This is a genomic window from Saccharibacillus endophyticus (genome assembly GCF_013185185.1).
In the GTDB taxonomy this organism is placed as follows: Bacteria; Bacillota; Bacilli; order Paenibacillales; family Paenibacillaceae; genus Saccharibacillus; species Saccharibacillus endophyticus.
On the sequence record NZ_JAAZWE010000004.1, the window covers coordinates 568,589 to 626,259 of the forward strand.

Consider the following 57,671-nt stretch of genomic DNA (forward strand, 5'->3'; position numbering starts at 1 on the left):
CATTCCGGACGGCGAATGCCCGCAAGGGCAAGAGCGGGAACGGATCGAGCAGATTAAGCGATTGACCCGCCGGCTCGGCGGCAGCTTCGATCTCGGCGAACGCGTTCCCGCAAGACGGCTGCACGAAGAGCTGCTGATGCGCGCCGACGCCAGGCGCTGCACCCAACTGATCGTCGGCCAGTCGCGGCGTTCGAAGCTTTACCGCCTGCTGTTCGGTTCGCTGACCCAGCGCCTGCTGCGGACGGCGCGCCATATGGACCTGCTGGTGGTGGCGAGATTCGACCACGCGGCTCAGGTAAAAAAAGATGAATGACCCGGAACAAGAGGCCTCCGGTCGTCCCGCCGTAAAGCCGGTACCGATTTGCGCAAAAAACTTTTTGCGGGTAGGGCTTTTTCTATTCAAATCAAAGACCGAAATGCCGATTCATGTAGAGGGAACGCGACAGGCTGCCCGATGCCGACAATTCCGTCGGCGGAAGGAACGGCTGCTTCGCGATGCAAAATACAGGCTGAGCCAAGGAGGAGAACAGGCAGAATGAACGAAAGAAAGTTGTCCGGTATCGAAATGTTCGCGTTTGACGTGGTGGAGGAAGCACGGGAAAACGAACCGCGCAAAACGGTGCGGCGCTACGGCCTGCTGAAACTGTCCTGCGGGAACGCCGCCGGATACGGCGTCTGCCTGATCTCCGAAGGCTTTGCACCGGCCGATCTGGTGCGCTGGAGCACTTGCTTCGGCCGGCTGCGCGGCCTGACGCCGGAAGAAGCGGCGGCTTCGGTCGAAGCCGACCGCTGGGGCGCGCGCAAGCGTCATTACGCCCAGTACGCGCTGCTTCGCGGCGCGCTGGCCGACCTGCTCGCGGCGCTGGAAGCCCGCCGCGCCGGGGCGCGGCTTCTGCTCGGCCTCGGCGCGGCCGGCCTGCTGGGCGGCATGGCCGCCCAAGCGTCGGGGCGCGGCTCCGACGCGCGTATGGTCTCGGCCGCAAGCAGCCTAGACCTCTCCGGCGGCTATGCGCCGCACCCGCCGGTCCGCTACGCGCCGGACGCGGTGCTGCGCGCGGTGCGCGGCGCGGCGGCGACGATGGTCGCCGAACGCGAAGAAGCGCCGACCTCGTTCGTCGGCGCCGAGAATCCGTCCGGCGGCCATCCGCAGCCGGACGACATGCTGCGGCGGCTCTACATCGCCGCCGCGATCGAGCGCCCTTCGTCCGACGCGCTCATGGATCGCGCGGACTCGTACTGCACGTTTTTCTGACGCAGCGAATGCTTGAAGCAAAAGCAAAGCGATTCGTCGCCCCTGCTGTCGCTTCAGCCTTTTATTCATGGGAAAAACGCTCCGGCATTTGCCGGAGCGTTTTTGGTTTACCATCCGTTTTGCATCGTATGATTTTTCGGGCTTGCGACGCGGTTCATTCCCGTTTCGTTTCTGGCGAGCAACGACAGAGGGACAAATTCGGCGGGATTCCGACAGTCGCTTGCCGGGATCCGGAACGTTACTTCAACGTATACGCGGACACGACGTTACTGCCTTCGGCTTCGGCATCATGGATGTACAGCTTTCCGTCTCCGGCATACAGGAATCCGTATTTTTTCTTTCCGTCGGCCGAAGGTTCCAATTCGATATGATGGTTCGCGCTCAGAGTTTCCGCGTCCAGCGCGTAAAACTCTCCGCTCGTCGCGTTGGACATGACGATTTCTTCATTCGGTGCTTTGTAAAGGTTGAAATCTTTCGAATCGAACGTTTTGCTTGTTTTCAACTTGTTGTCCGGACCGTAAAGTTCCAACTTCAGGCCGTTTTTAACCAGCAGGTTCTCGCCTGCTTGAATCGCTACTGCGCCTTTCGGAAGCTTGCGTTCCCAGACCTTTTTGCCTTTGCTGTCGAAGAAGACGAACATGGTCGATTTTTGGTGACCGGCAGGGTCGAGGATTTCGACGCCCGGACCTTTGCTTTTCGTTTGCTCGTTCCACTCGAACCCCACCAGCTTGCCACCATTGAACGGGTATACCGCAGGTCTTGACGCGTTATCCCACGATCGGAAATCGCTCGCTACGGTAGTTTGCTTCGGCAGCGAATACGAGAATGTCGGTTTGCTCAGATTGTTGATGCTCGGGTACAGTTCCAACTTTTGGCCCATCGTATTGGCGACTTGACCGTTCGGCAGAACCGCCAAGTTCTTGCTCCCCTTCACCGTGCTCTTTTTCTTTAATTTGCCGTCTTTCGCGAAATTATAGACGGTGGTCGTTTTTCCGTCCATCGCTCCCGTGGCCAGCAGGATATCTTCGTTAGGCTGGATTTGCAGCGTGCCTATGATTTCGACATCGACGGGCTTGCTCCATTTCAGTTTGCCTTGCGAACTTATCGCATACAGTTTGTACGATTTTTCGTTGTCTTTTTTGGCTGCATAATAAACGTCTCCGCTGGTCGGGGAAATGATCGGCTGTCCGAACATGCTGATACTTTCCGAATCGCCTTTCAGATCGTAAATCCAGTTTTTCTTTCCGTCTTTGCGATCGAACGACTGAAGCTGCGTGCCGCCGCCTTCCGTCGTATAAAGCGTAACGTACAAACGGTCTTTAGTCGCCTTGCCGAAATCGAACACCCATCCCAAATCGTGACCGTAAGGAACGTCGTACGTCCAATCTGCGCTCGGCAATTTGCTTGTCGGCTCCGCCGCTGCGGCAACCGCGCCTCCCGCGTTCAGACTCGCGCCTACGCCTACCGCCATCGCCATACCGAGCATCAAAGGTTTGAATCGAAATTTCATAAGTTACTCCTCCTTTTGATTGTTTGTCGAATTATTTCAAACTGTAATGCGAGATCGACTTGTTCACGTTCCAGTCCATCGTGTGCACGTACAATTCGCCGGCGCCTTCGTAAAGGAACGAATAGTCGGCTTTTTCCCCGGCCGTTTTCTTCATGTCGATCTCGTATTTCACGCTCAGGTCTTTCGGATCCAGCGCTTTGAACGTGCCGGCTTTTTTGCTGGTCAGCACGATTTCGTCCGTCGTTTTGGCTTTGGACAGCCAGAGGTCGTCGCCTTCGAACGTTTTGCTCGTTTTGAGCTTGTTGTCTTTGCCGTACAGTTCGAGCTTATTGTCTTTTTGCAGCACGAATCCGTTTGCGGTCGGCACGGCAGCCGCGTCTTTCCACAGCTCGCGTTCCCATTTCTTTTTGCCTTTCGCGTCGAACAGCACCAGCGACCTGCTTTGTTTGACGATGTCCAAGTCGATCTCCTGGAAGCCTTCCTTGAATTCCACCGCGCTGTAATCTTCTTCGCGAAGCGCAAGGAGGATATCGCCTCCGGCGAGGGAATAGACGGAATCGCTGAAGTTGCCGCCGCGCACGTCGAAATCGAGCGAATTCCATTCCGGCAGATCGTATTCGAGAATCGGCTTTTTCAAGTCGTTCAGGCTTTTGAAAAGCTGAAGTTTAGGAGCGATCGCTAACACTTTCCCGTCGGGAAGAATTTTCACGTACGCGCCTTCGTTTTTGATGTCCGCGTCCCCGATTTTCTTCGTGTTTTTCAGCTTGCCGTCTTTTCCGAAAATATAAAAAATCTGATAACCGTCAGTCTTCTTGGTCGGAGCGATGCTGCCGCTGGCGATTACATCACCGCTATCAAGCACCTGCAGCCGTTCGATCGCTTTGCTGCCGGTATCTTTCGACCACTTCAATTTGCCGTTCGCGTCGACCGCTTCCAGCTTGTACGTTTTGTCTCCGTCTTTTTTGCGGACGAAATAGGAATTTCCGTCTTTGTCCTGAATCGCGTACCCGCTGCTCGTCAGCTGCTTGGCATTGCCCCGGAAATCGTAGGTCCAATTATCCTTGCCGCCGTTTTCTTGATCGAATGCCTGCACGATGCTCGAATTGCGCCCTTCGACCGCCCACAGATACAGATTGTCGCCCGCGAACGTGGCGAATCTCAGACCGCTGTCGAGATCCAAAGCGGCCGGAACGTCGTACGTCCAATCCGGTTTGCCGTCAACCTGCGCCGCCAAAGCGCCTCCAGAGCTTATTCCGGTAATGCCCATTGCGACGGCCATGCTCAACATGACGGGTTTGAAAACCTTTTTCATTTTGTAATCCTCCTTAATTTTATCTCAAAAAAGATATTTTACCCGATATTAAGTACTAAAAAGATTAAAATGAACAGCCGATGTCCTTCTTTTCAGGCGTTCTTATTTCAAGCTGTAGTGCAAAATCGTTTCGTTGACGTTGTCGTCGATCGCATGCACGTACAGTTCGCCGCCTCGTTCATACAGGAAAGCGTAGGTCGATTTCACGGTCGAAATTCCGCTCATGTCCAGTTCGTGCTTCACGCTTAAGTCTTTGGGATTCAGGGACAGGAACGTTCCCGATTTTGCGCTCGCGACCACGATTTCATCCGTTTCTTTCGCCTGCGTCATTCTCGGAGTGTCGCCTGCGAAGGTCTTGCTCGTTTTCAGCTTGCCGTCTTTGTCGTACGCGATATCGTCGCCGTCCGCAAGAACGCCTTCTTACGCGAACGTACTGCCTAGATCGCGCGCCCGTAAGACACATCGTATTTCCAGTCCAACTCGCTCGTCGACTGCGCCGCCAAAGCGCCTCCCGCACCTATGCCTGTAATGCCCACTACCATGGCCATGCCCAAAACGGCAGGTTTGAATCGAAATCTCATTGTCATTACCTCCTGAAATTCGGTTTGATGCGCGGCGCCGGTCCGGCTTTTTGCAATGCGTTTTCCGCGCATTCTGTAGAGGTGACGATCAAAGCTCGAAGAGGGTTCGCAAAAAAAGAAATATTTTTCTTTATTTTATTTTTGCCCCTTCACATCCATACTATTGAATTCGAATTTTGATCGTTCGCAACTTCGTTATACAGACGAATCAAAGTGCCACAATGGTTTTAAAAAATCATTTTTCACTTTACATACAAAAAAGCCGCCTTATAAAAGACGGCTTCAACGTGTTGAGAAAGCCCAGCGCAACTGGAAACGAGAAGACGGAGAGAGAAATTCAGTGTAGGAACGATAGTGATCGCCTTTGAAATCGGGAAAATTTCATATAAAATTCAATCCTTTTCCCGATTTCAACACGCGACCGGAAGCATTTCGAAGAAATGCACTTCGGAAGCCTATGCTGGCAATTTCTCTCGGAGTCTTCTCGTTTCCCGCGCTGACGTGACTTTCTAGACAGCCTGAAGCCGTCTTATAAACGACGGCTTCAACGCAGCTCCGACGGCGTGCAGCCCCGAAGCTGACGGAATACCCGATTGAACGTGCGTACGTTGCCGAAGCCGCATTCCAGCGCAATATCGATCAATTTGGCGTCGGTTTCGGCGATCATGCGCTCGGCGCGGCCGATCCGCAGTTCGTTGACGTAGGTATTGTAATTCATTCCGGTCACGTTTTTGAAAAAGCGGGAGAAGTGGAAGACGCTCATTCGCGCGCGATCCGCTCCGTCTTGAAGCGTCAGCGGAAGTTCGCAGTGATTTTCCAGATACTCCAGCAGCTCCTGCATCGTTTTGAGATGGGACGCTGAACGGGCGCTGCGCTTGGGTTCGGATGCGCCGACAGGCACGTAACGCAGCGTCAGACCGCATAGCATATGCAAAAGTCCGGTGATCACCGCATCCGATTGCTCCGACTGCCGTTCGTTTTCGTCCGCGATCCGCTGCATGACCGACGCCAGGTCCGCCAGTGCTTCCTTTTCGAACTCCGAAGCGGCCGCGCCTTTGGCATACGGGATAAACGAAGACAGTACCCCCCGCTCCTCGGGCCACCCGGCCGGGCTGCCGACCAATCTCGGATTGAAAATGATCATTAGCACTTCGGAGTCCGTCTTCCCGCTGTCGTAATAGTGGATGTCCCCGCTGCCGCTGAACGCGAATTCGCCTTTTTGCAGCAGCCTCGTCTCCGAGTTGATTCCGATCTGAATGGCGCCTTCGCGCACATAAATAAACTCCAGATCATGATGCCAATGCGCCAAAAAGTTCATGTTGCGAACGCAGGAAATTTGCACGGGCAGTCCGCTGCCATAAATTCGATTTTCATGAAAAGCCCGCATCTTCTTCACCCCGATTCTTTTTCGCTATAGCTAGAATTTAGCAAAAATCGTCTACTTCCACAATGAAAATGACGCGAAAAAGAGAACGCTTTCCTTTAGAATATGGGGGTAAGCGTCAAACGTAACCTCAACTAACTTATTCAGATAGGAGTTTGATGTCATGAGCAAGCAAGCTTTGATCGTAAGCGGCGGATGGGACGGCCACCAGCCGAAGGAAGTCGCCGATATTTTCGCTGAAGTTTTGCGCCAAGAAGGCTTCGAGGCGGAGATTTCTTATACACTGGATGCTTTTTTGGACGAAGAACGCCTGATGAAGCTTGATCTGATCGTGCCTGTATGGACGATGGGCGAGATCAGTAATGAGCAGCTTCAACCCGTACTCAAAGCCGTAGAATCGGGCGTCGGCATGGCGGGCTGCCACGGCGGGATGTGCGATTCGTTCCGCAACAGCGTCGAGTGGCAATTTTTGACCGGATCGCAGTGGGTCGCGCATCCGTTCAACGACGGCGTGGAATATGAAGTCCGCATGGCGCGTCCTTCGTCCAGTCCTCTGATCGAAGGCATTCCGGACTTCACCGTGAAGTCGGAGCAGTATTATCTGCACGTCGATCCCGTAGTGGACGTGCTCGCCACGACGACGTTCCGCATCAGCGAAGGCCCGCATTCCGCCAACGGCGAAATCGTCATGCCCGTCGTATACACCAAGCGTTGGGGCGCGGGCAAAGTGTTCTACAACTCGCTCGGTCATCAGGCGAACATTTTCGATATTCCGGAAGCCAAGGAATTGATGCGTCGCGGGATGCTTTGGGCGGCGAAGTAGGGTTTATTTCAAGCGAATAGAGAGGCGGAAGCATAGATGCGTAAAGTGAAGATCGGTATCATCGGCTGCGGCAATATCAGTGGAATCTATCTGGAGAATCTGACGCACACCTTCACCAATACGGAAGTATTCGCGGTGTCCGATATCAGCGAGGAACGGATGCAGGCGGCAGCGGAAAAGTACGGCGTGCCTAATCAATGGACAGCCGAGCAAGTGTTGAACAGCCCGGATGTCGAAATCATCGTGAATCTGACGACGCCAGGCGATCACTTCAAGTTTTGCAAGCTGGCGCTGGAACACGGCAAACACGTCTATGTGGAAAAGCCCCTATCCCTGCTGCCCGAGCAAGGTCACGAGCTGGTCGAACTGGCACGCGAAAAAGGATTGCTGCTCGGCGGCGCGCCGGACACGTTCCTCGGCGCGGGCCTGCAAACCTGCCGCAAGCTGATCGACGACGGCTATATCGGCCAGCCCGCCGCGGCGACGGCATTCATGCTGGGGCACGGCCATGAAAACTGGCATCCGAACCCGGCCTTTTATTATCAAGCAGGCGGCGGCCCGATGTTCGATATGGGACCGTATTACCTGACCGCGCTGGTCTCGCTGCTCGGTCCCGCGCAGACCGTGGCCGGCATGACCGCCAAGTCTTTCGAACAGCGCACGATCACCAGCCAACCGCATTTCGGCGAAAAAATCGACGTTGAAGTGCCGACGCATATCGCGGGTACGCTGCGCTTCCAAAACGGCGCGATCGCGACCATGATTACCAGCTTCGACGTCTGGAGCAGCACGCTGCCGCCGATTGAAATCTACGGCACCCAGGGCACGCTGCTGGTTCCGGATCCGAACAATTTCGGCGGTCCGATCTCGCTTCGCCCTGCCGGAGCGACGGAGTTCAAAGAAATTCCCGTCGTCCACCAATATGCGGAAAACAGCCGGGGCATCGGCGTATCGGATATGGCGAATTGCGTGCTGAACGGCGGCACTCCGCGCGCGAACGGCGAGTTGACCAATCACGTGTTGGAGATCATGCATGCGTTCCACGAAAGTTCGGACAGCGGCAGTTACGTGGAGTTGAAGTCGAACTGCGAGCAGCCGAGACCGTTGAAGACGGGCTTGGTGAAAGGGTATTTGGAGTAATTCAGTTAGCTCTCGATTAGGATCGATATTCATTACGTTTGCAACTTGAAAAAGGCAAAGATTCGCACGAGGGAGCGCCGAGGTCTGCATATACTGCGGACCGGCGCTCCCTTGTGGTCTTTGCCTTTATGATTCGTTAGTCAACCTGTTTTCTCATCACATAATGCGGGATTCCCATCTCTTCGAATCGTTCTCCCTCGCGCGAATACCCCAGCTTTTCATAAAAGACAACCGCGACTTCGCGAGCGTGCAGCATGATCTCCGTGCAGCCTTGTTGCGCCGCAAGCTGTTCGGCGTACTCGACCAACTTGCGCCCGACGCTCATGCCGCGCAGCGATTCGTCCACGGCGACCTGCTTCATCTGAAGCACGCCTTCGCTTTTCGGCTTCAATAACAGGGTGCCCACCAGACGTTCCGCCGCAAATGCGCCGACATGCAGCGCTTCGATATCTCCCGACAGATCGTCGTCCGCGATGCTGCGCCCAAGCGGGCGGCGCAACACTTCGTTCCGCAATCGGAGCGAACGTTGGTAATCTTCGCTTCCGTAATCGATGCGGCGTACTTCGATCTCGGTGGTCACCGATACTTTCGACTTCGTCGATTGAGGCGGCATATCGGGCCGGCACTGGATATGTTCTTGTTCGCTCATCGTTCGGCCTCTCTCCCCACTGTTGATCGGAATTACGTGTGGCTGCCGTCGCGCCCGTCGTAAAGCTTTTGCTTACGGGCACGACTCAGACACTGCTCTGCTTTGCTGTACTGACGATCTCTTTTATATAACTCCGCCAACTCCAAATTCGCTTCCCGATCCTGCGGATCGATCGCCAGCAGCTTTTCAAAAGCCGTTTTGCTCGCGCCGTACCGACGTAAATCTTTATAAATCAAACCTTTGTTGAATAACGCGTCGGTCGATTGAGGATTGAGAGCAAGCGCCCGATCCAACTGTTCCAGACACTTCGAGTACGGTTCCCGCATCTCGTAATACACGACGGCGAGATGAACATGGGCTTCTTCCAATGTCGCATCGAGTTCAAGGGCGCGCAGATAGCAGGATTTGGCTTCCTTGAGCCGCAGCGTTCGTTCGCAGACGTAAGCCAGAATCGCCCAACTTTCCGCGGATTCGGCATTGAGCATTAGAGCGCGACGCGCCAAGGCTTCCGCTTCTTCGTATTCCTCGCGATTGGCATGCAGTCTGGCTTTGCCCTCATAGGATCGTTCCCAAGTCGGCGCGATTTTCATCGTCTCGTTGAACAGCTCCAGCGCACTGCGCGAGTCGCCCAGCATTAAACGGCAGCGCGCCAGGTAGTCCAGGGTTTCCGCCTGTAATCCTTTTTCCACCAATGCTTTTTTAAAATGAAAATCGGCGTTCAGAAAATCTTTCCGTTGATAGCAGTCGATGCCTTTGTCGAAATGATTCATGCGGATTCACCCTCCTCTCCTTATGCTCGATTGTACCTTAAATGTGGGGGAGTGGGGGAGCGAGTGAGTGGCGCGGGCTGCGGGAGAAATTGCCAGCATAGGCTTCCGAAGTGCATTTCTTCGAAATGCTTCACAAGACGCTGTCTCGCGCAGAAAGCCTTCGGCTTTCCGCGCTCAAAGGCGTCTTTCACTGAATTTCTCCCTCCGCTAGGTCAGTCGCTGGGAAGTGGAATTATTCAGAAAAACAATACGTTCAGTGCATGATAACAGCCTGCAAAGGCTGTTTATGGAGTGTCTGCTAGCTTGATCAAGCTAGTATGACTTAGATTCGTTTAGGACGTGCCTGAAAACTCAACGATGTGCATCTTTTACCGCCTTTTCGCGCTCCGCAGCGTCACTTTTTCTTGCTGAACACAAAAATTCGGCAAAATCTGCTTCCTTCGGAGTTTTCAGACACGCCCTAGTTTTTGGCGCTTTTTCTTTTCGTAGTGTTGGTGCTTTTCTTCTGCGGGGTAGAACGGTTGAATGGCTCGCAGGCCGGTTGCTTGGCTGGAGAGTCCTTGGTCGGTCATTTTTTGCTGTACGCGTTCCATCGTTTCTTGCTGCTTCTGGTTTCGGTAGAACAAGAGGGAACGGTAGCGGGAATCTTCGGGTTTGTAGCCTTCGATTGCCGATGGGTTATGGGTGTTCCAAAAATGCTCCAGTAGTTCTTCCAGCGTGACTTGGCTTGGATCGAATTCGATCTCGACGACTTCGGAGTGGCCGTTCAAGCGGCGATGGGTCGGACCTGGCACATCAGTATGTCTCTCTTCAGCCTCTCCATTGTTGCCGCTATCGTTGTCACCGCCCGAATAACCGACCCTCGTTCCGGTTACGCCGGGAATACGGGAAAAGCGATCCTGCGGTCCCCAAAAGCAGCCCATGGCAAAGGTCAATTTTTCGCAGCTCATGTGATCGTTCCTTTCGGATTGCTGCTTTTTCAGCAGTATGCGGGTTTAGCTGCCGATGGTAGGTAGAGTCAGGTGCATAAGCGAAAAAGAGCGAAATAAGCAGCTTCGGCATACATGCAGAGCGCTTTGGAGTTTTCTTAGCGCCTCATCTTGCAAAAATCACAACATTTTCGGCAACAAAAGTCGGTTTCTCAGCTTCAAGTTGCAGGATTTGCAACATTTTAGCTCCCATCAGGCTATTTGATTCCGGATTATGCGTAAAATGCTGCATTTTCTGCAACTCGACTTCGAAAATAGAGCCTTTCTCACTTATCATCTTGCATATTTTACAACTTGCTTCCTAGCTTCCTATCCAACATCGGCTAGTATACCTGCTTGACTCGCCTGCATCCTGCTATCGCGCTCCGTCTCTCCCTAGTTCACTAAAACGTGCACGCATCTTACCGATAATTCCGTACCCGCTCGTCTTCGATCACGCCGCCGAAGTTCAAGCCGTAGGCGAAATCGTACGTGTTGCCTTCCGTATCGACGTGGCATCTCATATCCCGCGGCACGTCCTCCAATTGTTCTTCGACCGTACGCATGTCCGCAGGCATCTGCATCGGCAGCAGGCCGGAAGGTTCGGCTTCGCCGCATACAATCTCCAGCAGCGCCTGATCCTGCAACCCGAAGTTGACCAAAATGACATCCGCCGCTTGCTCAAACTCCGCCACAATCGCCGGGTTCGACAGCAGCATGGACACGATGACCGGCTTGTCGCCCATTTTCGCACGGGTATCCAGCACCAGATCCAGATCCGCCTCGTTACGCGTACGCACCGATTTGCCCAGATGCGAGCGGTTGAGCACATCGCTGGAGCGCGGGTCGCCTGCCAAGCTGACTTCGCGTCCGAGTTCTGCCGTATAAGGGCGATATTGCAAGCTGATCGGCACGTATCCGCTGCCTCCGGCTTCCGCGTCTTCGCGGCTGTAGCCCATGCCCGAATCCGGGTTTTCGATGCAGACCAACGCGAAATCGGCTTCCGACGGATCGTCGACTACATCGAAGTATTTGGCGGAGATGTTCCGATTCAGCGGATCGACCGTTTTCTCCGGCGTCGGATTCCTGAACCAGTCGCGGCCCGGAGCGATATAGCGGCGCGGGATATAGACCTTTTTACGCGAAAAGGAAGGCTGTTCGACTGCGGAAGATTCGCCCCGGGAGTCTTGGAGCGAAGAGCCGGCCCCCAACGGAAGCACGCCGCCTTTGTTTTTCAACAATACGACCGACTTCAACTGCGCCTCGTAGCCTGCTCGCATATAATCCGGCTGCCCGACGATCCGCTCGCTCTCCTCCGGGTCGACGTAAGGATTCTCGAACAAACCCAGCCGGAAAAAGTTCTTCAGCAAACGCACCGCGGAACGTTCGAAACGCTCGCGCATCCACTCTTCGCCGTATTCTTGCACGCCCATCTCGTACGCTTCCAACACCGGACCCGCTTCGTTGTTGCCGCCGAACTGATCCACGCCCGCCAGCAGCAGCTTGTAGTGGCGCTCCGCGACGCTTAATCCTTCCACGCCCCAAGGCTTGCCGCTGAGAAACGAATCTTTTTCCCCGTTTTCGTCGGCGGTAATGAGCCAATCCGTGCACACGACGCCGTCGTAGCCGTACTTTTCGCGCAGCAGATCGGTAATGAGATACTTGCTGTAGGCGTTGCCGACGTTCTCGCCGCCTACGGTATCCTGCTCCCACGACACCGTATAGTACGGCATGACCGCCGAAGCCTGTCCGGTCGCGCCGTCCAGCTTGAACGCGCCTTCGGTGAACGGCTTCAAGTGTTCGTCGAACCGTCCGTCCGGATACACCGCGTATTTGCCGCTGGCGTAATGCGCGTCGCGGCCGCCTTCGCCCGAGCCGCCGCCCGGCCAGTGCTTGACCATCGCGTTGACGCTGGCGCGTCCCCAGCCGCTTGCGATCTCGTCTTCGCCTTCGGAAGTCTGGAACCCGTCGATATAAGCACGTCCGAGATCGGTGGACAGCTGCGGATCTTCGCCGAACGTCCCGCTGAAACGGAACCATCTCGGATCGGTCGCGATATCCACCTGCGGCGACAGCGCCGTCGTCAGGCCGAGCGCCCGATACTCTTTTGCCGCGATTTCGCCGAACCGGCGGACGAGCCGCGGATCGAAAGTGGCGGCAAGTCCCAGCGTTTCCGGCCACATCGAGATTTTCCCGCCGGAACCCGCATTGAACTCCGAGCTGGAATCCGAGCCGTGGCGCGGGTCCGAGCTGTTGTTCGCCGGGATGCCGAGGCCGACCGATTCCGCGTACGCCTGCACGAGATTGTTCCAGCGCGCGGCGACAGCGGGACTTTCCACCGTAGTCACGAGGATATGACGCAGATGGTCGTTTTCCAAAAAGCTTCGCTGCTCGTCGGTCAAATCCCACGCATTCGCGCCGCTCTCCTCGTAAGGCTTGCCGTTATAGGTCGAAGACATCCAATTGGTGCTGCCTGCCGGAATCGATTGATGGCGGCTGTACAGCATCAGGCCCGCGATCTGCTCCGGCGTCATGCGGGAAGCGAGGTCTTTCGCGCGTTCTTCGGCCGGAAGCCGCCAGTCCTTGTAAGGCTCCAATGCTCCGCTACGGTTCAAGTCTTTGAAAAACAAACCGTCCTGCTCGATCACATTCACGCCGGATGAAGCAGACAAGCCGATCGCCGGCCCTCCTTCGTTATGTACGTAGCGGATTTCCCCCGATGCTTGGCCTTGCCGGGTATTGTTGCTCATGCCATCGCCTCCCTTTTTCCTCATTATAGCTAATCTGCTCCGCTCTCGCCTGCGGCAACCTTTCTCCAGCGGATGCTTTTTTGCTACACTAAGGTCAGAAACAGATCCACAATCCATTCACCCGGAGGGAAAAAGCCCATGAATGCCATCTTGAACAGCGAGTCCGCCACGGTCGAAATCCGGCCGCTCGGCGCTGAATTGATCAGCTTCAAAGACAAAGAAAGCGGACGCGAATACATGTGGAGCGGCGACGCGGAGTTTTGGACGGGACGCTCGCCGGTGCTTTTCCCGATCGTCGGATCGGTGTATGACGGCGTGATGCGCGCGGAAGGCGGCGAATACGCGCTGAAAAACCACGGTTTCGCGCGCAATCGCGAATTCCGGCTGGTCGAGGCGGAAGAGACGCGCGCGGTGTTCCATCTGTGCGCGGACGACGAGACGCTGGCAATCTACCCGTACAAATTCGCGCTGACGCTCACTTATACGCTGGAAGGCTCAAGCCTGCGCATCCAGTACCGGGTAGACAACGACGACGATAAAAACATCTACTTCCAGCTCGGCACCCATCCGGCGTTCAACTGCCCGATCGGCGGCGACGGGGACTTCGAGGATTACGTGCTGGAATTCAATCAGGAAGAATCGCTGGAGCGCTTTTTCGTGACGGGCGGCAATATCCAAATTCCGGACAAGTCCGAGACAGTATTGGAAAAAGGAACCGTCCTGCCGCTGACGCGCGCGCAGTTCGAGGAAGGCGCCATGATCTTCCGCGACGTGAAGTCGGACCGCGTGACGCTGAAAAGCGAAAAAAGCAAGCACAGCGTCAGCGTGTCGTCCGAGAACTTCCCGTACTTGGGAGTATGGCAGCCGAAAAACGCACCGTTCCTCTGCATCGAGCCGTGGCACGGCTTGGCGGACGCGGACAAATTCGAGGGCGAGCTGAAAGATAAAGAGTTGGCTGTGGAGCTTGCTCCGGGGGAGTATTTCGAGGCGGCTTTGGTGATTGAAATTAAATAAACGCGATAAAAAGAAGCTGCGGCTCCCTCGATCGGGATTCCGCGCTTCTTTTACGTTTTAAGGAATGAATTCTTCTATTTTTCGCATAAAGCGCTTGGTATCTCGTTCGGACAGCTCTACGTTTTCGTTGAACCCTTCCTCCAAATAAAAAGCACGAACCCGGTTAACGAACGCGATAAGCCGATTCATTTGCGTCAAAGACTCCTCGTTTAATCGAACATTCTGCGCGGCGGTATCGGGCGAATCCCGATCCTGCACGTTCGCATTCAAGTAGATCGAATAGAAGTCCACGAATTCCATTTTTGTCGCATTCATAAAAGATTCGTCCTGGAACAAAAGGAACAAATCCTGATAACGCAGCATAAGACCGCTTTGCGCCTGCTCGATGTCTTTCAACTGTTGAACCGTGTATTCTTTTTGATCGGTCTTGGCTATTTCATTAACCTGAACCGCGCCGGATACGATATCGGATACCGCGTCTCGATAAAAGTATTGGCTGGTTGCTTTGTAATGCGAATAGGATCGGAAAAACAAAGCGGCTGCGACAACGAGCACCAGCACGAAGAATAAAGTAGCGTACATGATCTTTTTGGAATGCTTCATAACCCCTCCTTCGGGCTTGTCTCACTTTAATATAAGGTTTGCGATTGAATGAAACGTGCATGGTTTTAGTACGTTTCAGGCAAGCGTAAGCCCACATTAATTTGAGACAAGCTGCTAGGACCCATCGGCTTTCTTTTTATGAACGCGCGTTATCCGTACTTGGTTTGATTTCCGCCCGATCAAAACCCGCTCAGCGGAATTTGCTGTCCCGCTTCGCAGGCAGCCCCGGCCCTTCCTGGGGATCGGCGCCGCAATCCTGCTTGTTCATCAGCGTCCCCTGCGCGAGCTTGAGATCGATAAAATCGACGATCGTTTGCAGCGAGGAGATCTGCTCCAGCACATTCGCGCGGTACTGCCGGATGCGTTCGAACGCTTCGGGCGTCTCCGACAAATCTCCGGTGCGGGACATATCCAGATAGGGTTTCATTTCATCCAGCGGCATGCCCGTTTTTTTCAGGCACAGAATCAGCTTCATGGTCTCGACGTCGCTCTCCGCGTAAATCCGATGACTGTTCGCGCGCCGCTTCGCTCTCGGCAGCAGGCCGATCTTCTCGTAATATCGAATCGTGTCTTCCGGAAGTCCGGTCAACTCCGACGTTTGCTTGATCGTATATCCTGTCGGTTCGGCTTCGGCCGTATCGGTTATCGGCATGACTTCCGTATATTCAAGTGCCTGCTCTGCCATGATCATCGCTCCTTCGCTTATGGCTTATCGCTCGTTTTGCTTGCCTCGAGTATACCGCTTGGAGTCGACTCCAAGTCAAGAACTTCAAATTTAACGTTTGACTTGGAGCCGGCTCCAAGTTATACACTGTCTCCAATCCGCGAGAATACTCGCCCTAAACTGGAGGCTTTCCCATGAATACGTTACCTCTTGCTCGTCCGGCTGCACGCACGGCTTTGATTACCGGCGCCAATAACGGCATCGGCTTGGAATTGACGCGCCGCCTGTTGACGGAAGGGTGGCATGTGGCGGCGCTGATTCGTTCTTCGTTTGCCGCAGACGACGAAGTGACGACCCGCGCAATCCGCGACGGCCGACTTCGAATCTACACGGCGGAACTGACCGATTTTCCGCAATTGGCCGCCGCGCTTCAAAAAATTCAGGCCGAAGAAACATCGATCGACATGCTGTTCAACAATGCGGGCGGAAGCCTGCCGGAACTCCGATTCTCTCCGCAAGGACGCGAGATGCATTACGAACTGCAAACGGTCGTGCCGTACATCATCTACCGCGAGATGAAAGAGCTGCTGCTGCGCGGCTCGTTCAAAACGGTTATCGGCACCTCGTCGAACGCGTTCAATTATACGAAAGCATTCGATGCCGATAAGCTCGCACGGCCGCAGCGCTTCAAACAGCTGACCGGCGCTTACGCCGACACCAAGCTCGCCATGTCGCTTTGGACGCAAGCACTGTCTCATAGCGAAGCTCAAGACGGCATTCTGCTGCGCAGCGCCGATCCCGGACCCAACAACACGATTCGCAAAGGGAAAAAGTCCGGCCTTCCGTTTCCCGTCAATTACTTGATGCGATTCTTTTTTGCGCCGCCGACCCAAGGGGCAGGACGTTTGCACGAAGCTGCGTTCGGCACGCATAAAAGCGAAGCCGGCGCGTTGATCGACAAGAACGGCATCGTAAAGCTGCGGTTTGCCGATCAGGCGAAGCGCGTGCTGGAAAACGTGGATCGCGTTTACCGGGAGGAATTTCGGATTTTGATGTAAAAAACACTACTGACAATAGGGTGTCAGTAGCGGTTTTCTATACTATGGAAGAAATCATCTCGCACCTACAGGAGGATTCTTCATGACCCGTACGATTTCCGTTACCTCGCCTTCGGCCGATCTGATGCTGCCCGGACTCCGGTATTGGATCGGCGTCGTCTCCGCTTCCCATGTCGACCACGCGATCGAGCAAGGGGTCGCGCAGACCTGCCACGGCAAAGCCCGATCGCTTAACCGGATGCAACCGGGCGATTGGCTGATCTACTATTCGCCGCGCACGGATATGAACGGCGGCGCGCCGCTGCAATCTTTTACCGCGATCGGGCAGGCAGCGAACGATCGGGTGTACCGCCATAAAATGAGCGACACGTTTATTCCGTATCGGCGGAATATGCGGTATTTGCCCGCGAGATCGGTACGCATCGCAGACCTGCTGGAGCAATTGTCCTTCACGAAAGGGCGGCGCAGCTGGGGACAGGCTTTTCGCTTCGGCCAGTTCGAGATCACGCAGGAGGATTTCCGGCTGATCGCGGATCTGATGCTGGAAAGCGCGGGCGAGCAAGAAACAAAGCCCGAATTTCCTTTATGCGAGTCTCAGCTCGAATTCGAGTGGTGATGTCGGCGCGCTCGGGAATCGAAGATCGTAATCGGTCGGAAAAATATTCGAACGCGAACAGACAATAAACCACTTTCCGAATCAACCGCGCAAAAAGCCGCCGCGATCAGGCATCAACCTGACCGCGGCGGCTTTCTTTTCGAATACCCGGATGTTTGATTCTACTTTTGCGCTTCCGAGAGCCGCTTGCCCAGCAGTTCGACCGCTTCGTGCAGCTTCTCCTTCGGCACCGCCTCGTACAGATCGCCGATCGCGATCTCCGTCGCGCAGGCCGTATCGCTGATTTCTTTCAGATACGCAACCAACGCGATGCCGGTATCCGCCTGCACGCCCGCGACGACCGGCGCGGCAGCCTCGGCGGACAAGCCGCTGAAATGGAGGTGGAACATATTCGATACCGGCACTTCCGGCCGCGTGCGCACGCTAGGCTGCGCGTTATAAAGCGCCGCCAGCTCTTTCGCTTCCTCGTAATACTGCGCCATCTTCGGCAGACGAAGGTCCAGATAATGCTCCGAGCTCAAAATATACGGATACAAGCTGATCAGATCGCCGCCGTGGCGTCTTTTCCATACCTTCGACTGCTGTGCCAGATCGGCGTCGCCGAGCAGCATCGCGCCCGCGATTCCGCCGACTCCTTTGTAAAACGACACGTAGACGCTGTCGAATAACGCGCAGACCTGTTCGGCCGTTTTTCCGTAGTACGGCAGAATCTCGAACAGCCGTGCCCCGTCGAGATGCAGCGCGATGCCTTTTTCCCGGCAATAGGCCGAAATGGCTTCGATCTCCGCGTAATCCGGCAGTTCGCCGCCGATTTCGCGCTGAGGCAGCTCCAGCAGCAGGCAGGCGACGTTTTCCGGCAGCTTTTTCACATCCTCCAACGTGATCAACCGCTCCTCGTCCGCAAGCAGTATCGGCTCCAGATGATGCAGTTCCTTCAAGCCGTCCTGCTCGTGAATCTCCAGATGGCAGAGCGGATGGTAAGCCACGGCCTTGCTGCCTTGGCGGTCGCTCCAGATGCGCAGCGCGATTTGCTGGGCCATCGTGCCGCTCGGGAAAAAGACCGCCGACTCCTTGCCCAGCATGTCCGCCAGCTTGCGTTCGAATTTCTCGATCGTCTCGCCGCGCCCGTACATATCGCTCGGCGTATCGCCGTCGACGTCCCGCAGCGCGTCCAGCAGCACCTTAACGCTGCGCGGCCCGTTGCCCGTCGTCCGATACTCCGCTTGACTGAACGTGTCACCCAAGGTCAATGGTTGATTCATGATGGAACGCCTCCTTTTGGATCGAACGATTCTTGCTTCGTCGTCCGATTCGCATACGAATATTGTAACGCTCTTGCCCCGGATCGACCATGCTTTCATAATAAAGGATGTACTTCCATTCCAATCCGAAAGGTTCTGCTTCCATGCAAAAATCGAAACCCGGCATCTATGACCGTTACATGCCCGCTCTGAACGCGGAGCCTACGGATGCTCCTGCTTATTGGTTCGTCTTCCTTGCGGATACCGGAAGACTGCTGCTGCATGAACAAGAAGGTTTAAAGGCACTGCCTGCGGCTGCCGATGCCGACGAACTCGGCTTCAAAACGCTCCGCTCGCTCTACCTCGGCACGTTGGACGGCGCGCCGTGTTATGCCGCCGAAGCGCAGGAAGGAACCGAACCTCCGGTCGGCTCGGACTTTCTGCCGCTGCGCGCGCTGTACGACCGGATGGACGAAGACTTGTTCCATCTGGCCGGACGCGCGCTGCAAATTCTGAATTGGGACGTTACCCATCGGTTCTGCGGGCGTTGCGGCTCCTCTCTGACGCTGGCCGAGCGTGATCGCGCCAAAGTCTGTCCGAACTGCGGCCTCAACCATTATCCTCGCCTCTCGCCTGCCGTTATCACCGCAATTTTGAAGGACGGGAAAATTTTGCTTGCGCATGCGCCGCATTTCCCTGACAATATGTACGGTCTGATCGCAGGTTTCGCGGAGCCGGGCGAGACCCTGGAAGATTGCGTGCGGCGCGAAACGATGGAAGAAGTCGGCATCGAATTGGGCGAAATCCGCTACTTCGGAAGCCAGCAATGGCCTTTTCCCAACTCGCTCATGATCGGATTCGTCGCCGAATACGCAAGCGGCGAGATTACGGTGGACGGCGAAGAGATCGAACATGCGGATTGGTTCGCTCCGAACGAACTGCCGAATATCCCGCCGAAGGTCAGTATCGCGCGCAAAATCATTGATTGGTATACGGAAGAATACGGAGGCAAAGCGTGAACTTCGTTATCCGGCCATGATGAGGCGCAATCCGTTTGGACGTCGGCGTTTCGGGCGTGCGACCGGCTCGACAAAATAGTCGCATGATCCGCAAACTCGGCAGCAGCCGATCTGCGGCCGCGCCGGAATCGGCACGTCGGATTTGTTCCGGCTCGCCGATTCCGGGTACATATGCTATACAGCAATGCGTTAAAGAAGTTCTCAACCCCACTTTTAAGGAGGCGTCGTTCGTGGCTGAAGCCAATCCGTCCGATATCGGACAAAAGGAAACACTAGGTTCGCTGATCAAAAAAGGAAATACGTCTTCGGCCGTCGCCATGGCGGGCAACGCGGTACTCGCGGCCGCCAAAGGCGGAGCCGCCTTATTCACAGGAAGCGGCGCCATGTTCGCTTCGGCGATGCACTCGCTGGCGGATGCCGTGAACCAAGGCTTCGTCTTTGTCGGCAGCGTGCTGTCGGAAAAGCGGCCAAGCCGCCGCTTCCCGGTAGGATTCGGGCGCGTCATCAACATTTTCTGCATGATCGCTGTCATCGTCGTCACCATCATGGCTTACGAAACGATCCACGAAGGCATTCATCTGCTTCAGCATCCGGGCGAAGCGGCAGGAGGCTTTTGGATCAATGTGGGCGTGCTGATCCTGAACATCGTGGTTGACGGCGCGATCCTGATCAAGGCGTCCAAAGAAATCCTGAAGGAAGCCCGCGCGCCCAAGGCAAGCGGATTCGCGCTGCTGCCGGCCGCTTTCAAAAACGTCGGCCGTGCCGCTCCTCCGACGCGCCTGGTGTTCTATGAAGATATCGTTGCGGTACTCGGTGCCTTTTTCGCTCTGATCGCCGTCGTGGTCGTATCGTTTACGAACTTCGCCCTGATCGACGGCATCGCGACGACGCTGATCGGTTTCCTCATGATCGCGGTCGCGTTCCGCGTCGGCTACGACAATATGATCGGCCTGATCGGCGTATCCGCTCCGCAGGACGTCGAAGACAAAGTATCCGCCGCCATTCTCGGAGACGCGGATGTTCGGGACATTCAAACCATGCGGATCATCCAGGAAGGCCGTTACTACCACGTGGATGCGGTGGTCGAGCTGCGTACCGGGCTGACGCTCGGCGATGCGGACGATATCAAAGTGCGCATCCAGCAGCATCTCACGACGGACCCGGATATTGCGGACGCCGCGATTTCGATCGTCGAAGACGACGGGAAAACAAGCTGGCAGCGGCGGGAAGCGGAAGTGGAGAAAAACTAGACGCTCCAAGCCGCTTGTCTCGAATATATAAAAAAACGTCAAAAAACCGGCTCTCCATTCGGAGAAGCCGGTTTTTATATCGAATCAAGTTAAGATTTATCCTACGGACGGAACCTCGCAGCTTACTTCAGCCTTTCGGAAAATACGCCTCGAACTTCAAATCCGGTCCCAGTTGCTCGACGCGAAGTGCGGTCAATCCGACTGCCTCGTTCATGTCCGCGATTCCCAAGCCCTCGATAAAAGTCGGAGCATCCTTGCCGCCTACCAGCTTCGGCGCCATATACAGTACCAGCTTGTCCGCGAGGCCCTGCTCCACGAACGAAGCGATAACCTGTCCGCCGCCTTCGACCAGCAGCGAAGAGATTTCGCTTTCCCCGAGCGTATCCAGCACTTGTTCCAAGTTCACTCGCCCGCCTGACGTCCCGATCACGCGCACGCCTGCCGCTTCCAGCCGTTCCCGCTTGGCGGCGTCGGCATTCGAGCCGGTAAAAATCCAGGTCGGCGCTTCGCCGTCCGTAACCACGCGTGCATCTTCCGGAATGCGAAGCGTGCTGTCCAGCACGACGCGCAATGGATTGCGGCCGTTCGGCAAACGGGTGTTGAGCTGCGAATCGTCATGCAGGATCGTCTGCACGCCCACCAGAATCGCCCCGCTCTCATGACGCAGCTTATGTACGTCTTCGCGAGCTTCGGCCGACGTGATCCAACGGCTGCTGTTCGTGCGCGTCGCGATTTTCCCGTCCAGCGTCGTAGCCGATTTCACCGTGACAAAAGGACGCTTGCTCACGATGTAACGGTTGAATACTTCATTCAACTGCTCGGACTCCTCGCGCAGCACGCCTTCGATCACTTCGATTCCCGCATCGCGCAGAATCTTGATCCCGCGTCCGGCAACGAGCGGATTCGGGTCCGGCGCGGCAACCACGACGCGAGACAGGCCGGCTTTAACGACAGCCTCCGCGCAAGGACCTGTACGACCGTGGTGCGAGCACGGCTCCAGCGTGACGTAGATCGTGCCGCCTTTTGCATGCTCGCCAGCCATACGAAGCGCATGAATTTCCGCGTGCGGCTCGCCCGGCTTCAGATGCGCGCCGATTCCGACGATCCGGCCGTCATTGACGATGACCGAGCCGACCAGCGGGTTCGGCGCGGTCTGACCTTTTGCGGCACGCGCATTTTCCAATGCAAGCCGCATGTATTTCTCATGGATAGACCGTTCGTCGCTCATGCTTGTTCAGTCTCCTCCTTCGGCTGCCGGAAGTTCCGACAAGCCTTCGATCGGATTTTGCGTCGCAAAGTGACCGGACCGGTTGACTTTGGTACGCAGGTATTTCTCGTTGAACTCGGATACGTCGCCCCACAGCGGCGTACGTCCGGATACGTTCATGCCCGACGCTCTCAAAGCTTCCAGTTTGCGAGGGTTGTTCGTGATCAACGTCACCGGCTGCTCGCGCAGGAACTTCAGCACGCCGATCGCGCCGTCGTAGTCGCGGGTATCGTCTTCAAAGCCGAGTGCCAGGTTGGCTTCGACGGTATCCATGCCTTGCTCTTGCAGGATGTACGCCATTGCTTTGCTGAACAGGCCGATGCCGCGTCCTTCGTGATTCGCCAGGTAAAAGAGCGCACCCGAACCATGTTCCGCGATCATTTTCATCGATTGGCGCAGCTGGTAGCCGCAGTCGCATCTTTTGCTGCCGAAAATATCGCCGGTGTGGCAAATGCTGTGCATGCGGATCAGCGCGTCCGGCGAATTTTCGAAATCGCCGTAAACGAGCACGCTGGATTGTTGGCCTTCGGCCAGATTCATCGTCGGCAGGCTGCGGATCAATTCCTCAGCGGACATATTTTCGCCGCCTTCGGGCTGCTTCATCCAGCTGTACCAGCGGAACACGAGCGTCTCTCCTTCCAGGTTGACCGGCAGCTTGATCGGACCGACCAGCACGTAGCCTTCTTTGGAATTTTGCGGAGAAGGGATATTATGAATGCTGTCTTTAAGCATGAAAGCTGCGCTGTTGTTTACCATGATGGCACATCCTTATTTTCATATTGGTTAAGTCGGGCAAGCCGCCAAGCAGGAATTTTCTCCGCGGCGGTCCGTATTCGGATTCTCGGTAAAATGGACACGGCACCTGTCGGTTCCGCATCCTCGTTACCTATACGTTCGCAGCCCGGGCAAATTCGGATCATCTTCCGGCCGATTTTTTTGCCGTCCCGTTTGCCGGGCAATGCTTTTCATTGTAGCGTCTATCTGTATATTATCGTCGCTTTGAATGTTAAATATTAAAATTTTGAGCATAAGTCAATTCCATATCGACCTGCTCGCGCTGTCTGCGCTCCACATCGCCGCGACGGCGTTGTTCCAATCGATCCAACGGCTCGCCGGTATCCTGCCTGCGTTCCAGACAGGCGAGCAGCTCTTCATGCAGCACGTCCGCGTCGCGCAGAGCTTCGTTCAGTCCAAAGGCTCCCGTAGGCGTCATGGTATGCGCGGCATCGCCGATCAATACCAGACCGGGCTCCGCCCAACGCTCCGACTTGCTGCTGAAAATGTCGAGCAGCACGAAATCCTGCCAAGACGTGATATGCTCCCGCACGCTCGGTTCAAGCTTCGGAAAAGCATCGATCAGCGTCTGCGTCAATTCTTCGAACGGCCGCTTGCGAAGCTCCTTGTACGAGTCTTCTTCGATATTCCAGCCGACCTGCACATAACCGCGGGCCTGCGTGAACAGATGAAGCTGCTGGCCGTTCTGGATAGTGGAACACATGACCGGCTCCCAGCCTTCCGGCGCAGGAATTCTCGCCCACAGCAGATCGTATCCGTGTCCTTCGGCGCTCACCGGGATTCCCGCATATTTGCGCACCGACGAATATCGGCCGTCCGCTCCGACGACCACGCTGCTGCGAATCTCCAGGTTGCGGCCTTCAGCAGTGCGGACTTTCACGCCTGTATACCGGCCGTCCTCGCCTTGCAGCAAACCGCGCACGGTCGTGCCGGGCATGTACGTAAAGTTCGGGTACTGCTTGGCTTCGTCCAGTAGGGCATGGAGTAGATCAGCCTGCGGGATATGAATGCCCACATTGCCGCCTGCCGTATCGGGCAGGATCGTTTTCACGACTTGTTGGTTGTCCCAATACTCCAGCCGAACCAACGGCAGAACGGCTTCCGGTTGAATCTTCTCCAAAATGCCGTGCTTTTTCAATACGCGCTCGCCGTCGCCGTTTATGATTTCTCCGCGGAACGACGGTCCGGGTACCGGCTGCTTTTCGACCAATACAACGTCCACTCCGCGGCGGGCCAGCAGGCATGCCAGCAGCGTGCCGGCCGGCCCGCCGCCCGCGATACAAATCTCCGTTTGTCGTTCCATCCTTCTGTCCTCCGATTTTGCTTGCATTCAAACCAACGAACATGATTGGTTTCTTTATTAGGGATAGACGCTTATACATTGTTCGCATAAGCGATACGAGTCATAGAATTACTTTATGTAACCAAGTATATTTATTTAACACATCATAGTCAAGTATTAATTATTACGAAATGTAAGCTTGTTTATTTTAATCACCGATTGTATAATAAAGAAGCAGCAACGCAAATGTAACCCTTTCATCGCCTGGAAATTCGGGCTTATCTTTTATAGATTGGCGAATACGTCAGCAAGAGAACAAACACGCATATATTAGGAGAGTGATCCCATTGGCCGCAGAGCTGAATCAACTGTGCCCTAGATTTGAAAAAGCGATCGAAGTGCTCAGTAAGCGCTGGACGACCCTGATCATCTATCGGCTGCTGGACGGCCCGCGCCGCTTCGTGGACATCGAAAGTTCGTTGACCAACCTGAGCGGCAAAGTATTGTCGGAACGATTGAAGGAACTTGAAGAAGAAGGCATCGTGCTTCGCACGGTATACCCGGAGAAGCCGGTACGGATCGAATATTCGTTGACGGATATGGGGCGGGATTTGGCTCCGGTGATGGACGATATTCAAGGCTGGGCGACGCGATGGATCAAGGTGAAGCAGGAGCAGGTTTAAAAAAGACACCCGCAGGGGTGTCTTTGTCGAGAAAGTCACTTTGGCGAGGGAAGCGAGAAGACTGCGAGAGAAATTGCCAGCATAGGCTCCCGAAGTGCATTTCTTCGAAATGCTTCACAATCCGCTGTCTCACTTGGAAAACCTGATTAGAATTTAAGGTGTAGTTTTCCAAGTTCAAAGGCGTCTTTCACTGAATTTCTCTCTCCGTCTTCTCGCTTCCAGTTACGTTGGACTTTCTTGACACGTTGAGACACCCATGAGGGGTGTCTTTTTTCATGCTCCGGCTATTTTAAACTAGATTTGGAATAGGATCTTCATGTTGGGGATTGTTCCTTTACCCGCTCACCAACTTCAATCCCACCGCCGAACCAAGCACCAACGCAATGCACAGAATCCGCATGACATTCTTCGATTCCCCATAGAAAATCATGCCGAGAATCGCGCCGCCGGAGGCGCCGATGCCGGTCCAGACGGCGTATGCGGTGCCCATCGGCAATGTCTTCATCGCGAGCGACAGAAAAATAAAACTCAAGCCGAAGCCGCCTGCCATCATCATAAACGCTTTGATATTTTTATCTTGGTGCAGTTTATTAATCATCAGCACGCCGACCATTTCGAAAATCCCCGCCAGAATCAAAAATGTCCAGTTCATCGTCAAGCCCCTCCTTTTTCTTCAGTTTTACCGTGACTCAGCAACTTCAAGCCGATCACGCCCAGCAGCAGCGTGCCGATCATCAACAGCTTGGCCAATTGAATCTCGGCTCCGAACAATACGATCTCCGCGATGACCGTACCCGCCGTGCCCAAGCCCACGAACACCGCATACACCGTGCCGACAGGCAGCGTACGCGAAGCGGCGATCATCAGGTAAAAGCTGACCACGATCGCAACGAACGTTCCGGCCCATTCCCAGACTCCCGACGCGTGTTTCAACCCGATCACCCAACCTACCTCGAACAACGCGGCGATGACGACGGACATCCAAATTTTATTCATGATTTCATTTCCTCCTTTTTTGATTCAATCGACATGAACGCAAAAAAGCCCGGGAGAATAAACCGCTCTTCGCAGTTCATCTCCCGGGCTTTTGTCCCTCCGTGGCACGGCGCACGCCGTGAGTTTTCTCTCGGACCTGTCCGGCCTTGCGGCCGCGGAACCCTAGAAAACATTCGCTCATGTAATTGTTCCCTTCATTATACACAGCAGAGATCAGGGGTCAAGTCAGGCAAAAAGATTTCGGCGTGCTGCTTTCGACGATGCCGGGCGACTCTCCTCCCTCGCGTGCCGGCCGCAACGAACTGGGCACGGCCCCGCGCAAGATGTACAATCGGAAGACAACGAAATCGGATTTCGAAGGAGGCCTATGCATTGGAAACGGTAAAAGTGTACAATACCGCAGTCGAAGCAACGCTCGAAGTGATCGGAGGCAAATGGAAACCGATCATCCTGTTCGTGCTGACGTTCGGCAAAAAGCGTAACGGCGAGCTGATGAAGCTGCTGCCTTCCGCGATTACCCAAAAGGTGCTGACCCAACAGCTCAAAGAATTGGAGCGCGACGGAATCGTCCGCCGGATCGCCCATTCCACCGTGCCGCCGAAAGTCGAATACGAACTGACGGATTACGGATGGAGCCTTAAAGAGATCCTGCACGCGCTTTGCCGCTGGGGCGAAAATCACGTCGAGCAAATCTACGGCAAACGCGCCGAGATCGCTTCTCCCGGCTCTTTTCTCGCGGCATCTTCCGCATTCAAGCCGGAATGATGCCGCGCTGACGAAAATCGTCGAAGATGCCGAAAAACATCGCTTCGGTATCGACGAATTCGTGGAACCCGAATCGCCGCGCCTTGCTGCCGTCGGCGAAAAAATCGTAATCCCAACCGAAAACGAAATCGCCGAAGCCCCACGACGATACGTCCGCGTACGAAAAGGGAGCCAGCCCGTAACGCTCGACCATATCGTTCCACAGAGGTTCTTTATCCCGCATGGTCTCGCCGAGCGGCATCGGAAGCGGGTCGGCCGCCTCGAGTCCGAAATAAGCGGCGATCTTCGGCCACAACTCGCTCCAGCGGAACAAATCGCCGTTCGCGATATTAAAAGCCTGATTCGCGCAGCTCGGCTCGGTCGCCGCCCATACGGTCGCTTTCGCCAACAGCCCCGCATCCGTCATCTCAAGCAGGCTTCGGTACGCGCCGGGTTTGCCGGGAAAGCGAAGCGGAATGCCGAGTTCTTTGGAAAACGAGGCATAAACGGCGATCACCGCCGCCAAGTTCATCGGATTGCCCAAACCGAAGCCGCAAACGACCGACGGACGCAGCGCGGACCACGTCCACCCGCTCTTCTTCGCCCTTCGCTCCAAAAATTGCTGCTGTTCGATATTGAATTCGGGCGGCATATGGCGGTCGTCGCTTTCTTTGGCCGGCGTTTTGAACGGACCGAGATGCGCGCCGTACACCTTGTAGCCCTGCATCAGGCTGATGTGCCGCAGGCGGCGGGCAGCAGGCTCGACGGCATCGACCGCGTTGACCAGCATCGCCAGATTCGGCTGCACCAGTTCGGCCCAAGTCGGACGGTCTTGATAAGCGGCGTAAAACAGATGCGTCACTTCGCTCAAGCCGCTCAGCGCTTCCTTGGAAGCGTCGGCGTCCAGCAGATCGACCGGGATATACCGTACGTTCTTCGAAGATTCGCCTCCCCGCCGGGATACGCCGATGACGTTCCAGTCCGGCAGTTTTGCCAAATGCTCGATCAGATTCCCTCCGATCACTCCGTTCGCGCCGATCACCAACGCCGTTTTAGTTTCGTTTGCGTTCATGTTCCTGCTCCTGCTCCTCCCGCGATGCACAAGTAGCCGGTCTTATCTCGGCTCTTGCTCTATTCTGGCGAGACGAAGCGGAACTGAACAGTACGCACTTCGAAGTTCCATAAGCACTTTAAAGTCACAAATGGACAGCCGCAGGGCTGCCCGTCGCTTGGAATCTTTATGATTTTTGCATCAATCGAATCTACTTCGCCGCTTCCGGATGGAATCCGCGATTATCCGCGTATCCCTCAATACTCCACACGCCCAGCTTTTCTTGTTTGGCCTTGTCTTGAATCTTCCGGAACTCGTCGATATATTTGTCGTTCGGTTGATATACCACGACGCGTGCCAAGCCCTGTTCCAGCAGCTGCTCGTTGACCATGTCGCCGTCGAGATAGACGTAAGCCAGCATTCGGTCGTACTGGTCGCGCTGCTCTTCGTCGAACTCCAGCTCAACCTGTTTCCCGCCCAGCAGCTTTTTCGTATACTCGCTCGCTTCCGGGCCGAACGGCTGTACCGGGGTTCCTTCCTTTTTCGTTTCCGGCGTATCCAGCAGCAGCATGCGCACCCGCTCGCGGCTGCCGTCCTCAAGAATCGCGATAAACGTATCTCCGTCGACGGTGCGCTCTACGGCAGCCGAGACGCGTCCGTCAACCGAAGCAGCGTCTTCCGAAGTCTTGTCGCCACCTGCCGCGCTTCCTTGCGTATCCGTTTGCCGACTGCTCTCCGTTGGCGTGGTTTCGTCCTGATCGAGCAGATTTCCCAACATCTCCCGACCCGGCCCCGTAAAAAGAAGCAGTCCTAATACAACAACGGTCGCGATGATCGAGAGCACACTTCGCTTCGGCCCTCCGCCGGGATTTCCATTTTGCGGATTGCGCTGTTCTGGTGATGTCATGTCCGTTCCTCCGATTCCTCATACTGCGTATTCCTCTGTCTTGCGCACCATTGTTCATACCCGTTTTTCTTGCAAAAAGCAAGCCGCCCCTCCCGCCGCAGTCCGATTTCTTTGCCATTGCGCGTCAAGTTCGTTACAATGCAAGTATCCGCGTTTTCAGGAAATCAACAACGCTTTTTCAAGCAATAGGAGAGATTGTCATGAGCAAAAAAATCGTAGCCATCGACATGGACGACACGATCTGTCATCTGGTGCCGAAAGCCATCCACTACCACAACGCCTCTTATCCGGACCTTCAGTTGAGTATCGATCAGGTAAGCAGCTTCGACCTGAGCACCATCTGGCATCCGGATTGCAACGAGGAGATTTTCTTCGGACGGCCGAAGTTATATGAAGAACTCGAAATTTTCGACGAGCATACGATCGAAGAAGTGCGCCGCATCAGCGAAGAGCACGACGTCATCATCGTCACGGCGGCCCGACCTTCGGCGGTTCCGGAGAAATGGAATTGGCTTCAGCAGCATATGCCGTTTATCCCGTTCGAAAACTTCTTCGTCGCCAAGCGCAAATACCTGCTGGAATTCGATCTGCTGATCGACGACGGTCCGCATAATTTGCTGGCCGCGCGCGATGCCGGTAAACGTACCATCGGCATCCCGCGTCCGTGGAACCTGCCCCTGCAAAACGATTTCCTCATGAAGGATTCGTGGGACGGCATGGGCGAACTGGTGAATCGGGTGCTGTCAGGACCTGGTTTCCCGGTAAAAGGCTAGCGCCGAGCTGAATCGATTCTACGCAAAACTCCCGCAGCAACGAACGCTTAGGCGCCGTTGTTCCGGGAGTTTTTTTAGTGAGCATTCGAAGTTAAGCCTCGTCTTTATATACCGTGTTCTCAAGCTTTTTGAGTCGTTTGGAAAAGGAAATCACACCGAACGCGACTGCCGCAATCCCGACCAAGCCCAATATTTGCGAAGCTACGGTTTCCCACACAATATGCATCAAAAAACCTCCTTAGGCTTGGGCAAAATACAACAAAACCCTGCCTCACTTGCCAGCGTACCACACCTTCCAGTTGTTATCAAATACAGATAATGATTTCCTGAACCCCTTATAACTGCTTCGCAAATTCATTTAACTTCAGCGCCATTTCGCGAATTTCTTCGATCATCGAAGACAACTGCTCCGTCGACTGCGCCTGATCTTGTCCGGTGTCGGCGATACGCTCGATCGAACCGCTCATTTGGGCCGTCAGCTTTTTGAACGTGCCCAATGTCTCGCGGATGCTGTTCGTCGATGTCACGGTCTGACCGGACAGTTTGCGAATTTCCGAAGCCACGATACCGAAGCCCGCGCCTTTTTCGCCCGCATGCGCCGCTTCGATCGCCGCATTGATCCCGAGCATATGCGTCTGATCCGCCACTTCCTTGATCATCCGCACGACGCCGTCCGCGCCGTAGGCATTTTGCTCGGCTTGCTTGGACAGCTCCAGCAGTTCGCCCGACGCGTCGGCCAAGCCGCCCGAACCTTCCGCGATATGCGTGATCCGTTCATTGGCGTTCGACAGCGCGCTCGCGATCCGGTCCGCGATTTCGATCAACTCGCTATGCCTACGTACCTGCACCGCAATGCCGCCAATAACACGACCGCTGGCATCTTTCACGGGCGTTGCCGTTCCGGTAAAAGCAAATCCGTAAAATTCCGCAGGAACTTCGGCGCGCAGCGGTTCGTCGTTGCGGATGGCCATAAGCAGAGGTTCGCCTTCTTGCAGACGCTGTCCGGTTTTGATTTTCAAATCGATATGGTTGCCCGGCCAATAAGCGGTGAATTGCTCCATATCACATAGCGCAATCGAAATGTCCACCGGGAGCGCGGTTTTGAGCAAGGGGATGACCGCTGCCAGCGTATCGAGAGAGTCGATTCCTTTTGTCATGATCTGTTCCTCCAGGGGGTCTTTTTGGTCATTGTCTGTTATATCGGTCAGGCGGCAAGGACGACTAAGCAAGACAGTCAGAGGACGAAAAAGCCGAGTAGGCGCGTCAAGCAAGAAGATCAGGTTCGAATTTCCCGATACGTCGAAAAAATTTATTCGTAAGCACCCAGACTGGGCTTGCCGTCGGCGGACTTTCCGCGAGGCTTGCCGTCAAGGTCCGGCGCAGCGGATAAGATCTTGTCGGGCATGCCGGATACGGAAGCCGGAGAGCCGGATTTTAGGCGATAATCGCTTTTTGCATCAACGAATTCGGGATCGGCGAAGATGGAGTCGGCGTCATTCCCGCTGCCTTTGCGATAAGCGGAAAAGCCTTTGTATTCTTTGCCTTTCCAAGTCCAGACCGCCTCGTTTTTGTCAGGAGCAAAATATAGGTTACCGTCGACTTGGTTGCGCGTGTTCTCGGCGTATTCGTTATGGATCAGCACATTAGAGCCGGAAACCGAAAAAATATTATTGCGGATCGCGTTATCACGGGTGTCGAATTGGATGTACAGCTGTCCGGTTCCCCACTCCAGCGTATCGTTATAGGCTACCGTATTCCCGGTGATCGTGCTGCCTGTCGTGGAACCGCGCTCGTCGTCATAGCCGCCCATCGCGATTCCGGTCAGGGCATTGCGAACGACCAGATTGCTGCGGACGATGATTCCGGAGGTCGAACGACCGCTATGCTCGGATGCGATTTCGATGCCGATATCGTTGCTTTCGCTTATATTGCGTTCGACGACGATGTCCCGTCCTCCGTCGATATAAATGCCGCCGGCGGAATAGCTGCCGTTCGGAATTTTCCGGCCGTAAGACGGATTGCGGGAAGACGTGCTTCCGGTGATCCGATTGCCCCGGATCACGCCGTCGCGGGCCTGATCGTATTTCGCATTTGGCGAAGTGCCTTCGAAGCCGATCGCGTCGATCCCGATATTGTCGTTGTCATGGACGTCATTGTTCTCCACGACGAATTTCTCGACGTTGCCGTTCAAAACCAAAGCTTCGCTCGATCCGAGGATCAAGTTGTACACTTCATTGCCCGAGACGGTCAGATCGGAGATCGAAGCCGGGGCTTCGGTGCCGTAAACGGCAATGCCGTGGGCATCCCGGCCTGCAAGATCGCTGCCTTTCGGCGAAGAAGTATTGCCGATATCATGAACTTTGTTGTCCAGGATGCGGATATCCGATCCGGCGCCGTGGACATAGATGCCGATCGGCACGCTGCCGGAGGTTGCGGTCTTGTAGTTGCGCAGTTCCAGGCCGCGGACGGTGACGCGGCTGGCGTCATGCAGCTCGATCAGGCTGCCGGTGTCTTGCACGGACAGGCCCTTGCCGTCGAGCACCGCCGTCTCCGACGGATAGCTCGCGACGGTCAGGCGCGCCGCGGAGCCGGCGGCGCCCGGGGTTCCGGCCAGCTTCAATTGCTGGCTGTAGACGCCGCCGCGCAGGTAGACGGTGCCGCCGGTCTTCATGGCGGCATCGGCTGCGCGCTGCACGGTCTTCCACGGGCTGCTTTCGGAGCCCGTGCCCGTGGTGTCGCTGCCGCTCGGAGCGACGTAGTAGTAGGGCTTGGCGTCCGCCTGCGCGGCGGCGGGGGACGACTTGCCCGCGTTCGAGGCAGGAGAAGCCGGAGAAGCTGACAATACCGCCGATGTTGAGGTAGATACAGAGAATGACGGCAGTTCAACGTTATTTTCTGCTCTTGAAGCTTCATTTGCTTGTGTCGGCGAAGTACAGGCAGATAATGATGCAGTAACTACAATTATGCTTGTGGCCATATAGAGAGGTTTCAAGATGTTAAACAAGTTATGTTTCTCCCTTCTTCATTTCATATGTTCCAAAAGCTCGGTTCAATACTTCTCGAATTGAAGCTTCATCGCAAATCTCATTTGTTTTATATCTTTTTAACGTCAACCCATAATGTTCAAAAATGTGATCCTTCATTTTATCTTTTAAAAGTTGAGATGGGTTATTATCATGACTTGCAAATCCATCGACTTCAATAGCCAGTAACGGTTTTTTGTCCAGTTTATGATAAATAACGAAATCAACTGAAGCCCGGTTCTTGATGTATCGTTGTTCGTCTTTTGTTAACTTCTCTGTATTCTGAAACAAATTTTTCAAATAAATCTGCTCTGTGTACTCCATTATGTGATACTGATCTTCTACAAGAATTTCTGACAATAAAGTATTCATAATTTTTTCCGTTTTATAACGGGACTTCCCATGGACTCTGGATTCAAGTGAATTTAATTTATCTGAGTAATCCTTATACAGCAGGTCAAACACAGAAACAATTTCACTTTCTACAATATGTTCATCCATTGTGTTGTATTCCATATACCGGATTAAATCGCCAACTTCACTCCGCTTTTCTAAAAACATCGAATGTCCGGTAACTAAAATGAATTTATTCTGTGCACGTGACACAGCAACATTCAGCATTCGTGGATCATTAACAAACTTCAATCCCATGTTACCCTGCCTTGTCTTATCAATGACTGTTGACATAATCATTGTGCCTTTTTCACGACCTTGATATTTGTGTACTGTATCACACTCAATTTCTTCATCAAATTGTTCGGTTGCATGATCAGCTTGTTTTCGGTAAGGTGTAACAAAACCAAGATCGGTATTCTTGCGCACAGCATGATCCAAATCAACAAGGACTTCCTTTTCAATCACATCAAGTTCTCTGCGATTAAATTTGCCCAAATCTTCGCCTTTAGTAACTTCCCTCATATGATTTCCTCGTACAGTTCGATAAATAAGCAACGGAACATCTTCTTTACTTTCAGTAAAAGCAATTAACTCTCCTGAATAATATTTTACATTGCAAAATTCAATAATGCGGGGATGACACCTGTAATGTTCTCTGAGCATCGTTTTCGGAACAGACTCCGCATAAATTTCAAGTACCGAAGTTAACAAGCTATGATCAAAATATCGAAAAGCCGGATTAACTTTCTCTCCTATTTCAGCAAACTTTTGCTCAAGTTTACGGTCTACGATTTGCGGCAATTGTCGAGTATCTCCTACAATGATTGCTCTCTTACAACAAGATAACGCAAGCGCTCCTTCGAGCAAATTAACTTGTGAAGACTCATCAATAATGACGTAATCAAAAAGAAAATTAGGGCTAGTACAACTCAAAAGCGATTGCGCTGTACTAAGTACTATAGGATATGTTTTAACAAAACGGTTTAAATTCTGCTTATATTTTTTTAGTTCTTCCTTGACTCGCTCATGTTTCTCGTATTTTTTCATTATAAGAATTTTAAAGATTTTCTCAGATATTTTTTGATGTTCATTAGTTAGATTTTCAAAATTCCCCGCTTTCAACCGTTGGCTAATCTCTGTGATTTTCCTGTCTAATTCTTCGATTTTCAATTTGTAAAAAGCGAGTTGATACTCCAAAAGAATATCCATTTCATTTTGTTTAAGCTTTTTGAAGTTAGTAAAACCATGAAACAGCACCAATTTTACTTTCCTTATCCAGCTGTCGGACTTTTGCCCATTGCTGGATATTTTGCTTTCCACCAAAAATTTTAAAGCCGTCTCGGAAGTTTGCTGATAAAAAGAGAGCTTGCCGATCTGTTCAATATCCTGTTTTTCAAAATAATTTTGAAAGTGCTTATACTCCAGTCGATAAGCTTCAACTTTCTGCTTAAGAAGTGTACATTCATTTTCCAATCCCATCAGTTGACGAATTTGAACCGAAATTTCGAGAAGTTGCTTATTTAAGTAATTGATATCCTCCTGCTCAGCTAGTTCTTGATAAGCATCAAGTGAAACATTTGGTAACGCATCAAAAAATCTCTTTTGATTTTTAAGATTTCCTAAAGAAGCAACAAGAAAGCCGTATCCAGCAGCTTCTAACTTTTCTTTTACATTTTGCACAGCAGCGTTATTGCTGGAAACAACTGCAACACTTTTATTATTGATGACTAAGTTAGCCAAAATATTAAGAATCGTTTGTGTTTTCCCTGTTCCTGGAGGGCCTTCAATTACAGAAATAGAACTTTTCAAGGCTTGACGCACCGCTTCATATTGGCTCAAATTAAATCGAAATGGAAAAATAGATTCGTATTCTTCGGTAGAACGTGAAGAAACCTTACTTTGTGATAAATAAGTGAATAAAGGACTATCTTGATTAATAGAATTTAAATGACGCATTTGTTTTCTTAAAAAAGATTGCTCTTCATCGTGGCTATCGGGAAGACGTAGTTCTTCCGCAATGGTTTGCCAATAACGAACTGTATGTTCGATCGAATTTGTGGAAGCCTCTTTCTTTTTTATCTCAAGTCCCTTAGCAACATGTACTTGTCGGCTATTGTCTTCAAAAACAAGTCGAACATGGCTTTGGAAGTCCATCACTCTTTTCACGCCTATTGTCCGCATATTCTGTATGTAGACAGTCTGATTTTCTTCGATTTCAATCATGCTAGGAGATTCCAGCATTATGGCTCTATCCAAAGGATAATTAAACGGTTTTTGAGTGTTTTTTTTGTAAGTAATCCGCAAGTTTTTGCCTATAGGTTCACAAGACAAAATTTCAATAGTCTTATCTTGACCGTCTACAATTACTAAATACTTTTCTTCTTCCATAAAACATTCCTTTCTTCAAATGACAATTTTCATCAGAATGTAATGTCATAAAAATGATAACTGTTATTCAATAAGTTAGGGAATGGTTTTTTGTTTTAAATTGGATATTTAATCGACAAAACATTTTCTGAAAAGAAAAAAGATCAGTCTCTCAAGAGAAACTGATCTTTGCAGCGACTTAGGAAAGCAGATTCTAAATAGTGAGTGCTTAAATCAAAGCTCCCTCGCGCGCATCCAATCGAATCGGCTTATACGTACAATCCCACATCGCGTCGCGTACCGCCGCGCGGACGTCTTCCGGATAGAAGCGCGCCGCGCCGTCTTCCATTGCCGCTTCCGCGACCGCGATCGCGACTTCTTGCGAAACGCGGCGCAGATCGCGGACTCCCGGCAGCAATGCTGCTCCGGGACGCGATAAGTCGGCCAAGCCGGCAACAGCATCTGCTGCTGCCGCAAACATCCGCTCCGTGATCCGTGCCGAGCGGGTCACGATCGCCCCCAATTCCAGGCCCGGGAATACCAACGCGTTATTGGATTGGCCGATCTCGACCATGACTCCGTTATGGACCACAGGCTCGAACGGACTTCCCGTCGCGATCAGCGCGCGTCCTTCCGTCCAGTTCAGCAGATCCGCCGGAACGGCTTCCGCAAGCTGCGTCGGGTTGGACATCGGCATGATGACCGGACGCTCTACATGGCTCGCCATCTCCCGTACGATCTCCTCGGTAAACGCTCCGGCAACGCCGGACGTACCGATCAGGATCGTCGGTTTGACGCGTCGGACCACTTCAAGCAGCGGAATGCGGCCGACGGCCGATTCCCCGGCTGCGCTCGATTCGCCAACGCCGATATCGACGCTGGCCGTGCCGCTTTCTTTTTCCTTTTTCCCAACACCTTCTCGTTCCCAGTCCGCGCATTCCGCCGTTGTTCGCAAATAAGGCCGCTGGAACTCTAACACGCCTTCCGTTTCTTCGGTCAACAATCCCCGGTAATCGTACGCCCAAAAGCGGCCGCGCGCCTCCTGCTCGCTCAATCCCGCTAGCTCCATCGCCGATCCGCATTGCCGATACCTGCCGCGCACCCGTTCATGTCGGCAGCCCATATACAGCGGATCGGCCAGCAGCTCGCCGTTGTTCGTTCCGGCATCCAGCACGACCGCCAGCACCCGGCTCGGGTCGATTCCGGCCGCAGCCGTATATACGGCAAGCTTTCCGATCGCGATATTGATCCCGCCGACGCCCCAGTCCCCGATACCGAGAATGCTTTCCGAGTCGGTCGCGACGATCAGGTCGATGTCTCCCGGCTCTAAGCCGAGATTGCGGAACGCCTGCTCAATTCCGCCGATATTATCGATAGACAGATAAATCCCGCCCGGCTTATGGTACGCGCGGCTGTATTCCTGAATCGCGCGTCCGACCGTCGGCGTGTACACGATCGGCAGCATCTCGCTCGGATGCTCGGTCAACAGTCGGTAAAAAAGAACTGTATTCCGGTGCATCAAATCGCTGAGCGCGATATTTTTATGTAAATCGTCAGGCTGCTTCAAAAACTGTTCGTATACCCGCTGCACCTGTTCCTCGATGGTCAATACGCCCGGCGGCAGCAAGCCCTCCAATCCGAGCTCTTTGCGTTCCTCCGGCGTAAACGCCACGCCTTTGTTCAGCATCGGCTCGGCCAATAAGGCTCTGCCGCATAATCCCGTCTCGATCTCTCCGTCTACCATTCTATTATGAATCCCGTGCAGCAACCAATGAAACGTATAGGAAAACTAACAAAGCGACTACCTAAGAGGTAGCCGCTTATGCTTATTATCTTAATAACTAAGTAGCTTTTTTACTTGAAGTAAGATGTTGGAAGAATAACTTCGGCTTTTGCACGGTTCAAATTTTCATAGTAAGACTCAACTCTTATTTTTTTAACTCCTGCTACATTAGTATCAAAAGATTGAACCCTATCATTACTCGAAACCCGATATGAATTTAATTGCTCGTCAGTATCATCGTTGAAAACAGTAAAGGTTGAAACCCTCGTCTCTTCATCCAAAACTGCAACTTCAAGATGAAGTGTTCGGTACCCCTTATCCGGATTAAAATACAGTTGAGCATAACCTGCGTATTTATCCGTCCTAACTAATACTTCTTTAAAATCTTGACTTCCGATCATTGTATACTCGGATTGCTTAGAATTATGAAAATCGTCATATTCTGGTTTTACCTTTTGAACTATGAATATTTAAATTTAAAAACAAAAAAAGCAAACGGATGCCATCAAAACAGCACCTGTTTGCTCTCATCATTTATATATCAACCCCGAAACTTCAACCCGACCCGATACGTCCCCGGCTTCGCGCCTTCGCCCTGCTCCGGCTCTACCGCCCATTGCCGCACGATCGTCGCTTGAAGCTCCTCCGCTTCTTCTTCCGTTAACGGCACGCCGCGCAGATCCAGCTCGTCCTGCACGTAATCCCGCTCTACGGCCAGCCCGTGCCGGAAATGCAGCAGACGTCGCAGCGCGCCGACATGCAGGAACTTGAACGTATAGCCTTCGTACAGCGCACGTTCCCAATCTTCGCCCATCTCCTCCGCCGTCGCGAAGCGTTCGGCGAATTCCATCTCCGGCTCGCGCACGCGCTCCGGCAGCTTCGAGTAATCGCGGGCGTTCAGCATCTCCGCGATCTCGTCGTCCGAAAAACCGCCGCTGCGGCAGTTTTCCAGCAGCATGCCGACGGGAATCGACAAGCGGATGCGTTCGTCAGCGGACGCCTCTCCGGCATGTTGACCTTTAAGACTCTCGCTCATCTTGATCTCTCCTTTTGAAAAAAGATGCGGCTCCGACCACTTGTCTTGTACCGTGACCGATCATAAGATCAGGTACTGGATCGAGCCAGGCTCTGCAATCGAAAACCGGAAGCCCTGCACTGTTATTCGATCAAATCGTCACGCCCGCTTCATCCATATTCCTCGGAAAATGACATGCCGCCGATTGACCGTCCGCTTTCGGCTCCAATACCGGCGTCTGCTGCTTGCAGATATCCTGCGCATACGGACAACGCGGGTGAAACGCGCAGCCGGACGGCGGGTTGACCGGGCTCGGCAGTTCGCCGGGCAGCGGTTCGCGTTTGCGGCGCAGGCGCGGATCCGGGACCGGAACGGCATCGAGCAGCGCTTCCGTATACGGATGCTTCGGCGACGCGAATAACTCTTCGCGCGAGCCGATCTCCACGATCTTGCCCAGATACATCACCGCGATCCGGTCGCTGATATGCTTGACCGACGGCAGACCGTGCGCGATGAAGATATACGTGAGATCGAACTGCTCCTGCAAGTCTTTGAGCAGGTTCAGCACCTGTGCCTGGATCGATACGTCGAGCGCGGAGACCGGCTCGTCACAGACGATCATCTTCGGCTTGAGCGCCAGCGCCCGGGCAATTCCGATCCGCTGACGTTGTCCGCCGCTGAATTCGTGCGGATAACGGTCCGCGTGCTGAGGGCCGAGACCGACCGCTTCGAGCAGGCTCATCACTTCGGTTTTGAGCGCTTTGCCCGAAGCCAATCCGTGCACGATCAGCGGTTCGGCGACCAGATCGTAAACGGTCATCCGCGGATTCAGCGACGAGTACGGGTCTTGGAACACCAGCTGGAGATTCCGGCGCGCCCGCCGAACCTGTTCGCCGCTGAGCGAAGCCAGATCCGTCCCGTCAAAAACAATCTTGCCCTCGGTCGGTTCCAGCAGTTGGACGATCATCTGTCCCGCCGTCGATTTGCCGCAGCCGGATTCGCCCACGATGCCCAGCGTCTCGCCCGGCATCACGTCGAAATCCAGGCCGTCTACGGCGCGAACGTATTCGTTTTTGCGGGAGAACCAGCCTTTTGCCACGGGAAAATGCTTTTTGAGACCGCGCACTTGCAGCAGCGGAGCGGCAGCGTTCATTTTCGATTCGCTCATCTTATCCCACCTCCCCGGCACGCAGACAGCGCACGTAATGGCCCGGTTGTTGTTCCTCAAGCGCGGGCTTGGTCTGCTTGCAGGCTTCGATCGCAAACGGACAACGCGGATGGAACGGACAGCCCGAAGGCATATCCAGCAGATTCGGTACCGCTCCGGGGATCGAGTCCAGACGGTCGCGCTGCTCGCTCATCTTCGGAAGAGAGCCCATCAGGCCGATCGTGTACGGATGGCCGGGACGCTCGAACAGCTCGTACACCGGCGCTTCTTCGACCACTTCGCCCGCGTACATCACGACGACGCGGTCGGCCATTTCGGCGACGACGCCAAGGTCATGCGTAATCAGGATCACGCCCGTGTTTTCTTCTTCGCTCAGTTTGCCGATCAGGTCCAAAATCTGCGCCTGGATCGTCACGTCTAGCGCCGTGGTCGGCTCGTCGGCGATCAGCAGCTTCGGCCGGCAGGCCAGCGCGATCGCGATCATGACGCGCTGACGCATGCCGCCGGAGAGCTGATGAGGGAAGTTGTTCGCAATCTGCTCCGCGCGCGGGATGCCGACTCTTTTCAGCATCTCGATCGCCTGCTGCTTCGCTTCGCCGCGGCTTAATCCTTTATGACGCCGCAGCACCTCGCCCACCTGATTGCCGATCGTGAACACCGGATTGAGGGAACTCATCGGCTCTTGAAAAATCATCGAAATCTCGTTGCCTCTATATTTGCGCATTTCTTTTTTGGGCAGATTCAGCAGGTCTTTCCCTTCGAAACGCACCTCGCCGCCCACGATCTCGCCCGGGTCGGACACCAACTGCATGATCGATAGCGAAGTCACGCTTTTGCCGCAGCCGGACTCGCCCACGATCGCCAGCGTTTCCCCGGCTTCGACCGAGAAACTGACGCCGTTGACGGAAGGGACCGTGCCTTCGGCCGTTTTGAAATACGTTTTCAATTCATTGACTTCAAGCAAGCTCATACCATCACCGCCTTCTGTAATGAGCACTCTTTTTTTCGGAAAACGTTCTTGATCTGCGTATTCATCCGTTCTTGAGCTTCATTCGAGGGTCCAGCACGTCGCGCAGCCAATCGCCGAGGAAAATAACGCCCAGCACGGTGATCGTGATCGCCATGCCCGGGAACGTCGCGACCCACCAGCTTGTGGCTACGTACTGGCGTCCGTCGCTCAGCATGCCGCCCCACGAGACGTCCGGCGTCGTGATGCCGAGTCCGAGGAAGCTCAGCGACGCCTCCATGATGATCGTGGTCGCTACGTTCATGCCGGACAAGACGATAAACGACGACATCACGTTAGGCAAAATATGCCGGAAAATGATCCTTCCGCTGCGTGCGCCGATCATCCGGGCCGATTTGACGAAATCGCGTTCTTTCAAGCTGAGCACCTCGCCGCGCACGACGCGCGCATACGAGACCCAGTTGGTGGCGCCGATAACGAAAATAAGCGTCCACATGCCCGGTCCGACGACCGCCAGCACGACCAGCATGAGCAAAATAGTCGGAATCGCCAGCAGCGAGTCGGCCAGCCGCATGATGATCGCGTCTACCCAGCGTCCGTAGTATGCCGCCGTTACGCCGAGTACCGCGCCGATCGCGCCGGACACGAGCACGGCTCCGATCCCGACGATCAGCGACACCTGCGAACCATAGACGATCCGGCTCCAAATATCGCGTCCCAAATTGTCGGTACCGAGCAGGTAATCGCTGCTGCCGCCTTCCAACCAAGCCGGAGGCTTCAATCGATCGATCGGGGCTACGGCGTTGGGATCGTGCGTCGCAAGCAGCGGGGCGAAGATCGCGATCAGGCATACGATCAATACGATGACCGCGCCGATCATTCCGGTCTTGCTGCGGAGCAGCTGCCGGAGTCCTTTTTTCAACCCGCGCGCTTCACTGCGTTTCTTTGGCGGAACCGGGAGCGCTCCCGCGCCGCTTTCTGTAGGAATCGCCACAGCGTCTCCTCCTTTCCTCTCATTAACTGTATTTGATGCGCGGATCGAGCAGCCGGTAGACCAGATCCGTCAAAATGTTCATCAAAATGACGAAGATCGCGATCACGAACACCGCCGCCTGCACGATCGCCATATCATGCGTGTTGACCGCCGATACGAGCAATTGTCCCAGTCCCGGCCAGGCGAATACGGTCTCGGTAATCAGCGTACCGCCGATCAGGCTGGTGAATTGCAGGCTCATGATCGTCACGACCGGAATCAGTCCGTTGCGGAAGGCATGTTTGCCGATGACGAACAGTTCGAAAATGCCTTTGCTGCGGGCGGTGCGGATATAATCCTGATTCAGGATTTCCAGCATGTTGGAGCGAATCAGCCGGGTCATTTGCGCCGCCAGGCTGACGCCGAGCGTGATCGCGGGCAAAATCAAGTGCGTAAGACCGCCTCGCCCCGATACCGGGAACCAGCCCAACATGACGGAAAAGAGCAGGATCAGCATGATCCCCATCCAGAAGTTCGGCATGGCTTTACCCAATACCGAGATTCCCGAGATAAAAATATCGATAAACGTATTGCGCTTGACTGCCGACCAGATGCCCAGCGGAATCGCGATCACGACAGCCAGCGCCATCGCGGCGAACGCCAGTTCAAAGCTTGCCGGAAGACGTTCCAGCACCAACGGCAGCGCCGATTCGCCGTAACGGAACGAGGTGCCGAAGTCGCCTTGGATCGCATTGGTCAAAAAGATGCCGTACTGCTGGTAAAGCGGAAGATCCAATCCCAGCTCCCGCGTCAGCGTCGCCCGGTCAGCCTCGGTTGCCGACTCCGGCAGCATCAGCGCGACCGGGTCGCCCGTTACGCGGACGAGCACGAACACGATCAGCGAGATCAGCAGCAGCACCGGAATCATTTGCAGCAGCGATTTGACGAGATATTTGCCCACGGGTTATCCCTCCTTGCCAAAGTAGAATCAAAAGTCTTCTGAAAAGCATCATCGAAATTCGCAAGCAAGCGGCCGGAGGTTAAGCTGCCGGCCGCCTGGGAAACCAATCTGCTGCCCGATCGCGCCTAACGGATGGATACGCGCAAAAACGTCAAGGGTCCTTTGCGGATTCGGCCGTTTTGCATCGGCCGAGCGCAAAGGACAGACTTGCTGCTCTCATGAAAGGAATAGCGAAGCGGTCTTCGTAAAGCCCACCGCCTTCGCTTCGTTTTTTTACTGGGCAGGCGTAATTTCTTGCGCGTAGAACATTTCGTCCTGACGCGGCGAGAAATCCACGCTTGCGTTGACGCCGTACACGCCTTTCATTTGGAACAGGTAGATCGCCGGGCGTTCTTCAGCCAAAATCTGTTGAACTTTTTTGTACTCGTCGGTACGGGAAGCTTCATCCATGTTCACGAGTGCCGATTGCAGCAGGTCTTCGACTTCGGCGTTGTTGTAGTCGGTCTCGCCCGCGGCTTCGGAAGCGAGGAAACGGTTATAGTTGTTCGACGCGTCGTTCATCGAGTTGCCGATGCCGATCATGTACAGCTCGCCGAACGTTTTGGACGTCATTTTTTCGCTGAACGCGCTCGGCTCCAAAATGTCGAGATTGACCGTGAATCCGGCAGCCGTCAGCATCGCGGATACGACTTCGGCATACTCTTTGTATTGGCTGGACGAAGAAAGCGAAAGTTCGGGTCCTTTGTCGCCGTAACCCGCTTCTTGCAGAAGGGCTTTGGCTTTTTCCAGGTCATACAGCGATTGCTCGTACAGGCTCTCGTCCGAGCCGAAGTTGCCCGGCGTTACGGATGTGCGGGTCAAGACGCCGTTGCCGCCCGCAATGCTGTCCACGATGGCTTTCTTGTCGATCGCCAGGTCGATCGCTTCGCGTACTTTCGGATCGGCCGTCGGCGTGCCTTCCGTCTGACGCACGATCATTTGCAGAACGCGCTTGATCGGAGTCGTCTCGACCGACAGGTTTTCGGTTTGTTCGATACGCTCGATGTCGGTCGACGGAACGCCGGATACGATGTCCACGCCGCCGGTTAGAAGTTCGGAGACGCGGGTCGAAGCTTCAGGAACGACGCGGAATACGACTTCGTCCCATTTCGGCGCGCCGTCGAAGTATTCGTCGTTCTTTTCGAGCACGACGCGGTCGTCTTTCGCCCACGACTTGAACTTGTAGGCGCCTGTGCCGATCGGGCTTTTCAGGAAGGCGTCGATGCCGTTTTCTTCAATATACTTGGAAGGCAGGATGCCCGCGCCCATCTTCGACAGACGGTTCAACAGCAGCGGATCGGGTCCTGTCGTCACGAACTCGGCGGTGTAATCGTCGACCGCGCGAACTTCTTCGATCGTTTTGAAATACGAATGCTGCTTGAGCGCTTCGTCGGTTGCCAAGCGTTCGAAGGTGTATTTCACGTCGGCTGCGGTAAACGGATCGCCGTTGTGGAATTTCACGTCGTCGCGCAGTTTGAACTGCCAGACGTTATCTGCCGTTTGCTCCCAAGAAGTGGCGAGGGCCGGAACTTTGTTGCCTTCGTTGTCGTTCTTGAGCAGATAGTCGAACACGTTGACGAGGATCGCTTCGCTCGCCGTGTTGTTGTTGTTTTGCGGATCGAAGCTTTCGATATCGGTACCGTTGGCGATGGTGAGCGTGCCGTCGGATGCCGCAGGCGCGGCGGCAGTCGTGCCGGTATCGGTGGAAGTTGTTGCGCCCCCGCCTCCGCAGCCGGTTACGACCAGAGCTGCTGCGAGTAAGGCTGCGAATGTTTTGATAAGTCCGCTTTTCATGAGTGAAATCCTCCTTAAAGGTGAGTGGGAAAGGCCTATTCGTTGGGGAAAGCCGGGGCGAAGGGAGAAATTATAAGCATATGCTTCCGAAGTGCATTTCTTCGAAATGCTTCACAAGACGCTGTTTCGCTCGGAAAACTGAATGAATTTAAGTAGGAAGTTTTCCGAGCTCAAAGGCCAACATCTCAACGCATGTTACCGCAGGCTTTCTACGAAAGCCTGTAGTTCACTGAATTTCTCCCTGCGCCAAGCTTCCTCAAAGGATAGGGCTTTCTTGGGTATGTGGATGGGCAAGGCTTACTTCGCCTGGGTTTGGCTTCGTAATTATGGATGGGCGCTTTGCTTTTCAAAGTTCGTAAGCAGGACGTCCGGGCAGACGCGTTGGCGCGACTTTTGTAAAATAAGCAGTGTAAGTATGTTGATGAATTTAGTATGAATTAGGTTGCAGGAATCCCTTTGGCGGGAAAAGAAGCAGATGTCGTCTCCTTTTCGGCAAAGGGGAGGTGCAAGGATGCGCAGGCCCGGGATAAAGCAGATCCGGGCAAAGGCGAGAACGGATGTCCGGCGCTGCGCGTCCTTTTAATCTTCGAAGCTTTCGTCGGCGAAAACGCGGGCGCGGATCGCTTCGGCGGAGTGTTCGATGTGCCGGTACATGATGTCTCGAGACCGATCGGCGTCGCCGGCTTCAAGGGCGGCGATCAGGTCGCGGTGGGCCTCGTAGTTGTTGACTTTGACGCGATCGCTGTACGGCATAAGGTCGAGCGCCGGATTGATCTTGGTTCGGATCTGTCTGACGGCATGGTCGAAGTACGCATTGCCGGAAGCTTTAGCCACGCTCAGATGAATGCGGACGTCGATCGAGCGGAACGCCTCGCGGGTACAGTCCGGTTCGATGCTCGCCGTCACGTAATCGCGCAGCTGCTGAAGCTCTTCCTTTTTGATTCGCTGCGCGGCGAGATAAGCGGCTCCCGGCTCGACGACCATGCGATATTCGAATACTTCGATCATCGAATCCCAATTCCGGCGCATTTCGTCGCGATTGCGCAGATGCGAGTTGCGCGTAATCGGAAGCACGAAAGTGCCGCCTTTGGCGCCGACGCGCTTTTCGACCAGGCCGAGCGATTCCAGACGGGCCAAAGCTTCGCGCACGGTGATCCGGCTGGCGTTGAAGATCGTCGCCAAATCGCGTTCCGACGGAAGCTGCTCATCGCTCATGAATTCCTTCAGAATGATGGCTTCCTCAAGCCGATCGAAGATAAAATCGCTGACTTTCTTGGGTGATACCTGCTCCAGATTCATTGCAGGCTTGATCAGCACCGTTCCACATCCTTCCCGACGGGTGTTCTTCAACACTTTAATTCAAAAAAGATATAAGGTATAGACCTTAAACCATTCAATCAGGCAAAAAAATTTGTTCGCCGTGTCGGGCGTTCAAATTTCAGATAACCAAGTTTAATGGTCGACATTACGTAAATATGGTTTCCACTATAATTCGACGGCATTCGTCTGTCAATAGATTTTATCTCTTGCTGCCGGGGAAAAGAAAAGCGGGGGCATCAAACAGCTTTCTTTGCGAGAATGATTTTGAAGATTTCGATTATTGACGTTTTGCATACCTTTTACGATTTTGAACGACTGATTTTTAAAAATGATGATGAAACCTCAGCATTTCCAAAAAAAGTTCAAGGTATGAGCCTGGGGCGCGAATGCAACACAGTCGGAGAACTCGCGGATGGCGGTTGTGCGCGAGTCATGATTGTTGGCCGTGTGCTCGCCTATCCGTTCCTCCATAAGCGCATTGAAATACGCAGACGCAATAACTCCCGCTCCTGTTCGATATATAAATATTGAGCTTCTTGTAAAGACACTTCCGCAAAGGTCAGCGTCTGCCCGGGGCGGAGTTGGGCAATCAGGCGCAGATCGGCTGAAATAATTTGCGCGATGCGCGGATAGCCGCCTGTCGTTTGCCGATCCGCCGTCAAAACGATCGGGTTGCCGTCGGGAGGAACTTGAACCGTGCCGGGAGCCACGGCTTCGGAAATCAGCTCCTGCGGTTGCTCCAAACGCAGAGCGGGACCCGACAGGCGACAGCCCATGCGGTCGGACTGCGGCATGATGCGAAAAGCTGCGTTTAGCAGCGCTTCGCGGCTCGGCGCGTCGAACAGGCCGAAATGCGTGCCTCGGGTAAAACGGACGATGACGTCAGCGTCCGAGTCGGCCGGCGGCGAAGCTTTCGGCCGTTCCGGCTGGGCAGAGCCGGAAAAGTTCAGGTCGCCCCAGTCCGGGCGACCTGCGACGTAGCCGTGCGCGGCGTGCCACGGCGCGGCGGCGAAGTCGGCGCTTGGCGCGATGCTGCGCAGCGGGCCGAAGGCGCGCTCGGATGTGCGCGCCTTGCTTTGCGACGTCCGCGCGTGCAGGACGTCGCCGGCGCGCAGCGCCCGGCCTTCGAGCCCGCCCAAGCCGGCTCGAAGATCGGTGCCGCGGCTGCCCAGCGCCGCGGGCACGGCGAAGCCGCCGGCCAGCGCGAGATACGCGCGGCAGCCTTCGCGGGCCGGGCCGAATTCCAGCACGGCCCCGGCACGGACACGGACGGGCCGCCACATCGGCAGCGGCACGCCGCCGATCGAAGGCGCGAAATCAGCGCCGGCGAGCGCGATCAGCGTCTCGCGCTCGAAGCGCAGCGCAGGTCCCGCCAGCGTAATCTCCAGCGCGGCTTCGCTCTCGGCATTGCCCGCCATCAGATTGGCGGCACGCAGCGCATAAGCATCCATCGCGCCTCCGGCTGTAATGCCGTACTGCTGGTAGCCAGGACGGCCGAGGTCTTGCAAAGTAGTCAGCAGCCCGGGTTTCAAGACCAAGACAGACGGAGCCGCCGTCTCTTCTTTACGATCATTCCGGCCGTCTTCACCGACTCTGCCTGCACGATGTCCCGCCAATCGACTATATTCTTCCATCGTAATCGAACGAAATCGAACTCGGTCACCCGCTCGAAGCAGGCTCGGCGGAATCTGATTCGGTTGGAACAACGCGATCGGCGTCCGCCCGATCAGCCGCCAACCTCCGGGCGTGTATACGGGATATACGCCTGTCTGAGCACCTGCGATTCCGACGGTTCCCGCCGGAACGGATAATCGCGGCGTCTCCAGTCTGGGCGCAGAGATCGTCGTGTCCATTCCGCCCAAATAAGGAAATCCGGGCGCAAAACCAATCATGTACACCGGATATTCCCGCTCGGTATGAACGGCGACCACTTCCTCCGCGCTCAACCCGGCATGCTGAGCAACGAAGCTCAAATCCGGCCCGTGCTCTCCGCCGTAAAACACCGGGATTTCAATCACCCGCGAACGGCTCTCCTTTTCAGCAGTGTCCGTCATTAGAAGACATTGAAGCCAATCGGTCGCGTCCTGCATAACCGTGCGGCTTCGACCGCCCGACAACTCCTCCGCTACCTTCAACGGATCGAAAAAAATCGTCAAGACCGCAAAAGACGGAACCGCTTCGATCATCCCCGGCATCGGTCGTTGCTCCAGTAAATCCGCCAGCTTCCGAACTTCATGGTTGGTTTCCGGCGAAATATCCGTACCGAAAACAACGCGAATTGCCGTTTCGTTAAGAGGTTCGATCAATGGCCTATGGATAAAATGATGCGCGCCGAATGTCTCGTTCCGATCCTTCGTTCCTTTCGCCGTCTTCATGCCTGTTCTTTTTGCTTTCTCCATTTCATTCACCTCCCGGCAACATGCGCGACGACTTTACTCAAAAGGCTTCACTGTAACTCCGGCAATCTGACAAGCCTCCGCAATCTGACGGGCGAACGCCAACGCATGCTCGTTGTCCCCGTGCAAACAGACGGTATCCGCGCGCACCTCTGCATCTTCGCCGTCCGGCGTGGATACGCGGCCTTCCAGCGCGATCCGCACCACGCGCGCGGCCGCCGTCTCCGCATCATCAATTAATGCGCCGGGAAGCCCTCGCGGCACCAAAGAACCATCCGCCAAATAACCGCGATCCGCAAATGCTTCATGCGCGGCGCGCAGGCCGATTCGCTCAGCGGCGCGGGTCAGTTCGCTGTTCGCCAACCCGAATAACGTCAACGCCGGATCGACCCGGTATACCGCTTCGGCAATCGCCTCCGCCAGATTTGCCCGAGCCGCCGCCATATTATACAAAGCCCCATGCGGCTTAACATGCTTCAATGTTCCTCCCTCGGCGCGTACGAAAGCATCCAGCGCCCCGATCTGGTATACCGTCATGGCATAGACTTCGCTTGCCGAGACGTCGATCGTTCTGCGACCGAACCCGGCCAAGTCGGGCAGGCCCGGATGCGCGCCGATCGCCGCGCCTGCTTCCATCGCCAGCTTTACGGTTCGCTGCATGACGGACGGATCGCCCGCATGGAAACCGCAAGCGATATTCGCCGATGTCACATACGGCAAAATTTCGGCATCCCGCCCTAACGTATACGCCCCGAAGCTCTCGCCGAGATCGCAGTTCAGGTCGATGCTCGCTTTGCGTTTTTCGCGAGAGGCTTCGATCAATTCCGATGCAAGCTTTACCAAATCCCCGTGTCTCGACGCGCCGGCTTGAGATTCGTTCGGAATAGGCGTTATTCCTTGCCGGCCGTGCGGTTGGGTCTCGCTACCTCTGGTTTCTCGATTCATTGCGCTGCCTCCTCCTCACGGGTTTCGCCGATCCAAGATCGCGCGCTCATGCTCCATCCCCCAACTTTTCATCAGATTAATGATCGGGATCAGCGTACGCCCGAATTCGGTCAGGGAATATTCCACCTTGGGCGGAACCTGACGATAAATTTCCCGATGAACCACGCCGTCCCGTTCCAATTCCCGGAGCTGCAACGTCAGGATTCGCTGCGTCGTCTCGGGCATCATTCTTCGCAGCTCGTTGAAACGCACAGGTCCGTCGATCAAGTGGTACAATACGATCCCTTTCCATTTCCCTCCGATCACGTCGACCGTAACCGCCACGGGACAGGTATACGGGGTCGCGACTTCTTTTTTGCATTCTTCCATATCTCAAAACCCCATTCTCTCAGGATCAAAATAGATACTATCCCACAAAATTGTGCGTACTTCTCTGTTTGGATATCTCTATAGTACTATATAGTTCGACGATAATAGTAAACAGAAAACGAGGTCGATCTTTATGAATACGACGGAAAAAAAGAACGCGATTTTGGAAGCTTTCCATACCCGACACGCCACGAAGTCATTTGATCCTTCCAAAAAGATCAGCGATGACGACTTTCATTTCATCTTGGAAACGGCCCGACTTTCTCCCAGTTCCCTCGGCTATGAACCGTGGAAATTCTTGATCGTTCAAAATACGGAGTTGCGGGAAAAGCTCAAAAAAGTCAGCTTCGGCGCTCAAGGACAACTGTCGACCGCAAGCCACTTCGTTATTATTCTTGCCAAAAGCAACGCCCGAACCGACAGCGATTACGTGCAAAGCCTGATGACCGACACCAAAAAAGTTCCGAGCGAGACGCTTCTGCAAATGAACCAAGCTTATCGAAATTTCCAGGAGAACGACCTCAATTTATTCGAAAACGACCGTGCGCTTTTCGACTGGGCCAGCAAGCAAACCTATATCGCGCTCGGCAATATGCTGACGGCGGCCGCTCAGATCGGAATCGACTCCTGCCCGATCGAAGGCTTCAATTACGAAAAAGTGAATGAAATTCTCGACCGGGAAGGACTGCTTGAAGATCGATCGTATCAAGCGTCCGTCATGGCTGCTTTCGGCTATCGAATCGATGAACCGAGTCGGGTCAAAAGCAGACGGGAATACGATTCGGTCATCCAGTGGATCAAGTAAAAAATCGATTCGTTAGCTGCTGAAAATCACACGTTCGACAGCAGTCGGATTTAACGGATCAAGATGCGTTCCGTTAAGTTCAAAAAACGCAATAAAAGGGGATGTAACGGACATGCGATCCGTTACATCCCTTTTTTATAAAGCTCCCAACAGATCCGGAAGTTTTGAAGACAAGTCCTAACGAAAGAATCGAGCCGAGCCTGTCCCTTATTCTCCGCTTTTCTTGCCGTTTGCCTAACGATCCCTATTTATCCTTTCCGATTCGCGGTTTCCTTGCTCGTCGATCCCCAGCGCTTCTCCACCGCTTCATACTCCCTTTGCGTAATCGGCAGCACCGACCCGTGCCTTTTTTTCAACGCGCCGAAATCATACTCCCCAGGCTCCGCGATTCGCCAGGCGGCTCCGGTCGTATCGCCGATATCCGTCGTGACGATCGGCAGGTACCCGCCTTGCGTCGAATAACGATCCACCAGCAGCACCCACCGCTCTTCGCCGTTCAGTTTGAAAAACTGCGGCCCTTCCGCGTCTTTGCCCGTCAGCTTCAGCCCCAGCGATTCCAGCGTGGACAGCTTCTCCCACTCGCCGTCCAGACGGCTGCCGCGTTCGAGCGTAATCTGTCCGTCGCCGGAAGCCCGGTAATACCGGTCGCCGACCACAATCATCGTGGTATCGATGATGCTCGCATTTTCCCCGCGCGAGATATAGGGCTCGGCGGGCGTAAATGTTCGAAAATCGACGGTGCGGCTGCCATAAATATGCAATCCTCGTTCGCCGCCGTTTTGCGCATCCCGGCTTGACGCCCAAAAAACCAGATAGTCTCCTTGCTGCTCATCATAGATAGCCTCCGGCGCCCAGGCGCAGCCTGCTTCTTCGGGCGCAAGCTCGATCAATCGCGGCTCTGACCAGTTCACAAGGTCTTCCGATTCCCAGATCACGAGCGATCGGCTTCCGGTCAGCGTCGCTTCGGCCGAGCTCCAGCCTCCGCGTCCGTAGATGCTGAGATCCGTCGCCAGCAGGTAAAAGCGTTCTCCGTCCGCGCTGCGCAGCAAGTAGGGATCGCGTACGCCGCGCTCGCCGACCGAAGACGTCAACGCGGGCTGTTCCCGATTGAGATCCTTCCAATGCATCCCGTCCTTGCTCAACGCAAAATAGATTTGCTCGCCGCGCGCTTCGCTTTCCCCTATAAAATGAATGAACAAGTAGCCGTACAATTCTTCCGTTCCCGCCGGCATTGGCATGAATCCCTCCGTTTCTTCCCGTTCATCACGAACAGGGAGGAGCGCAATTTCTCGCGCTTCCTCCCGATTTTCACGCCCAGCTTGCAGAAATGCCCACCAACTATTGTTACTTATACTGACCCGCGTCGATCGCTTCCTGTTTCTCGTCCAGAATCTCTTGGTAGCCCGCGTTGAGGTACTGCGTTTTCGCTTCCTCGTACAGCTGATCGAATTGATCTTCCGGCGCAAGCACGATCTTCAGGTACAGCTCTTGGAACAAGACGTTCAGGTCGGCTTTGTAATCGTTGACGTTTTCCAGCACGACCGTATACAAAGCATCCGGCGTGCGGAATTCTTCGGTTTCGTCGTAATATTTGATCATGTCGTCGGCCAGGTATTCGTGACCCGGAGGCGACCAGTTGCGTTTGTTGGCGGCCAATGTCGTTTCGGGATCCGGGTACTGCGCCGTTTCCGTCACGAGCGCCCAATAGTCTTTGTTGTTGTTTTGCGCCAAGACGGACTCGCCTTTGAATTCCGGATCGCGTACGGCAACGCCTTCTTCGTCCAGCGTGTAGTTTTCGCCTTCGACGCCGTTTTGCAGGAAGAACAGATTATCCGGTTGGCTCATCCACTCCAGGTACATCCAGACCGCTGCGCGTTCCATCTCGGTCGACTCATAGTTGATGCCCATGATGAAGCCGAACGGCCAGTAGGCGCGTCCCTGCGGCTCGCGGCCTTCCGGCACGCCCGCGTAAGGAGGCATGATCGCGAACTCGGCATCCGGATTGTTTTTGAGCGTGGCGTCGATGACGTCCGTGTTATTGGTCAGATACGTGCCGAACGTGCCCGTTTTGCCCGCGACGAACTCGGCTTTGATCTTCGGCTCGTCGGAACGCAGATAGAACTCGCGGTCGACCAGGCCGTTATTGTACTGGTAGTTCAGGTTGCGCAGATAACGTTCCGTGTCTTCCGTCGTCAGATCCGCTACCGACAGATCGGAATACAGCGCGCGGTACTTCTCGTCGAACGGCCAATCGCGGAACGCGTAGTTGTAGTTGAACGAATTCTGAATCAAGCTGCCGCCCGTGGTGCCCAGGCCCGCTTCCTTCCATTTGACCAGCATTTCGTTATACTTTTCGAGCGAAGTCAGGTCTTCCAGCTTCATGCCGACTTTCTCTACCCAGTCTTTGCGGATAATGGTCGTGAAGTTGTCCACGTTCGGACGGGAAGCGAAGAAGAACGTCGGCTTTTCGTCGATCGTGCCGTACTGCTCGATCGTCTCGCCCATGTTCGCCCAGTATGTAGGCGCGTAGTTTTTGATCTCTTCGTGATTCAGCTCCTGCAGCACTTCTTCCCCGTAATAAGCCAACGCTTGCGGCATATCGTAGTGGAAAATGATGTCCGGCGCTTTGCGCGAAGCCAGCAGCTGCTCGAAGTCGGTCACTTCGCTGGCGCGGGTAATCGGAACGAAGTTAACGCTTACATTATACTTGTCGCCGAATTCCTTTTGAATCCACCGGGTGTAATAGTTGTCCGTGACGTTCCAACCTTCGAAAGCGCGCTCGTAAACGGGAATATCGAGCTGCACTTTTTCCGGAAATCCTTTCGAGTAATCCGCAAAGCCTTCCGCAGCCGTCGCGGGCGTATCGCCCGATGCCGCCGAACCTCCCGCTTCATTCGTGCTTCCTCCGCCGCCCGTACATCCGGCCAACAAACTGACAAGCGCAAGTCCGGTTACCCATAACGAAGCTTTTTTCTTTTGACTCATTCCTAGTCCCCCTTCGTTTTTTGAAATAGCAGCTTGTCTCACTTTAATATCAGGTTGAGACAAGTCGCCGAACTACTCTTTCACCGCGCCGAGCATCGTGCCTTGAACGAAATACTTCTGGACGAACGGATAGATGCAGATGATCGGAAGCGTGGCGAACACGACGACGGCGGCTTTCATGACCTCGGGATTGCTGAGCGTCACTTGGGTCGCTTCCAATTGGAAGCTTTCGCTCGCCTGAACGATCAGGTAGTACAACTTCAATTGCAGCGGACGCAGATCGACATTGTGCTTGATGTAAAACAACGCGTCCTGATAAGCATTCCAGCGGCCTACCGCGTAGAAAAGCGACAGGGTTGCCAAAATGGGTTTGGACAGCGGAAGCACGATACTCCAGAGAATTCGGAAGTGACCGGCTCCGTCGATCCGCGCGGATTCCTCCAGGCTGATCGGCACGCTGTGGGTAAACGTCGTTTTCATGATCAACAAGTTGAACGCGCTGAACGATAGCGGCAGTATGAGCGACCAAATCGTATCCAGCATGTTCAGGTTGTTGATGAGCATGTATTCCGGAATGATCCCGCCGCTGAAGTACATGGTGAAGAGGAAAATGAAGGTCAGCGTCGAGCGGCCTTTCAATTGTCTGCGGGACAGCGGATACGCCGCACAGATCGTGACGACCATCCCGAGTATCGTGAACAGCACGGTGACGATCACGGATACGTAGAGGGAACGCAAAATGCTGGCGTCGGCGAAAATTTTGGTGTAAGCCTCGATATTGAAGCCTTGCGGCAGCAGGTAAACCTTGTTCGCGATGACGTAGGCATCTTCGCTGAACGACTTGGCGACGATATGCAGGTACGGCAGAAAACAGATCAGGGACACGACGACCAGCGCCGCATGGATCACGAATCCCCAGATATCAAAGCGTTTTTTGCTGCCGACCGGAGCGTTGCTTACGGCTTTCATGTTTTTCCTCCTTTACAGCAGGCCGTCTTCGCCCATTTTTTTGGCGATCCGGTCGGCCGTCAGTACGAGTACCAGTCCGATCAGCGCCTGGAACAATCCCAAAGCGGTCGCGCGGCTGATGTCTCCGCCTTCGATGCCCCACCGGTATACGAGTACCGGAATCGTAGTCGTGAATTCGGTCGTGGCTCGGTTAAGCAGCGCGTAGATCCGTTCGAACGAACCGCCCATGACGCCGCCCAAGCTCATGATAAGCAGGGTCACGATCGTCGGCCGGATCGAAGGAAGCGTGATATTCCACATTTTGCGCCAGCGGCTCGCCCCGTCGACGGTTGCCGCTTCGTACATTTCCGGATTGATGCTGCTCATCGCGGCCAGGTAAATGATCGTGCCCCAGCCCATGCTCTGCCAGATCCCGATCGCCAGATAACTGATGAGCCAATTGGTATCCTGCTGGAGGAACGGTATTCGCTCCGCGCCCAGCGTCACGAGCAGGTTGTTGATCATCCCGTTGCCTTCGCCGAGCAATTGGTACGCCATCGCCCCGATAATGACCCAGGACAAGAAGTGCGGCAGATACAGCATCGTCTGATTGACCCGCTTGAACAGAACGTTTTTGACTTCGTGCAGCAGCAGGGCCAAGAAGATCGGCACCGTGAAGCTGAACAGCAGATCCAGCACGTTCAATAACAGCGTGTTGCGCACCGCTCTCGCGAAGTCCGGCTTGGCGAACAGTTCTTGGAAAATCTCCATGCCGACCCATTCGCTTCCCCAGAACCCTTTCGCGATCTTGTAATCCTTAAAGGCGAGGACCAGTCCCGCGAGCGGCGTATATTTGAACACCAACACCAGCACCAGCGGAAGAATCAGAAGCGTGTACAACTGCCAATCGCGCCGTAAATAATAGAGCGGACCGTAACGACTCTCTTTCAGTAAAGCGGTTTCATTTTTGCTTTTGGCTACGCTGATTCCCTTCACCTTGCCACCTCCCGTCTCACTTTTTCCCATCCGTCGCCGGACATGTGCCTATCATAGCCGCGGCTTTCGGGATCGGTAAACGACGAGTGTTGATGCTGGTGGTCATTTTTGATTCAAGCCCCGGTTTTACAGGGAAAATAAGGGTTTGGAAGATCATTTCCGGTGGTCGGAATCAAAAATGACACCTGCGCAAAACGGGAATCCGGCAGTCGAAAGCTTGGTTCAAGAAGTGCGATATTGCGTCTTGTAAGCACTTGGCGCCATGCCTTCGTATTTGTGGAAAAAGCGGTTGAAACTGCGCGCGTTTTCATAGCCGACGGCGGAGGCAATCTCCGTAATGGTTCGTTCGTTTTCCAACAGCAGCTGCTTGGCCTTCTCGATTCTAAGCTTGTTGAGCGAGTCGATCAGGCTGGAACCGTTCATCTCGTACACGATTTTCCGCATGTACGAATAGCTGATCCCGATCTCTTTCGCCATATCCTCGAACACGACATCCTCGCAGTAATGCTCGCGCAAATAATGCATGATCCGGTCCGCGTGAGACCGACTTTCTTCGTTCGCCGGCTTCATCGCTCCGACGATCCCCGCATAGAAATCATGAATGTACGTCTGCAAGTCGTCCAGCGTATCCAGCGACGCAATCGTCGAATAGACGCTGCCTCGACCGGCAACGGTTCGGGCCGCCCGGCTGTCCGTTTCCTGAAGATGCTTGATCGTGACGCCGACCAGCTGATTGTAGATGAACAGGATATTGTCATGGGAAATGTAATCGGCAGAGCGGATATCTTCGGCGATTCGCTCCAGCTCGGCATCGATTTTGTCCAGATCGCCCGCATCGAGGAAGTTGAGAATCCGGCGCTCGCTGCAATCCGGATACATGTACTTCATTTCGCGATTTTCTTCCTCCTCGCTGTAATGAATGCCTCCGCTGCCCGCGATCATGCGTTTTTTGACGGCTTCCAGCGCTTCGGCTGCCAGGTCCGGAATGCTGGTCGTCCGTTTCGCGCGCCTGCTGACGCCGATCGTCACCGTATGTTCCAGCAGCTCGGCTGCCTTTTCCCGAACCCGCTCGATATATTGGTGAATCTCGTCGCGGCGTTCCTTGCTTTCTTCTTGGCCGTCGTTCAGAACCAACGTGAAGTAGCCGTCGCCGCGATACAAAAACTGCCCGATTAGCCCGTCTTCGAACAAACTGTCGCAATAGGCGCTCAGCAGATGGCGGTGGTAGCTTCGGGTCTCGGAATTATGCTTGCTGGAATAACCCCGATAGCCGTCGATCGAGATCGCCACGACGAGCAGATAGGTATAGGGAAACACATGCGAAGCCGCTTCATCCGCTTCTCCGCGCAGCAATCGCTGAACCGTCAAGCTGCGCGCGTCCCGCTCCCGTTCCCGCAGCAGTTCGTGCAGCTTGGCCTCCTCGCCCTGCATCCGGCGGAACGCCGTTTCCAAAAACGCGAATTCGTTCTGGCCGGGCACGCCCAGATAACCGCGCAGCGTCAGCGTACGCACCAGTTCGCGGGCCGGCTTGGAGAACCATGCGGCCAGGAACAAGGTAGCGAAGGCTCCGATAAAGATCACGATCACGGTCAGCACGATGATGCCCCGCTGCTGCGTATGGGTTCGGGTTAACAATTCCTGCACGGAGTAGGTACTGAGATGCGTCCAGCCGAGGGCTTCGGAATTCGTCCAGGCATAAAGCACCCGATCCCCGTCCGTTTCTCCGAACGAATAACCGTCCACGGAGACTTTTTCCCTCAGCACGTCGAAAAAAGGCAGCACGTCGGCATCGTTCAACAGCAGGCTTTTATCGGCATGGGAAATCACTTTGTTTTTCGAATCGATCAGCGCATAGTTCGTATTCGCTTCATTCGAAGACGACAAATAATCTTCCAACTGACTCTCGCGCAAATTGACGACGATCGTTCCCCGGGTCGTCGTCGATAATCGGCTGAGCGGCAGCACGTAGGAAACGACGGGTACGCCGGATTCCAACTTGCGCGGATACCAGATGCCTTCTATCCCCCGCTGTTCCTTCAGCGCATCCTCAAGCCAGTCCATAGGCTCGTATCGGCTCAAGGTCGTGATGCTTCTGTCGGTAGAGACCACGTAATCGGAATCTTCCAGATAGAAAAAAGACGAAGCCACGCCTTCCGCCCGGCGATTCAGGTTGGTCAGCTCCCGCATGATCGCCATCGCGCGGCTGATATTGCCGTAATCCGCGCTCAATGCTTCATAAGTGGGAAAAGGACGAATCCGGTCGAACGTCCCCGTAGCCGACAAACGGACCGTGTCCTGCGACAGGCTGTTGAGCGCGCTCTCGTTCAACCTGCGGCTGGCCACGAGCTCCGCAAGCGAAGAATCGGCAATCTCACGTTCGGAATTGCGTAGGCTCTGCTCGCTGCTATACCAAGTCAGGATACTGACGGGAATGACCATCACAATAAATAAAATGCAGGCTAACTGCAGTGTCATCGGGAAACGTTTCAAGGTGACACCTCCGCTTCTTAACAGGTTGATTAACCTTTTGGTAACGCTTACAAATTTGCTTTTGTTAATGACTACCTTATATATTAATTTATGACCCTCTGGTTTGTCCACGTATGAATTCTTTGATTTGGCCTGTTTTTTGTGGTTAGGTGATCGAGATTTGTTTTTAAAATACAATCCGGATAACTTTTACAGGATTTTTCCCATTCGACGAGTAAGTATTAAAAAGGAGTTGAGCATGGCTTGCGACGCCCATATTTTTGAAAAGGATGATTTGATGAACCTTCCTGCCGAACATCGCTTCAACGTTGCCAGACCTCAAGATACACCGGACTTCCCCGGTAACGCCCAGCCCTGGGCCGACGCTTTGATTCCGTTCTCGCTTTCCGGCGAGGAAGCCGAAGAACGGTTCCGCGCTTGGAGCAAAAGTCGACGTTTTACGCCGCGTTCCTTTGTTCGAGAAGCCTCCCTCAGTTCTGCGACTCCCGTATTCCTGCCGTTCTGGTCATTTTCGATGGGAACGCGTTCAACTTATACGGCAGAACGCGGAGACGACAGCACGAACTATAACACGCATACCCGAACCGATTCGAACGGTAACACCGAGACTTATACGGAAAGCACGACGGTAACGAATTATCATGCGGTAAGCGGAGATCACGAACAAATTTTCGAAGCCGTGACGGTCCCGGCTTCCGCGCGTTTCGACATTAAACTGATCGACAAATCGGCAGCATTCGATTTTTCCGCGCTTTCTCCTTGCTCTCCCGGCTACATGCGAAGCTGCGTGCTTGCGGCACCCGAAGTCGCTTTCCCGCAAGGCTGGGAA

At 54.4% G+C, this 57,671-nt stretch carries 54 protein-coding genes and 1 riboswitch (2 of these 55 running past the window's edge); of the genes, 14 read left to right on the forward strand and 40 right to left on the reverse strand.

All coding sequences use genetic code 11. The annotated features are described in order from the left end of the window. Positions 1–313, forward strand: partial view of a universal stress protein gene (locus HRQ63_RS17090; RefSeq protein ID WP_172245938.1) — the 3' portion only. It extends 2,033 nt beyond the left edge of the window; only the last 313 of its 2,346 coding nucleotides appear in the window; its start codon lies beyond the left edge, outside the window; it ends in the stop codon at positions 311–313. A 48-nt stretch (positions 314–361) separates the two neighbouring features. Beyond that, complete coding sequence (locus tag HRQ63_RS17095) at positions 362–1,252, forward strand: hypothetical protein (RefSeq protein WP_172245940.1); 891 nt, start codon at positions 362–364, stop codon at positions 1,250–1,252. A gap of 238 nt (positions 1,253–1,490) precedes the next feature. Here HRQ63_RS17095 and HRQ63_RS17100 read toward each other — a convergent pair whose 3' ends face one another. From HRQ63_RS17100 to HRQ63_RS17120, 5 genes are all read right to left on the reverse strand, one after another. Further along, a complete protein-coding gene (locus tag HRQ63_RS17100) occupies positions 1,491–2,762 on the reverse strand; it encodes an outer membrane protein assembly factor BamB family protein (RefSeq protein ID WP_172245942.1) in 1,272 nt (423 codons plus the stop codon). 31 nt (positions 2,763–2,793) lie between these two features. Next, positions 2,794–4,074, reverse strand: a complete 1,281-nt coding sequence (locus tag HRQ63_RS17105) for a hypothetical protein (protein WP_172245944.1) — start codon at positions 4,072–4,074, stop codon at positions 2,794–2,796. 102 nt (positions 4,075–4,176) lie between these two features. Next, positions 4,177–4,404: a hypothetical protein gene (locus HRQ63_RS17110; RefSeq protein ID WP_172245946.1), complete on the reverse strand. Its 228-nt coding sequence runs from the start codon at positions 4,402–4,404 to the stop codon at positions 4,177–4,179. Between the two features lie 107 nt (positions 4,405–4,511). After that, complete coding sequence (locus HRQ63_RS17115) at positions 4,512–4,655, reverse strand: hypothetical protein (protein ID WP_172245948.1); 144 nt, start codon at positions 4,653–4,655, stop codon at positions 4,512–4,514. 544 nt (positions 4,656–5,199) lie between these two features. After that, the gene (locus HRQ63_RS17120; protein ID WP_172245950.1) at positions 5,200–6,042 is read right to left on the reverse strand and encodes an AraC family transcriptional regulator; all 843 of its coding nucleotides are present in this window, start codon (positions 6,040–6,042) and stop codon (positions 5,200–5,202) included. A 160-nt stretch (positions 6,043–6,202) separates the two neighbouring features. Here HRQ63_RS17120 and HRQ63_RS17125 point away from each other — a divergent pair, with 160 nt between their 5' ends. Further along, on the forward strand, positions 6,203–6,862 hold the full coding sequence (locus HRQ63_RS17125; protein WP_172245952.1) for a ThuA domain-containing protein: 660 nt from the start codon (positions 6,203–6,205) through the stop codon (positions 6,860–6,862). A 36-nt stretch (positions 6,863–6,898) separates the two neighbouring features. Then, the gene (locus HRQ63_RS17130; RefSeq protein ID WP_172245955.1) at positions 6,899–8,002 is read left to right on the forward strand and encodes a Gfo/Idh/MocA family protein; all 1,104 of its coding nucleotides are present in this window, start codon (positions 6,899–6,901) and stop codon (positions 8,000–8,002) included. Between the two features lie 136 nt (positions 8,003–8,138). On the opposite strand, the gene HRQ63_RS17135 is transcribed toward HRQ63_RS17130, so the two are convergent. From HRQ63_RS17135 to HRQ63_RS17150, 4 genes are all read right to left on the reverse strand, one after another. Beyond that, positions 8,139–8,651 carry a GNAT family N-acetyltransferase gene (locus tag HRQ63_RS17135; RefSeq protein WP_229714237.1) on the reverse strand — a complete coding sequence of 171 codons (513 nt, stop codon included), beginning with the start codon at positions 8,649–8,651 and terminating at the stop codon, positions 8,139–8,141. 32 nt (positions 8,652–8,683) lie between these two features. Next, positions 8,684–9,421 carry a tetratricopeptide repeat protein gene (locus HRQ63_RS17140; RefSeq protein ID WP_172245957.1) on the reverse strand — a complete coding sequence of 246 codons (738 nt, stop codon included), beginning with the start codon at positions 9,419–9,421 and terminating at the stop codon, positions 8,684–8,686. A gap of 449 nt (positions 9,422–9,870) precedes the next feature. Next, the gene (gene msrA / locus HRQ63_RS17145) at positions 9,871–10,371 is read right to left on the reverse strand and encodes a peptide-methionine (S)-S-oxide reductase MsrA (protein WP_172245959.1); all 501 of its coding nucleotides are present in this window, start codon (positions 10,369–10,371) and stop codon (positions 9,871–9,873) included. 440 nt (positions 10,372–10,811) lie between these two features. Continuing rightward, positions 10,812–13,139, reverse strand: coding sequence for a glycoside hydrolase family 3 protein (locus HRQ63_RS17150; protein WP_172245961.1), 2,328 nt, complete (start codon positions 13,137–13,139; stop codon positions 10,812–10,814). Between the two features lie 138 nt (positions 13,140–13,277). On the opposite strand from HRQ63_RS17150, the gene HRQ63_RS17155 reads away from it, so the two are divergent. After that, positions 13,278–14,153 (forward strand): aldose 1-epimerase family protein, encoded by an 876-nt coding sequence (locus HRQ63_RS17155; RefSeq protein ID WP_172245963.1) that lies wholly within the window; start codon positions 13,278–13,280, stop codon positions 14,151–14,153. 57 nt (positions 14,154–14,210) lie between these two features. On the opposite strand, the gene HRQ63_RS17160 is transcribed toward HRQ63_RS17155, so the two are convergent. Both HRQ63_RS17160 and HRQ63_RS17165 read right to left on the reverse strand, forming a co-directional pair. Then, positions 14,211–14,756, reverse strand: a complete 546-nt coding sequence (locus HRQ63_RS17160; protein WP_172245965.1) for a hypothetical protein — start codon at positions 14,754–14,756, stop codon at positions 14,211–14,213. A 190-nt stretch (positions 14,757–14,946) separates the two neighbouring features. Next, entirely contained in the window at positions 14,947–15,441 is a 495-nt protein-coding gene (locus HRQ63_RS17165) for a MerR family transcriptional regulator (protein ID WP_229714238.1), read from the reverse strand. Between the two features lie 173 nt (positions 15,442–15,614). Between HRQ63_RS17165 and HRQ63_RS17170 the strand changes: the two genes are divergently transcribed. Then, positions 15,615–16,478 (forward strand): SDR family NAD(P)-dependent oxidoreductase, encoded by an 864-nt coding sequence (locus HRQ63_RS17170; RefSeq protein ID WP_172245967.1) that lies wholly within the window; start codon positions 15,615–15,617, stop codon positions 16,476–16,478. 82 nt (positions 16,479–16,560) lie between these two features. Continuing rightward, positions 16,561–17,094 carry an EVE domain-containing protein gene (locus HRQ63_RS17175; protein WP_229714239.1) on the forward strand — a complete coding sequence of 178 codons (534 nt, stop codon included), beginning with the start codon at positions 16,561–16,563 and terminating at the stop codon, positions 17,092–17,094. Positions 17,095–17,255: 161 nt separating this feature from the next. Here HRQ63_RS17175 and HRQ63_RS17180 read toward each other — a convergent pair whose 3' ends face one another. Beyond that, complete coding sequence (locus HRQ63_RS17180) at positions 17,256–18,356, reverse strand: threonine aldolase family protein (protein ID WP_172245969.1); 1,101 nt, start codon at positions 18,354–18,356, stop codon at positions 17,256–17,258. A gap of 143 nt (positions 18,357–18,499) precedes the next feature. On the opposite strand from HRQ63_RS17180, the gene nudC reads away from it, so the two are divergent. Further along, a complete protein-coding gene (nudC, locus tag HRQ63_RS17185) occupies positions 18,500–19,354 on the forward strand; it encodes an NAD(+) diphosphatase (protein WP_172245971.1) in 855 nt (284 codons plus the stop codon). 317 nt (positions 19,355–19,671) lie between these two features. Beyond that, on the forward strand, positions 19,672–20,604 hold the full coding sequence (locus HRQ63_RS17190; RefSeq protein WP_172246161.1) for a cation diffusion facilitator family transporter: 933 nt from the start codon (positions 19,672–19,674) through the stop codon (positions 20,602–20,604). 127 nt (positions 20,605–20,731) lie between these two features. Here HRQ63_RS17190 and ribD read toward each other — a convergent pair whose 3' ends face one another. The 3 genes from ribD to HRQ63_RS17205 form a co-directional block, all read right to left on the reverse strand. After that, on the reverse strand, positions 20,732–21,832 hold the full coding sequence (ribD, locus tag HRQ63_RS17195) for a bifunctional diaminohydroxyphosphoribosylaminopyrimidine deaminase/5-amino-6-(5-phosphoribosylamino)uracil reductase RibD (protein ID WP_172245972.1): 1,101 nt from the start codon (positions 21,830–21,832) through the stop codon (positions 20,732–20,734). 6 nt (positions 21,833–21,838) lie between these two features. Next, complete coding sequence (locus tag HRQ63_RS17200) at positions 21,839–22,627, reverse strand: GTP cyclohydrolase II (protein WP_172245974.1); 789 nt, start codon at positions 22,625–22,627, stop codon at positions 21,839–21,841. Between the two features lie 250 nt (positions 22,628–22,877). Beyond that, positions 22,878–23,969, reverse strand: coding sequence for an FAD-dependent monooxygenase (locus tag HRQ63_RS17205; protein ID WP_172245976.1), 1,092 nt, complete (start codon positions 23,967–23,969; stop codon positions 22,878–22,880). 338 nt (positions 23,970–24,307) lie between these two features. Here HRQ63_RS17205 and HRQ63_RS17210 point away from each other — a divergent pair, with 338 nt between their 5' ends. Then, complete coding sequence (locus tag HRQ63_RS17210) at positions 24,308–24,631, forward strand: winged helix-turn-helix transcriptional regulator (RefSeq protein WP_172246163.1); 324 nt, start codon at positions 24,308–24,310, stop codon at positions 24,629–24,631. 334 nt (positions 24,632–24,965) lie between these two features. On the opposite strand, the gene HRQ63_RS17215 is transcribed toward HRQ63_RS17210, so the two are convergent. Together HRQ63_RS17215 and HRQ63_RS17220 are read right to left on the reverse strand one after the other, a co-directional pair. Next, entirely contained in the window at positions 24,966–25,283 is a 318-nt protein-coding gene (locus tag HRQ63_RS17215) for a DMT family transporter (protein WP_172245978.1), read from the reverse strand. Positions 25,284–25,285: 2 nt separating this feature from the next. Further along, positions 25,286–25,627 carry a DMT family transporter gene (locus HRQ63_RS17220; protein WP_172245980.1) on the reverse strand — a complete coding sequence of 114 codons (342 nt, stop codon included), beginning with the start codon at positions 25,625–25,627 and terminating at the stop codon, positions 25,286–25,288. A gap of 78 nt (positions 25,628–25,705) precedes the next feature. Further along, positions 25,706–25,804: riboswitch (guanidine-I (ykkC/yxkD leader) on the reverse strand. Positions 25,805–25,999: 195 nt separating this feature from the next. On the opposite strand from HRQ63_RS17220, the gene HRQ63_RS26005 reads away from it, so the two are divergent. Beyond that, positions 26,000–26,392 (forward strand): winged helix-turn-helix transcriptional regulator, encoded by a 393-nt coding sequence (locus HRQ63_RS26005; RefSeq protein WP_229714240.1) that lies wholly within the window; start codon positions 26,000–26,002, stop codon positions 26,390–26,392. On the opposite strand, the gene HRQ63_RS17230 is transcribed toward HRQ63_RS26005, so the two are convergent. Then, positions 26,379–27,443, reverse strand: a complete 1,065-nt coding sequence (locus HRQ63_RS17230) for an SDR family oxidoreductase (RefSeq protein ID WP_172245984.1) — start codon at positions 27,441–27,443, stop codon at positions 26,379–26,381. The two genes, HRQ63_RS26005 and HRQ63_RS17230, sit on opposite strands and share 14 nt — an antisense overlap. Before the next feature lie 190 nt (positions 27,444–27,633). After that, entirely contained in the window at positions 27,634–28,329 is a 696-nt protein-coding gene (locus tag HRQ63_RS17235; RefSeq protein ID WP_229714241.1) for a thermonuclease family protein, read from the reverse strand. 200 nt (positions 28,330–28,529) lie between these two features. Here HRQ63_RS17235 and HRQ63_RS17240 point away from each other — a divergent pair, with 200 nt between their 5' ends. After that, positions 28,530–29,102, forward strand: coding sequence for a 5' nucleotidase, NT5C type (locus HRQ63_RS17240; RefSeq protein WP_172245986.1), 573 nt, complete (start codon positions 28,530–28,532; stop codon positions 29,100–29,102). 91 nt (positions 29,103–29,193) lie between these two features. Here the strand turns inward: HRQ63_RS17240 and HRQ63_RS26225 are convergent, their stop codons facing one another. From HRQ63_RS26225 to HRQ63_RS17315, 16 genes are all read right to left on the reverse strand, one after another. Next, on the reverse strand, positions 29,194–29,328 hold the full coding sequence (locus HRQ63_RS26225; protein ID WP_268239481.1) for a hypothetical protein: 135 nt from the start codon (positions 29,326–29,328) through the stop codon (positions 29,194–29,196). Between the two features lie 109 nt (positions 29,329–29,437). Continuing rightward, the gene (locus HRQ63_RS17245; RefSeq protein ID WP_172245988.1) at positions 29,438–30,259 is read right to left on the reverse strand and encodes a methyl-accepting chemotaxis protein; all 822 of its coding nucleotides are present in this window, start codon (positions 30,257–30,259) and stop codon (positions 29,438–29,440) included. 152 nt (positions 30,260–30,411) lie between these two features. Further along, the gene (locus HRQ63_RS17250) at positions 30,412–31,944 is read right to left on the reverse strand and encodes a right-handed parallel beta-helix repeat-containing protein (protein ID WP_172245990.1); all 1,533 of its coding nucleotides are present in this window, start codon (positions 31,942–31,944) and stop codon (positions 30,412–30,414) included. Between the two features lie 163 nt (positions 31,945–32,107). Further along, complete coding sequence (locus HRQ63_RS17255) at positions 32,108–34,909, reverse strand: AAA domain-containing protein (protein WP_172245992.1); 2,802 nt, start codon at positions 34,907–34,909, stop codon at positions 32,108–32,110. A 208-nt stretch (positions 34,910–35,117) separates the two neighbouring features. Further along, complete coding sequence (locus tag HRQ63_RS17260) at positions 35,118–36,632, reverse strand: malic enzyme-like NAD(P)-binding protein (protein WP_172245994.1); 1,515 nt, start codon at positions 36,630–36,632, stop codon at positions 35,118–35,120. Between the two features lie 110 nt (positions 36,633–36,742). After that, a complete protein-coding gene (locus HRQ63_RS17265; RefSeq protein WP_172245996.1) occupies positions 36,743–37,072 on the reverse strand; it encodes a hypothetical protein in 330 nt (109 codons plus the stop codon). Between the two features lie 140 nt (positions 37,073–37,212). Further along, on the reverse strand, positions 37,213–37,707 hold the full coding sequence (locus HRQ63_RS17270) for a hypothetical protein (RefSeq protein WP_172245998.1): 495 nt from the start codon (positions 37,705–37,707) through the stop codon (positions 37,213–37,215). A gap of 130 nt (positions 37,708–37,837) precedes the next feature. Beyond that, complete coding sequence (locus HRQ63_RS17275) at positions 37,838–38,854, reverse strand: ABC transporter ATP-binding protein (protein ID WP_280529314.1); 1,017 nt, start codon at positions 38,852–38,854, stop codon at positions 37,838–37,840. Position 38,855: 1 nt separating this feature from the next. Beyond that, positions 38,856–39,824, reverse strand: a complete 969-nt coding sequence (locus tag HRQ63_RS17280) for an ABC transporter ATP-binding protein (protein WP_172246000.1) — start codon at positions 39,822–39,824, stop codon at positions 38,856–38,858. A 61-nt stretch (positions 39,825–39,885) separates the two neighbouring features. Continuing rightward, entirely contained in the window at positions 39,886–40,815 is a 930-nt protein-coding gene (locus tag HRQ63_RS17285) for an ABC transporter permease (RefSeq protein WP_172246002.1), read from the reverse strand. 22 nt (positions 40,816–40,837) lie between these two features. Continuing rightward, positions 40,838–41,755, reverse strand: a complete 918-nt coding sequence (locus HRQ63_RS17290) for an ABC transporter permease (RefSeq protein WP_172246004.1) — start codon at positions 41,753–41,755, stop codon at positions 40,838–40,840. Positions 41,756–42,028: 273 nt separating this feature from the next. Further along, positions 42,029–43,588 carry an ABC transporter substrate-binding protein gene (locus tag HRQ63_RS17295; RefSeq protein WP_172246006.1) on the reverse strand — a complete coding sequence of 520 codons (1,560 nt, stop codon included), beginning with the start codon at positions 43,586–43,588 and terminating at the stop codon, positions 42,029–42,031. A 579-nt stretch (positions 43,589–44,167) separates the two neighbouring features. After that, entirely contained in the window at positions 44,168–44,905 is a 738-nt protein-coding gene (locus HRQ63_RS17300) for a FadR/GntR family transcriptional regulator (RefSeq protein ID WP_308809927.1), read from the reverse strand. A 458-nt stretch (positions 44,906–45,363) separates the two neighbouring features. Then, complete coding sequence (gene pxpB, locus HRQ63_RS26295) at positions 45,364–47,307, reverse strand: 5-oxoprolinase subunit PxpB (RefSeq protein WP_308809928.1); 1,944 nt, start codon at positions 47,305–47,307, stop codon at positions 45,364–45,366. 33 nt (positions 47,308–47,340) lie between these two features. After that, positions 47,341–48,249 (reverse strand): LamB/YcsF family protein, encoded by a 909-nt coding sequence (locus HRQ63_RS17310; protein WP_172246008.1) that lies wholly within the window; start codon positions 48,247–48,249, stop codon positions 47,341–47,343. Positions 48,250–48,264: 15 nt separating this feature from the next. Next, positions 48,265–48,618: a winged helix-turn-helix transcriptional regulator gene (locus tag HRQ63_RS17315; protein ID WP_172246010.1), complete on the reverse strand. Its 354-nt coding sequence runs from the start codon at positions 48,616–48,618 to the stop codon at positions 48,265–48,267. A gap of 133 nt (positions 48,619–48,751) precedes the next feature. Here HRQ63_RS17315 and HRQ63_RS17320 point away from each other — a divergent pair, with 133 nt between their 5' ends. Next, a complete protein-coding gene (locus HRQ63_RS17320; RefSeq protein ID WP_172246012.1) occupies positions 48,752–49,423 on the forward strand; it encodes an NAD(P)H-dependent oxidoreductase in 672 nt (223 codons plus the stop codon). Positions 49,424–49,671: 248 nt separating this feature from the next. Here the strand turns inward: HRQ63_RS17320 and HRQ63_RS17325 are convergent, their stop codons facing one another. From HRQ63_RS17325 to HRQ63_RS17345, 5 genes are all read right to left on the reverse strand, one after another. Beyond that, positions 49,672–50,661, reverse strand: coding sequence for a glycoside hydrolase family 43 protein (locus tag HRQ63_RS17325; RefSeq protein ID WP_172246013.1), 990 nt, complete (start codon positions 50,659–50,661; stop codon positions 49,672–49,674). Between the two features lie 106 nt (positions 50,662–50,767). Then, a complete protein-coding gene (locus HRQ63_RS17330) occupies positions 50,768–52,408 on the reverse strand; it encodes a type 2 periplasmic-binding domain-containing protein (RefSeq protein WP_172246015.1) in 1,641 nt (546 codons plus the stop codon). 72 nt (positions 52,409–52,480) lie between these two features. Then, positions 52,481–53,377, reverse strand: coding sequence for a carbohydrate ABC transporter permease (locus HRQ63_RS17335; protein WP_172246017.1), 897 nt, complete (start codon positions 53,375–53,377; stop codon positions 52,481–52,483). Positions 53,378–53,389: 12 nt separating this feature from the next. Next, positions 53,390–54,352, reverse strand: a complete 963-nt coding sequence (locus tag HRQ63_RS17340) for an ABC transporter permease (protein WP_229714242.1) — start codon at positions 54,350–54,352, stop codon at positions 53,390–53,392. A 222-nt stretch (positions 54,353–54,574) separates the two neighbouring features. Then, positions 54,575–56,842: an AraC family transcriptional regulator gene (locus tag HRQ63_RS17345; RefSeq protein ID WP_172246021.1), complete on the reverse strand. Its 2,268-nt coding sequence runs from the start codon at positions 56,840–56,842 to the stop codon at positions 54,575–54,577. Between the two features lie 238 nt (positions 56,843–57,080). Between HRQ63_RS17345 and HRQ63_RS17350 the strand changes: the two genes are divergently transcribed. Beyond that, positions 57,081–57,671, forward strand: the 5' portion of a protein-coding gene (locus tag HRQ63_RS17350; protein WP_172246023.1) for a hypothetical protein. 297 nt of this gene lie beyond the right edge of the window; 591 of the gene's 888 nt are visible here — the first part of the coding sequence; its start codon is at positions 57,081–57,083; its stop codon lies off the right edge, out of view.

What these genes read in the sequence shown, in the direction of transcription:
- HRQ63_RS17100 (WP_172245942.1), bottom strand. Translation starts at nt 2,762, where the DNA reads ATGAAATTTCGATTCAAACCTTTGATGCTCGGTATGGCGATGGCGGTA.
- HRQ63_RS17105 (WP_172245944.1), bottom strand. Translation starts at nt 4,074, where the DNA reads ATGAAAAAGGTTTTCAAACCCGTCATGTTGAGCATGGCCGTCGCAATG.
- HRQ63_RS17110 (WP_172245946.1), bottom strand. Translation starts at nt 4,404, where the DNA reads ATGACGCAGGCGAAAGAAACGGATGAAATCGTGGTCGCGAGCGCAAAA.
- HRQ63_RS17115 (WP_172245948.1), bottom strand. Translation starts at nt 4,655, where the DNA reads ATGAGATTTCGATTCAAACCTGCCGTTTTGGGCATGGCCATGGTAGTG.
- HRQ63_RS17120 (WP_172245950.1), bottom strand. Translation starts at nt 6,042, where the DNA reads ATGCGGGCTTTTCATGAAAATCGAATTTATGGCAGCGGACTGCCCGTG.
- HRQ63_RS17125 (WP_172245952.1), top strand. Translation starts at nt 6,203, where the DNA reads ATGAGCAAGCAAGCTTTGATCGTAAGCGGCGGATGGGACGGCCACCAG.
- HRQ63_RS17130 (WP_172245955.1), top strand. Translation starts at nt 6,899, where the DNA reads ATGCGTAAAGTGAAGATCGGTATCATCGGCTGCGGCAATATCAGTGGA.
- HRQ63_RS17135 (WP_229714237.1), bottom strand. Translation starts at nt 8,651, where the DNA reads ATGAGCGAACAAGAACATATCCAGTGCCGGCCCGATATGCCGCCTCAA.
- HRQ63_RS17140 (WP_172245957.1), bottom strand. Translation starts at nt 9,421, where the DNA reads ATGAATCATTTCGACAAAGGCATCGACTGCTATCAACGGAAAGATTTT.
- msrA (WP_172245959.1), bottom strand. Translation starts at nt 10,371, where the DNA reads ATGAGCTGCGAAAAATTGACCTTTGCCATGGGCTGCTTTTGGGGACCG.
- HRQ63_RS17150 (WP_172245961.1), bottom strand. Translation starts at nt 13,139, where the DNA reads ATGAGCAACAATACCCGGCAAGGCCAAGCATCGGGGGAAATCCGCTAC.
- HRQ63_RS17155 (WP_172245963.1), top strand. Translation starts at nt 13,278, where the DNA reads ATGAATGCCATCTTGAACAGCGAGTCCGCCACGGTCGAAATCCGGCCG.
- HRQ63_RS17160 (WP_172245965.1), bottom strand. Translation starts at nt 14,756, where the DNA reads ATGAAGCATTCCAAAAAGATCATGTACGCTACTTTATTCTTCGTGCTG.
- HRQ63_RS17165 (WP_229714238.1), bottom strand. Translation starts at nt 15,441, where the DNA reads ATGGCAGAGCAGGCACTTGAATATACGGAAGTCATGCCGATAACCGAT.
- HRQ63_RS17170 (WP_172245967.1), top strand. Translation starts at nt 15,615, where the DNA reads ATGAATACGTTACCTCTTGCTCGTCCGGCTGCACGCACGGCTTTGATT.
- HRQ63_RS17175 (WP_229714239.1), top strand. Translation starts at nt 16,561, where the DNA reads ATGACCCGTACGATTTCCGTTACCTCGCCTTCGGCCGATCTGATGCTG.
- HRQ63_RS17180 (WP_172245969.1), bottom strand. Translation starts at nt 18,356, where the DNA reads ATGAATCAACCATTGACCTTGGGTGACACGTTCAGTCAAGCGGAGTAT.
- nudC (WP_172245971.1), top strand. Translation starts at nt 18,500, where the DNA reads ATGCAAAAATCGAAACCCGGCATCTATGACCGTTACATGCCCGCTCTG.
- HRQ63_RS17190 (WP_172246161.1), top strand. Translation starts at nt 19,672, where the DNA reads ATGGCGGGCAACGCGGTACTCGCGGCCGCCAAAGGCGGAGCCGCCTTA.
- ribD (WP_172245972.1), bottom strand. Translation starts at nt 21,832, where the DNA reads ATGAGCGACGAACGGTCTATCCATGAGAAATACATGCGGCTTGCATTG.
- HRQ63_RS17200 (WP_172245974.1), bottom strand. Translation starts at nt 22,627, where the DNA reads ATGGTAAACAACAGCGCAGCTTTCATGCTTAAAGACAGCATTCATAAT.
- HRQ63_RS17205 (WP_172245976.1), bottom strand. Translation starts at nt 23,969, where the DNA reads ATGGAACGACAAACGGAGATTTGTATCGCGGGCGGCGGGCCGGCCGGC.
- HRQ63_RS17215 (WP_172245978.1), bottom strand. Translation starts at nt 25,283, where the DNA reads ATGAACTGGACATTTTTGATTCTGGCGGGGATTTTCGAAATGGTCGGC.
- HRQ63_RS17220 (WP_172245980.1), bottom strand. Translation starts at nt 25,627, where the DNA reads ATGAATAAAATTTGGATGTCCGTCGTCATCGCCGCGTTGTTCGAGGTA.
- HRQ63_RS17230 (WP_172245984.1), bottom strand. Translation starts at nt 27,443, where the DNA reads ATGAACGCAAACGAAACTAAAACGGCGTTGGTGATCGGCGCGAACGGA.
- HRQ63_RS17235 (WP_229714241.1), bottom strand. Translation starts at nt 28,329, where the DNA reads ATGACATCACCAGAACAGCGCAATCCGCAAAATGGAAATCCCGGCGGA.
- HRQ63_RS17240 (WP_172245986.1), top strand. Translation starts at nt 28,530, where the DNA reads ATGAGCAAAAAAATCGTAGCCATCGACATGGACGACACGATCTGTCAT.
- HRQ63_RS26225 (WP_268239481.1), bottom strand. Translation starts at nt 29,328, where the DNA reads ATGCATATTGTGTGGGAAACCGTAGCTTCGCAAATATTGGGCTTGGTC.
- HRQ63_RS17245 (WP_172245988.1), bottom strand. Translation starts at nt 30,259, where the DNA reads ATGACAAAAGGAATCGACTCTCTCGATACGCTGGCAGCGGTCATCCCC.
- HRQ63_RS17255 (WP_172245992.1), bottom strand. Translation starts at nt 34,909, where the DNA reads ATGGAAGAAGAAAAGTATTTAGTAATTGTAGACGGTCAAGATAAGACT.
- HRQ63_RS17260 (WP_172245994.1), bottom strand. Translation starts at nt 36,632, where the DNA reads ATGGTAGACGGAGAGATCGAGACGGGATTATGCGGCAGAGCCTTATTG.
- HRQ63_RS17265 (WP_172245996.1), bottom strand. Translation starts at nt 37,072, where the DNA reads ATGATCGGAAGTCAAGATTTTAAAGAAGTATTAGTTAGGACGGATAAA.
- HRQ63_RS17270 (WP_172245998.1), bottom strand. Translation starts at nt 37,707, where the DNA reads ATGAGCGAGAGTCTTAAAGGTCAACATGCCGGAGAGGCGTCCGCTGAC.
- HRQ63_RS17275 (WP_280529314.1), bottom strand. Translation starts at nt 38,854, where the DNA reads ATGAGCGAATCGAAAATGAACGCTGCCGCTCCGCTGCTGCAAGTGCGC.
- HRQ63_RS17280 (WP_172246000.1), bottom strand. Translation starts at nt 39,824, where the DNA reads ATGAGCTTGCTTGAAGTCAATGAATTGAAAACGTATTTCAAAACGGCC.
- HRQ63_RS17295 (WP_172246006.1), bottom strand. Translation starts at nt 43,588, where the DNA reads ATGAAAAGCGGACTTATCAAAACATTCGCAGCCTTACTCGCAGCAGCT.
- pxpB (WP_308809928.1), bottom strand. Translation starts at nt 47,307, where the DNA reads ATGGAGAAAGCAAAAAGAACAGGCATGAAGACGGCGAAAGGAACGAAG.
- HRQ63_RS17310 (WP_172246008.1), bottom strand. Translation starts at nt 48,249, where the DNA reads ATGAATCGAGAAACCAGAGGTAGCGAGACCCAACCGCACGGCCGGCAA.
- HRQ63_RS17315 (WP_172246010.1), bottom strand. Translation starts at nt 48,618, where the DNA reads ATGGAAGAATGCAAAAAAGAAGTCGCGACCCCGTATACCTGTCCCGTG.
- HRQ63_RS17320 (WP_172246012.1), top strand. Translation starts at nt 48,752, where the DNA reads ATGAATACGACGGAAAAAAAGAACGCGATTTTGGAAGCTTTCCATACC.
- HRQ63_RS17325 (WP_172246013.1), bottom strand. Translation starts at nt 50,661, where the DNA reads ATGCCAATGCCGGCGGGAACGGAAGAATTGTACGGCTACTTGTTCATT.
- HRQ63_RS17330 (WP_172246015.1), bottom strand. Translation starts at nt 52,408, where the DNA reads ATGAGTCAAAAGAAAAAAGCTTCGTTATGGGTAACCGGACTTGCGCTT.
- HRQ63_RS17335 (WP_172246017.1), bottom strand. Translation starts at nt 53,377, where the DNA reads ATGAAAGCCGTAAGCAACGCTCCGGTCGGCAGCAAAAAACGCTTTGAT.